Source organism: Mycobacterium sp. SMC-19 (genome assembly GCF_045310815.1).
Classification (GTDB): Bacteria; Actinomycetota; Actinomycetes; order Mycobacteriales; family Mycobacteriaceae; genus Mycobacterium.
Genome location: NZ_JBJIAM010000002.1, coordinates 1 through 55,440 on the forward strand (window position 1 = coordinate 1; position 55,440 = coordinate 55,440).

The 55,440-nt window shown below is 68.0% G+C and carries 58 protein-coding genes (1 of these 58 only partly in view); 36 read left to right on the forward strand and 22 right to left on the reverse strand.

What is annotated here, in order from left to right; translation table 11 throughout:
• Positions 1-201 precede the first annotated feature (201 nt).
• From ACJH5R_RS04045 to ACJH5R_RS04090, 10 genes are read left to right on the forward strand one after another with little or no spacing between them, the layout of a single operon-like run.
• Complete coding sequence (locus tag ACJH5R_RS04045) at positions 202-630, forward strand: VOC family protein (RefSeq protein WP_406759170.1); 429 nt, start codon at positions 202-204, stop codon at positions 628-630.
• Positions 631-676: 46 nt separating this feature from the next.
• On the forward strand, positions 677-1,126 hold the full coding sequence (locus tag ACJH5R_RS04050; protein ID WP_406781367.1) for a hypothetical protein: 450 nt from the start codon (positions 677-679) through the stop codon (positions 1,124-1,126).
• 10 nt (positions 1,127-1,136) lie between these two features.
• On the forward strand, positions 1,137-2,669 hold the full coding sequence (locus tag ACJH5R_RS04055; RefSeq protein WP_406781368.1) for a class I adenylate-forming enzyme family protein: 1,533 nt from the start codon (positions 1,137-1,139) through the stop codon (positions 2,667-2,669).
• Positions 2,670-2,706: 37 nt separating this feature from the next.
• On the forward strand, positions 2,707-3,954 hold the full coding sequence (locus tag ACJH5R_RS04060) for a DNA recombination protein RmuC (RefSeq protein ID WP_406759167.1): 1,248 nt from the start codon (positions 2,707-2,709) through the stop codon (positions 3,952-3,954).
• A 9-nt stretch (positions 3,955-3,963) separates the two neighbouring features.
• Positions 3,964-4,620, forward strand: a complete 657-nt coding sequence (locus tag ACJH5R_RS04065) for a TetR/AcrR family transcriptional regulator (RefSeq protein WP_406759166.1) — start codon at positions 3,964-3,966, stop codon at positions 4,618-4,620.
• A gap of 56 nt (positions 4,621-4,676) precedes the next feature.
• Positions 4,677-5,498, forward strand: a complete 822-nt coding sequence (locus ACJH5R_RS04070) for an SDR family oxidoreductase (protein ID WP_406759165.1) — start codon at positions 4,677-4,679, stop codon at positions 5,496-5,498.
• A gap of 13 nt (positions 5,499-5,511) precedes the next feature.
• Positions 5,512-6,732, forward strand: coding sequence for an acyl-CoA dehydrogenase family protein (locus ACJH5R_RS04075; protein WP_406759164.1), 1,221 nt, complete (start codon positions 5,512-5,514; stop codon positions 6,730-6,732).
• Positions 6,729-7,505 carry an SDR family oxidoreductase gene (locus ACJH5R_RS04080; RefSeq protein WP_406759163.1) on the forward strand — a complete coding sequence of 259 codons (777 nt, stop codon included), beginning with the start codon at positions 6,729-6,731 and terminating at the stop codon, positions 7,503-7,505. Before ACJH5R_RS04075 ends, ACJH5R_RS04080 begins: the two co-directional genes overlap by 4 nt.
• Complete coding sequence (locus ACJH5R_RS04085; protein WP_406759162.1) at positions 7,450-8,532, forward strand: phosphotransferase family protein; 1,083 nt, start codon at positions 7,450-7,452, stop codon at positions 8,530-8,532. Before ACJH5R_RS04080 ends, ACJH5R_RS04085 begins: the two co-directional genes overlap by 56 nt.
• The gene (locus ACJH5R_RS04090; protein ID WP_406781369.1) at positions 8,529-9,899 is read left to right on the forward strand and encodes an MFS transporter; all 1,371 of its coding nucleotides are present in this window, start codon (positions 8,529-8,531) and stop codon (positions 9,897-9,899) included. Before ACJH5R_RS04085 ends, ACJH5R_RS04090 begins: the two co-directional genes overlap by 4 nt.
• Positions 9,900-9,967: 68 nt before the next feature.
• Here ACJH5R_RS04090 and ACJH5R_RS04095 read toward each other — a convergent pair whose 3' ends face one another.
• Positions 9,968-10,708, reverse strand: coding sequence for a dienelactone hydrolase family protein (locus tag ACJH5R_RS04095; RefSeq protein WP_406759160.1), 741 nt, complete (start codon positions 10,706-10,708; stop codon positions 9,968-9,970).
• Between the two features lie 42 nt (positions 10,709-10,750).
• Here ACJH5R_RS04095 and ACJH5R_RS04100 point away from each other — a divergent pair, with 42 nt between their 5' ends.
• The 3 genes from ACJH5R_RS04100 to ACJH5R_RS04110 are packed head-to-tail and all read left to right on the forward strand — an operon-like array spanning position 10,751 to position 13,256.
• Positions 10,751-11,551 (forward strand): thymidylate synthase, encoded by an 801-nt coding sequence (locus tag ACJH5R_RS04100; RefSeq protein WP_406759159.1) that lies wholly within the window; start codon positions 10,751-10,753, stop codon positions 11,549-11,551.
• Complete coding sequence (locus ACJH5R_RS04105; RefSeq protein WP_406759158.1) at positions 11,548-12,042, forward strand: dihydrofolate reductase; 495 nt, start codon at positions 11,548-11,550, stop codon at positions 12,040-12,042. The genes ACJH5R_RS04100 and ACJH5R_RS04105 overlap by 4 nt, the downstream gene beginning before the upstream one ends.
• Entirely contained in the window at positions 12,030-13,256 is a 1,227-nt protein-coding gene (locus tag ACJH5R_RS04110) for a winged helix-turn-helix domain-containing protein (RefSeq protein ID WP_406759157.1), read from the forward strand. The genes ACJH5R_RS04105 and ACJH5R_RS04110 overlap by 13 nt, the downstream gene beginning before the upstream one ends.
• Positions 13,257-13,260: 4 nt before the next feature.
• Here the strand turns inward: ACJH5R_RS04110 and ACJH5R_RS04115 are convergent, their stop codons facing one another.
• On the reverse strand, positions 13,261-13,986 hold the full coding sequence (locus tag ACJH5R_RS04115; RefSeq protein WP_406759156.1) for a DoxX family protein: 726 nt from the start codon (positions 13,984-13,986) through the stop codon (positions 13,261-13,263).
• Positions 13,987-14,215: 229 nt separating this feature from the next.
• Here ACJH5R_RS04115 and ACJH5R_RS04120 point away from each other — a divergent pair, with 229 nt between their 5' ends.
• Positions 14,216-14,914, forward strand: a complete 699-nt coding sequence (locus ACJH5R_RS04120; protein ID WP_406759155.1) for a sensor domain-containing protein — start codon at positions 14,216-14,218, stop codon at positions 14,912-14,914.
• A 2-nt stretch (positions 14,915-14,916) separates the two neighbouring features.
• Here ACJH5R_RS04120 and ACJH5R_RS04125 read toward each other — a convergent pair whose 3' ends face one another.
• From ACJH5R_RS04125 to ACJH5R_RS04140, 4 genes are read right to left on the reverse strand one after another with little or no spacing between them, the layout of a single operon-like run.
• Positions 14,917-16,995 (reverse strand): FAD-dependent oxidoreductase, encoded by a 2,079-nt coding sequence (locus tag ACJH5R_RS04125; protein WP_406759154.1) that lies wholly within the window; start codon positions 16,993-16,995, stop codon positions 14,917-14,919.
• Complete coding sequence (locus ACJH5R_RS04130; RefSeq protein ID WP_406759153.1) at positions 16,992-20,168, reverse strand: ATP-binding protein; 3,177 nt, start codon at positions 20,166-20,168, stop codon at positions 16,992-16,994. The genes ACJH5R_RS04125 and ACJH5R_RS04130 overlap by 4 nt, the downstream gene beginning before the upstream one ends.
• Positions 20,169-20,170: 2 nt before the next feature.
• The gene (locus tag ACJH5R_RS04135) at positions 20,171-20,680 is read right to left on the reverse strand and encodes a hypothetical protein (protein WP_406759152.1); all 510 of its coding nucleotides are present in this window, start codon (positions 20,678-20,680) and stop codon (positions 20,171-20,173) included.
• Entirely contained in the window at positions 20,677-22,056 is a 1,380-nt protein-coding gene (locus ACJH5R_RS04140) for a hypothetical protein (RefSeq protein WP_406759151.1), read from the reverse strand. The genes ACJH5R_RS04135 and ACJH5R_RS04140 overlap by 4 nt, the downstream gene beginning before the upstream one ends.
• 129 nt (positions 22,057-22,185) lie before the next feature.
• On the opposite strand from ACJH5R_RS04140, the gene ACJH5R_RS04145 reads away from it, so the two are divergent.
• From ACJH5R_RS04145 to ACJH5R_RS04165, 5 genes are read left to right on the forward strand one after another with little or no spacing between them, the layout of a single operon-like run.
• Complete coding sequence (locus tag ACJH5R_RS04145; RefSeq protein ID WP_406759150.1) at positions 22,186-22,848, forward strand: hypothetical protein; 663 nt, start codon at positions 22,186-22,188, stop codon at positions 22,846-22,848.
• Positions 22,845-23,894 carry a polyprenyl synthetase family protein gene (locus tag ACJH5R_RS04150; RefSeq protein WP_406759149.1) on the forward strand — a complete coding sequence of 350 codons (1,050 nt, stop codon included), beginning with the start codon at positions 22,845-22,847 and terminating at the stop codon, positions 23,892-23,894. Before ACJH5R_RS04145 ends, ACJH5R_RS04150 begins: the two co-directional genes overlap by 4 nt.
• Before the next feature lie 31 nt (positions 23,895-23,925).
• Complete coding sequence (thyX, locus tag ACJH5R_RS04155) at positions 23,926-24,678, forward strand: FAD-dependent thymidylate synthase (RefSeq protein ID WP_406759148.1); 753 nt, start codon at positions 23,926-23,928, stop codon at positions 24,676-24,678.
• Between the two features lie 31 nt (positions 24,679-24,709).
• A complete protein-coding gene (gene dapA / locus ACJH5R_RS04160; protein ID WP_406759147.1) occupies positions 24,710-25,612 on the forward strand; it encodes a 4-hydroxy-tetrahydrodipicolinate synthase in 903 nt (300 codons plus the stop codon).
• A gap of 7 nt (positions 25,613-25,619) precedes the next feature.
• A complete protein-coding gene (locus tag ACJH5R_RS04165; RefSeq protein ID WP_406759146.1) occupies positions 25,620-27,296 on the forward strand; it encodes a ribonuclease J in 1,677 nt (558 codons plus the stop codon).
• Between the two features lie 13 nt (positions 27,297-27,309).
• Here the strand turns inward: ACJH5R_RS04165 and ACJH5R_RS04170 are convergent, their stop codons facing one another.
• From ACJH5R_RS04170 to ACJH5R_RS04180, 3 genes are read right to left on the reverse strand one after another with little or no spacing between them, the layout of a single operon-like run.
• Positions 27,310-28,176, reverse strand: a complete 867-nt coding sequence (locus ACJH5R_RS04170; RefSeq protein ID WP_406781370.1) for an SAM-dependent methyltransferase — start codon at positions 28,174-28,176, stop codon at positions 27,310-27,312.
• Positions 28,177-28,178: 2 nt separating this feature from the next.
• Entirely contained in the window at positions 28,179-29,012 is an 834-nt protein-coding gene (locus tag ACJH5R_RS04175) for a mycofactocin-coupled SDR family oxidoreductase (protein WP_406759144.1), read from the reverse strand.
• Positions 29,009-29,323, reverse strand: coding sequence for a putative quinol monooxygenase (locus ACJH5R_RS04180; protein ID WP_406759143.1), 315 nt, complete (start codon positions 29,321-29,323; stop codon positions 29,009-29,011). The genes ACJH5R_RS04175 and ACJH5R_RS04180 overlap by 4 nt, the downstream gene beginning before the upstream one ends.
• A 133-nt stretch (positions 29,324-29,456) precedes the next feature.
• On the opposite strand from ACJH5R_RS04180, the gene ACJH5R_RS04185 reads away from it, so the two are divergent.
• Positions 29,457-32,033, forward strand: a complete 2,577-nt coding sequence (locus ACJH5R_RS04185) for a DNA translocase FtsK (RefSeq protein WP_406781371.1) — start codon at positions 29,457-29,459, stop codon at positions 32,031-32,033.
• Positions 32,034-32,159: 126 nt separating this feature from the next.
• On the opposite strand, the gene ACJH5R_RS04190 is transcribed toward ACJH5R_RS04185, so the two are convergent.
• Entirely contained in the window at positions 32,160-33,524 is a 1,365-nt protein-coding gene (locus ACJH5R_RS04190) for a wax ester/triacylglycerol synthase family O-acyltransferase (protein WP_406781372.1), read from the reverse strand.
• A 182-nt stretch (positions 33,525-33,706) separates the two neighbouring features.
• On the opposite strand from ACJH5R_RS04190, the gene ACJH5R_RS04195 reads away from it, so the two are divergent.
• Entirely contained in the window at positions 33,707-34,216 is a 510-nt protein-coding gene (locus ACJH5R_RS04195; RefSeq protein WP_406759140.1) for a DUF421 domain-containing protein, read from the forward strand.
• Between the two features lie 5 nt (positions 34,217-34,221).
• Here ACJH5R_RS04195 and ACJH5R_RS04200 read toward each other — a convergent pair whose 3' ends face one another.
• Positions 34,222-34,770: an amino-acid N-acetyltransferase gene (locus ACJH5R_RS04200; protein WP_406759139.1), complete on the reverse strand. Its 549-nt coding sequence runs from the start codon at positions 34,768-34,770 to the stop codon at positions 34,222-34,224.
• A 30-nt stretch (positions 34,771-34,800) separates the two neighbouring features.
• Between ACJH5R_RS04200 and pgsA the strand changes: the two genes are divergently transcribed.
• From pgsA to pspM, 4 genes are all read left to right on the forward strand, one after another.
• Positions 34,801-35,397 (forward strand): CDP-diacylglycerol--glycerol-3-phosphate 3-phosphatidyltransferase, encoded by a 597-nt coding sequence (gene pgsA / locus ACJH5R_RS04205; protein ID WP_406759138.1) that lies wholly within the window; start codon positions 34,801-34,803, stop codon positions 35,395-35,397.
• 215 nt (positions 35,398-35,612) lie between these two features.
• Positions 35,613-35,963 (forward strand): transcriptional regulator ClgR, encoded by a 351-nt coding sequence (gene clgR / locus ACJH5R_RS04210; RefSeq protein WP_406759137.1) that lies wholly within the window; start codon positions 35,613-35,615, stop codon positions 35,961-35,963.
• Positions 35,964-36,068: 105 nt separating this feature from the next.
• A complete protein-coding gene (gene pspA, locus ACJH5R_RS04215) occupies positions 36,069-36,893 on the forward strand; it encodes a phage shock protein PspA (RefSeq protein ID WP_406759136.1) in 825 nt (274 codons plus the stop codon).
• 4 nt (positions 36,894-36,897) lie between these two features.
• Positions 36,898-37,734 (forward strand): phage shock envelope stress response protein PspM, encoded by an 837-nt coding sequence (pspM, locus tag ACJH5R_RS04220; RefSeq protein WP_406759135.1) that lies wholly within the window; start codon positions 36,898-36,900, stop codon positions 37,732-37,734.
• Here the strand turns inward: pspM and ACJH5R_RS04225 are convergent.
• Together ACJH5R_RS04225 and ACJH5R_RS04230 are read right to left on the reverse strand one after the other, a co-directional pair.
• Entirely contained in the window at positions 37,731-38,153 is a 423-nt protein-coding gene (locus ACJH5R_RS04225) for a DUF5313 domain-containing protein (RefSeq protein WP_406759134.1), read from the reverse strand. The genes pspM and ACJH5R_RS04225 overlap by 4 nt on opposite strands.
• A gap of 10 nt (positions 38,154-38,163) precedes the next feature.
• Positions 38,164-38,610, reverse strand: coding sequence for a limonene-1,2-epoxide hydrolase family protein (locus tag ACJH5R_RS04230; protein WP_406759133.1), 447 nt, complete (start codon positions 38,608-38,610; stop codon positions 38,164-38,166).
• 42 nt (positions 38,611-38,652) lie between these two features.
• Here ACJH5R_RS04230 and ACJH5R_RS04235 point away from each other — a divergent pair, with 42 nt between their 5' ends.
• Complete coding sequence (locus ACJH5R_RS04235) at positions 38,653-39,825, forward strand: glycosyltransferase (RefSeq protein WP_406781373.1); 1,173 nt, start codon at positions 38,653-38,655, stop codon at positions 39,823-39,825.
• 9 nt (positions 39,826-39,834) lie between these two features.
• Positions 39,835-40,029 carry a DUF3046 domain-containing protein gene (locus ACJH5R_RS04240; protein ID WP_406759131.1) on the forward strand — a complete coding sequence of 65 codons (195 nt, stop codon included), beginning with the start codon at positions 39,835-39,837 and terminating at the stop codon, positions 40,027-40,029.
• On the opposite strand, the gene ACJH5R_RS04245 is transcribed toward ACJH5R_RS04240, so the two are convergent.
• Positions 40,020-40,670: a TetR/AcrR family transcriptional regulator gene (locus ACJH5R_RS04245; protein WP_406759130.1), complete on the reverse strand. Its 651-nt coding sequence runs from the start codon at positions 40,668-40,670 to the stop codon at positions 40,020-40,022. The two genes, ACJH5R_RS04240 and ACJH5R_RS04245, sit on opposite strands and share 10 nt — an antisense overlap.
• 71 nt (positions 40,671-40,741) lie before the next feature.
• Between ACJH5R_RS04245 and ACJH5R_RS04250 the strand changes: the two genes are divergently transcribed.
• From ACJH5R_RS04250 to recX, 3 genes are all read left to right on the forward strand, one after another.
• Entirely contained in the window at positions 40,742-41,968 is a 1,227-nt protein-coding gene (locus tag ACJH5R_RS04250; RefSeq protein ID WP_406781374.1) for an oxygenase MpaB family protein, read from the forward strand.
• Positions 41,969-42,146: 178 nt separating this feature from the next.
• Positions 42,147-43,196 carry a recombinase RecA gene (gene recA / locus ACJH5R_RS04255; RefSeq protein ID WP_406759128.1) on the forward strand — a complete coding sequence of 350 codons (1,050 nt, stop codon included), beginning with the start codon at positions 42,147-42,149 and terminating at the stop codon, positions 43,194-43,196.
• Positions 43,165-43,701 carry a recombination regulator RecX gene (gene recX, locus ACJH5R_RS04260; protein WP_406781602.1) on the forward strand — a complete coding sequence of 179 codons (537 nt, stop codon included), beginning with the start codon at positions 43,165-43,167 and terminating at the stop codon, positions 43,699-43,701. Before recA ends, recX begins: the two co-directional genes overlap by 32 nt.
• 9 nt (positions 43,702-43,710) lie before the next feature.
• Here recX and ACJH5R_RS04265 read toward each other — a convergent pair whose 3' ends face one another.
• The 5 genes from ACJH5R_RS04265 to ACJH5R_RS04285 all read right to left on the reverse strand — a co-directional run bounded on the left by ACJH5R_RS04265 (position 43,711) and on the right by ACJH5R_RS04285 (position 47,133).
• The gene (locus tag ACJH5R_RS04265; RefSeq protein WP_406759127.1) at positions 43,711-43,935 is read right to left on the reverse strand and encodes a hypothetical protein; all 225 of its coding nucleotides are present in this window, start codon (positions 43,933-43,935) and stop codon (positions 43,711-43,713) included.
• Positions 43,936-43,998: 63 nt separating this feature from the next.
• The gene (locus ACJH5R_RS04270; RefSeq protein ID WP_406781375.1) at positions 43,999-44,883 is read right to left on the reverse strand and encodes an amino acid ABC transporter permease; all 885 of its coding nucleotides are present in this window, start codon (positions 44,881-44,883) and stop codon (positions 43,999-44,001) included.
• Positions 44,880-45,557 (reverse strand): amino acid ABC transporter permease, encoded by a 678-nt coding sequence (locus ACJH5R_RS04275; protein WP_406781376.1) that lies wholly within the window; start codon positions 45,555-45,557, stop codon positions 44,880-44,882. Before ACJH5R_RS04275 ends, ACJH5R_RS04270 begins: the two co-directional genes overlap by 4 nt.
• Entirely contained in the window at positions 45,554-46,375 is an 822-nt protein-coding gene (locus ACJH5R_RS04280) for a glutamate ABC transporter substrate-binding protein (RefSeq protein WP_406759124.1), read from the reverse strand. Before ACJH5R_RS04280 ends, ACJH5R_RS04275 begins: the two co-directional genes overlap by 4 nt.
• The gene (locus ACJH5R_RS04285) at positions 46,375-47,133 is read right to left on the reverse strand and encodes an amino acid ABC transporter ATP-binding protein (RefSeq protein ID WP_406781377.1); all 759 of its coding nucleotides are present in this window, start codon (positions 47,131-47,133) and stop codon (positions 46,375-46,377) included. The genes ACJH5R_RS04280 and ACJH5R_RS04285 overlap by 1 nt, the downstream gene beginning before the upstream one ends.
• A 116-nt stretch (positions 47,134-47,249) precedes the next feature.
• Between ACJH5R_RS04285 and miaB the strand changes: the two genes are divergently transcribed.
• Both miaB and ACJH5R_RS04295 read left to right on the forward strand, forming a co-directional pair.
• Positions 47,250-48,692 carry a tRNA (N6-isopentenyl adenosine(37)-C2)-methylthiotransferase MiaB gene (gene miaB, locus ACJH5R_RS04290; RefSeq protein WP_406759224.1) on the forward strand — a complete coding sequence of 481 codons (1,443 nt, stop codon included), beginning with the start codon at positions 47,250-47,252 and terminating at the stop codon, positions 48,690-48,692.
• Positions 48,689-49,279: a hypothetical protein gene (locus ACJH5R_RS04295; protein WP_406781378.1), complete on the forward strand. Its 591-nt coding sequence runs from the start codon at positions 48,689-48,691 to the stop codon at positions 49,277-49,279. The genes miaB and ACJH5R_RS04295 overlap by 4 nt, the downstream gene beginning before the upstream one ends.
• Here ACJH5R_RS04295 and ACJH5R_RS04300 read toward each other — a convergent pair.
• From ACJH5R_RS04300 to ACJH5R_RS04310, 3 genes are all read right to left on the reverse strand, one after another.
• Positions 49,245-49,958 carry a phosphodiesterase gene (locus ACJH5R_RS04300; protein ID WP_406781379.1) on the reverse strand — a complete coding sequence of 238 codons (714 nt, stop codon included), beginning with the start codon at positions 49,956-49,958 and terminating at the stop codon, positions 49,245-49,247. The two genes, ACJH5R_RS04295 and ACJH5R_RS04300, sit on opposite strands and share 35 nt — an antisense overlap.
• Positions 49,955-50,410, reverse strand: a complete 456-nt coding sequence (locus ACJH5R_RS04305; protein WP_406759120.1) for an SRPBCC family protein — start codon at positions 50,408-50,410, stop codon at positions 49,955-49,957. The genes ACJH5R_RS04300 and ACJH5R_RS04305 overlap by 4 nt, the downstream gene beginning before the upstream one ends.
• 81 nt (positions 50,411-50,491) lie before the next feature.
• Positions 50,492-51,823 (reverse strand): DUF349 domain-containing protein, encoded by a 1,332-nt coding sequence (locus tag ACJH5R_RS04310; RefSeq protein ID WP_406781380.1) that lies wholly within the window; start codon positions 51,821-51,823, stop codon positions 50,492-50,494.
• Between the two features lie 416 nt (positions 51,824-52,239).
• On the opposite strand from ACJH5R_RS04310, the gene ACJH5R_RS04315 reads away from it, so the two are divergent.
• The 4 genes in view from ACJH5R_RS04315 to miaA are tightly spaced (at most 57 nt apart) and all read left to right on the forward strand, a layout consistent with a single transcriptional unit that may run on beyond the window.
• Positions 52,240-53,118 carry a DMT family transporter gene (locus tag ACJH5R_RS04315; RefSeq protein WP_406759118.1) on the forward strand — a complete coding sequence of 293 codons (879 nt, stop codon included), beginning with the start codon at positions 52,240-52,242 and terminating at the stop codon, positions 53,116-53,118.
• 57 nt (positions 53,119-53,175) lie between these two features.
• The gene (locus ACJH5R_RS04320) at positions 53,176-54,093 is read left to right on the forward strand and encodes a DMT family transporter (RefSeq protein WP_406759117.1); all 918 of its coding nucleotides are present in this window, start codon (positions 53,176-53,178) and stop codon (positions 54,091-54,093) included.
• Positions 54,094-54,103: 10 nt separating this feature from the next.
• Positions 54,104-54,772 carry a hypothetical protein gene (locus ACJH5R_RS04325; protein ID WP_406759116.1) on the forward strand — a complete coding sequence of 223 codons (669 nt, stop codon included), beginning with the start codon at positions 54,104-54,106 and terminating at the stop codon, positions 54,770-54,772.
• A protein-coding gene (gene miaA / locus ACJH5R_RS04330; protein WP_406759115.1) for a tRNA (adenosine(37)-N6)-dimethylallyltransferase MiaA crosses the window boundary here: on the forward strand, positions 54,769-55,440 show its 5' portion. The gene runs 234 nt beyond the window's last position; the window shows 672 of its 906 coding nt (coding positions 1-672); its start codon is at positions 54,769-54,771; the stop codon falls past the right edge of the window. Before ACJH5R_RS04325 ends, miaA begins: the two co-directional genes overlap by 4 nt.

Here is a 55,440-nt window from a genome sequence, read left to right on the forward strand (position 1 = left end):
CGAGCGACCAGTTCGCCGATGGCAGCCAGGCGGCGCGCAGCGGAGGCGGCCTCCAGTCGGGCCCACCCCGAGATCGCCGCTACCAGGGCCTTGTCGTCGACGTCGGCCAACGACTCCGGCTCCAGCCCGTCCGTCTCGAACATACGTGCGATTTTATCGAGGGGGTCTGACACGATGCTCCGCCGTTCTAGGCTCGGCCGCATGGAGCAACAGGTGCACTTCGTCACCGTCGCGGCAACCGATCTGGACGCGACCAGGAACTTTTACGGTGCGCTGGGCTGGCAGCCCCTACTGGACGTCGAGGGCGAGATCGTCTTCTACCGGGCGGCGCCGGGTCAGGTGCTGGGTTTTTTCGACGCCGACAAGTTCAACCAGGACCTGGCGCTGCCCGGCGATCATTCCCGGGTCTCCGGAGTCACCGTGGCGCACAACGTCGGCAGTCCCGCCGCCGTCATCGCGCTGGCCGACGCCATGGCCGTCGCGGGCGGCACGGTGCTCAAACCGCCGCAACCGGGCCAATTCGGCGGCGTATTCCACGCCCACATCCAAGACCCCAACGGGCTGATCTGGGAGATCGCCCACAACCCGGGCTGGCGGATCGCGCCCGATGGCACGGTAATTCTGGGCTGACGTCGTAGGGTGGCCGGGACGTAACGGGAAAGGAACACCCACCACGATGCCCTCTATGTTGAGCATGGCTTTGGGTGCGGCACCGGTCTTCGGTGGAGCCCTGTTCGCCGCGGCCGCCGGGCAGCTCAAAGGCCCGGACGTCCGCGCCCTGATCAAACAGGACCTCGATCTGCTCGACCGGCTTCCCTCCGAGCAGTCGCAACGGCGCGCGGATTTGCAGCGCACCATCGACGAGCGCATCGACGACTTGGTCGCCGCCTCCGACCGAACCAGGGCGCTGCGGGCCGCGGCGCTCTCCTATCAGGGCAACTGGCGCGACGTGGTCTTCTTCGTGTCCTCGGTGCTGTTCACCTACGTCTGGTGGCATATCAACCACGACCGCGGCAATTGGCTGCCGATGTTCATCGTGCTGATCCTGGCGTGCATGGTGTCCGCGGCCTATGCACTGCGCGGGACGTTGCGGGTGGTGACGCACAACTGGCGACGCCGGCGATGACAGGCTGCTCATGACACACGTCGTCGAAATCGCCCGGCACCACAACCCTTTTCCGGCGACCGGGGTGATCCGCGACCGTGGCGGTGTCGCGCACTACGAGCAGTTGCCGGCGACGCTGCTCGATGTGCTGGCCGAGCAGGCCGAGCAGCGCCCCGACGGTGAGGCCGTGGTCGAACTCGGGGGCGACCGGCTGACCTACCGGCAGTTGTGGCAGCGGGCTTCGCGGGTGGCCGGCGGGCTGCGGGCCGACGGTCTGGCGCGCGGTGATCGGGTCGCGTTGCGCTACCCGGCGGGACTGGACTGGGTGCTGGCGTTCTGGGGAACGTTGATGGCCGGTGGAATACCGGTGGCCGTCAATACCCGTTCGGCCGCACCGGAAGTCGACTTCGTGCTCACCGATGCCGGGGTTCGGGTGGACCTGGCGCCCGGGGTCGCACTGCCCGACGGCCAACCGTATGTGGTGGACGGCCTCGAAGCCGGCGACACCGCGGCACTGTTCTACACCTCCGGCACCACCGGCAGCCCCAAGGGAGTGCCCACCACCCACGAGGCGTTTGTGACCAACGCCGAGAACATGATGCGAACCTTGGGCCGGACCCGGGCCTTGGGCGAGGAGTACCGCACGCTGATCTCGGTCCCGCTGTTCCATGTGACGGGCTGTAACTCCCAACTGCTGGTCGCCGCCTACACCGGCGGCACGGCGGTCATCATGGGATCCCTGATTCTTCCCGAGTTGATCGCAACACTTCCAGCGCAACGGATCTCATCGATGGTGACGGTGCCGGCGATCTACGCGCTGCTGCTGCGGCATCCCGACTTCGCCAAGGTCGACGTGAGCGGGGTGCGGTGGGTCGGCTACGGCGGGGCGCCGACGGCGCCCGCGCTGGTGCGCTCGCTGCGCGAAGCATTCGGCGGGGCAACGGTGTTCAACGGCTATGGCATGACCGAGACCGCCTCGCTCATGACCGTGCTGCCGGACTCCGACGCGGTGGCGCACGCGGACTCGGTCGGCTACGCCGTGCCGTCAGGAGACATCGGCGTCGTCCCGCTCGGCGACGATCCGGGCACCGGTGAACTGGTGGTGCGCGGGGCGAATGTGATGCGGGGCTACTGGAACCGGCCCGAGGCGACCGCCGCGACGATCATCGACGGCTGGCTGCACACCGGCGATGTGGTGCGCGTCGATGATGCCGGACGGGTGCACATCATCGACCGGCTCAAAGACATCATCAACCGTGGCGGCGAGAACGTCTCCAGCGTCGAGGTGGAAGCCGCCCTGCTGTCGGCTCCCGGCGTCGCCGATGCGTGTGTGCTCGCGGTGCCCGACGAGGTGATGGGGGAGAAGGTCGGCGCGGTGCTGATCGGCGACCAGGGCGAGATCGATGTGGCGGCAGTACTGGAGTATTGCCGCGGCCAGTTGGCGGACTTCAAGGTGCCGCAGTACATCACCGTGGTGAGCGGGGCGCTGCCCCGCACGGCCAGCGGCAAGCTGCTCAAGGCGCAGCTGCGGGATCAGGTGCGTTGGGGCTCGCCGCTGCGGTAACTCCGGAGTTGTCGGTGGTGCGCGCTACCTTGCCGACATGGACACAGCACTGCTGATCCTCCTCACCTCACTGGCGTTGCTGGCGGTGATCCTCCAGGTGGTGGTGCTCATGCGCCCCGCCGGTGGGCCGCTCTCGCCTGAGCAGCTTGCCGCGTTGCGCGGCGACAGTGAGCGCGTGGAGCGGACCCTGCGCGAAGAGCAGCATGCCGGGCGGGCCGAACTCGCCCAGGCCTTTCACCAGTGGCAGCTGACCCTGCACCGCTTCGGATCGACCCTGCAGGGAACGCAGGACAAGCTGGGCGCCACGCTGGATCGGCAGCTGCGGAGCCTGCAGACCGAGAACACCTCGCAACTGGAGAAGATGCGCGCCACGGTGGACGAGAAGCTGCAGGCCACGCTGGAAACCCGGCTGGCGCAATCGTTCACGCAGATCTCCGAGCGATTGGAAGCGGTGCAGCGGGGGCTGGGGGAGATGCAGACGCTGGCCACCGGGGTGGGTGATCTGAAGCGGGTGCTGACCAACGTCAAGACTCGCGGCATCTTCGGCGAGACGCAGTTGGCGGCGCTGCTTGCCGAGACGCTGACACCCGAGCAATACGCCAGCAACGTCATCACCGTGCCGGGCTCGAACGCTCGGGTGGAATTCGCGATCCGCCTGCCGGGCCCCACCGGCGCCCGCGAGGTGTTGTTGCCGATCGACGCCAAATTTCCGCGTGAGGACTTCGAGCGCCTGCTCGATGCGCAGGAACACGCCGACGCCGCAGGGGAGGCCGCCGCGCGCCAGGCGCTGATTCGGCGGATTGAAGCCGAGGCCGGCGACATCTGTGACAAGTACCTCGATCCACCGCACACGACGGACTTCGGGATCCTGTTCCTGGCCACCGAGAGCCTGTATGCCGAGGTGCTGCGCCAGCCGGGTCTGTTCGAGCAGATTCAGGCCAAGTACAACGTCACCCTGGCCGGCCCGACCACGCTGGCCGCGCTGTTGAACAGCCTGCGCATGGGTTTTCGCACCCTGGCGATCGAGCAGCGCAGCAGTGAGGTCTGGCAGGTGCTGGGCGCGGTCAAGACCGAGTTCGGAAAGTTCGCGGCGGTGCTGGAGAAGACCCGCAAGCAACTCGACACCGCCCGCAACACCATCGACACCGCGGGGGTCCGTACCCGCGCGATCGAACGCAGGCTGCGCGGGGTGGAGTCGCTGCCCGAATCGGAGGCCGAAGCCATGTTGGGTGAACTCGGCATCGGTGCCGAAGAAGTCAGTGAAGTTGACATCGAATTCAGTTAGTCTGCCCGGATGGATGCCGTCCCGGCCGCCCAGGTCCGCCAGTTGCCGGCGACGGTACGCGGGGCGCGCACTCGGGCGGGACTGGTCGCCGCGGCCCGCAAGGTCTTCGAGCGTGACGGTTACCTCGACGCCAAGCTGACCGACATCACCAAGGCCGCCGGGTGTGCCACCGGGTCGTTCTACACCTACTTCGCGAACAAAGAGGAGATCTTCGCCGCGGTCCTCGAGCAGGCCCAGCAGGACATGATGCATCCCGGCATGGGCCGGGTCAGCGATTCCGACGACCCGTATGCCGTGCTGGAAGCGAGCAATCGCGCCTACTTGGAGGCGTATCGGCGCAACGCCCAGCTGATGGGCCTGCTCGAACAGGTGGCCCAGATCGATCCGAAGTTTCGTGCTTTCCGTGCCCGACGAGCCGACGCATTCGTCCAACGCAACGCCGCCGGCATCGCCGATCTGCAGGCGCGGGGCATTGCCGGCGCTGACGTCGATCCGCTCCTGGCATCGCGGGCGCTGTCGGGAATGGTCAGCAGGCTCGCGTACGGCACCTTCGTGGGTGAGGAGGCCGCGCACGGCTCGGGCGCCGACTTCGAGACCCTGGTCGCCACGGTGACCCGGCTGTGGGCCAACGCCCTGCAGTTCCGCACCGCCAACAATCGAACATGAAATCGGGTTCAACTAATGTCACAGCTGTTGCGCACTGAAGAACGGGGACGTTGCACATGAAGGTTGCCGAGCGGGTCGCGATCGTCACCGGCGGCGGTGGCGGCATCGGTGGAGCACTGGCCGCGGCGCTGGCCGGCGCCGGCGCCAAAGTGGTGGTGGCCGACCTCGACGCGGAGGCCGCGGCGGCGGTGGCCGAGGCGATCAACGCCGCGCATCCCGGCGCCGCGGTCGGTCGCGGCGGCGACGTTTCTGACACCGAGACCGTCCGGGAATTGATCGCGTTGGCGCAGGAGCGCTACGGCCCGGTCGATTTCTACTTCGCCAACGCGGGGATCACCGGTGCCCCCGGCCTGCCCGGCGAGGCCGACTGGGACCTGGCCATCGACGTCAATCTGCGCTCGCACATCCGCGCTGCCCAGCTGCTGATTCCCGACTGGGTGAGCCGCGGGGAGGGATATTTCGTCTCGACCGCGTCTGCTGCCGGACTGCTCACCCAACTCGGCGCCGCCACCTACTCGGTCACCAAGCACGCGGCCGTCGGGTTCGCCGAATGGCTCAACATCACCTACGGCGATCAGGGCGTGCGGGTCAGCTGCCTGTGCCCGATGGGCGTCAACACCAAGTTGCTCTATGCCGGTGAAGAATCCGGCGATCCGCTGGGCGATCTGGCCACCCGCGCGGTCACCACCGCCGGCGAAGTGCTGGAGCCCGCCGACGTCGCCGCCCAGGTGCTCGCCGCCATCGACGACGAGCGCTTCCTGATCCTGCCGCACCCGGCGGTGCTGGAGATGTTCCGGCACAAGGCGGGCGACTACGACCGCTGGCTGCGCGGCATGCGCCGCTACCAGCGCGGCCTGCTCGACTCAGAAGTGTCCTAGGTGAGGAGCCTGTATGTCCCTGTTTGAAATGTCCGAGCGCGCAACCAAATACCAGACCGATCTGCTGGCGTTCATGGACGACTGCGTCTACCCGGCCGAGGCGGTCTACGAGACGCAGATGGTCGAATCCGGCAACCCGCACTTTCAGCCCCCGATCCTGGAGGAGCTCAAGGCAGAGGCGCGTAAACGCGGCCTGTGGAACCTGTTTCATCCCCATCCGGAATGGGGGCCCGGCCTGACCAACCTCGAATACGCGCCGCTGGCCGAGATCATGGGCCGCGTTCCGCACCTGGCTCCGGAAGCGACCAACTGCAACGCCCCCGACACCGGCAACATGGAAGTGTTCACGCTGTTCGGCAGCGACGAACACAAGGAGAAATACCTCAGACCGTTGCTGGAGGGCACCATCCGGTCGGCCTTCGCGATGACTGAGCCGCAGGTGGCCAGCTCGGACGCCACCAACGTGCAGCTGTCGATGGTGCGCGACGGTGACGGCTATGTGCTGAACGGCCGGAAATGGTTCGCCTCCAACGCTTTGCACCAGAACTGCAAGGTGATGATCGTGATGGGCAAGACCGACCCGAACACCGCCACCCACCGTCAGCAGTCGATGATGGTGGTCCCCATCGACGCCCCGGGCGTCACCATCATGCGCGGGCTGCCGGTCTTCGGCTACCAGGACCGCGAGGGCCACGCCGAGATCGACTTCAAAGACGTACGAGTGCCCGCCAAGGACGTGCTCAAGGGCGAGGGTGAGGGGTTCGCGATCGCCCAGGCCCGGCTCGGTCCCGGTCGCATCCATCACTGCATGCGGGCCATCGGCATGGCCGAGCGGGCCCTGGAGCTGCTGTGCAAGCGCGCACAGTCCCGGGTCGCCTTCGGTCGGCCGGTCTCGGACAACGCCAACATCCGCGACTGGATCGCCGAGGCACGCATCGACATCGAGATGATCCGGCTGCTGACACTCAAGACCGCCTACCTGATGGACACCGTCGGCAACAAGGCGGCGCAGGTCGAGATCGCGGCGATCAAGGTGGCAGCGCCCAACATCGCGCTCAAGATTGTTGACCGGGCCATCCAGGTGCACGGCGCCGGTGGGGTCACCGAGGATTTCCCACTGGCGGGCTTCTGGGCCCACCTGCGCACCCTGCGGCTCGCCGACGGCCCCGACGAGGTACACATGCGCGCCATCGCGCGCCAGGAACTGCGCAAGTACCGCGAGGACGCCCGATGACGACACACGATTTCGCGGGGCGCACCGCGATCATCACCGGCGGGTCGCGGGGGATCGGGCTGGCGATCGGGCAGCGGCTGGCCGAAGCGGGCGCCAACGTGGTCCTGACCTCACGCGACCAGGAAAGTGCCGACGCGGCGGCGGCCCAGGTCAACGGCAACGCGCTGGGCGTGGCCGCCCACGTCGCCGACGACGCGGCCGCCCAGCGCTGCGTGGACGCCACCCTGGAACGGTTCGGCAGCATCGACATCCTGGTCAACAACGCCGGCACCAATCCGGCGTTCGGACCGCTGATCGACCAGGACCACGCCCGGTTCGCCAAGATCTTCGATGTCAACCTGTGGGGGCCGCTGCTGTGGACGTCCTGCGTGGTCAAAGCATGGATGGGCGATCACGGCGGCGTGGTGGTGAACACGGCTTCCATCGGCGGGATGAGTTACGCGCCGCTGATGGGCATGTACAACGCCACCAAGGCGGCGCTGATCCATGTCACCAAACAGCTTGCGCTGGAACTGTCCCCGGGGATCCGGGTCAACGCGATCTGCCCGGGCGTGGTGCGCACCAAGCTGGCCGAGGTGCTGTGGAAGGAACACGAGCAGGGGTTGTCGACCGGCATACCGCTGGGCCGGATCGGCGAGCCGGTCGACGTGGCCGACGCGGTGCTGTTCCTGGCATCCGATGCGGCGAGCTGGATCACCGGGCAGACCCTGGTGATGGATGGCGGCCAGATCCTCGGTGACGCAACCGGATTCCGGGGCGGTTTCGGTGGCTGACGAGCCGCTGGGCATCGACCCGGCGGCCGCGACCGCGTGGATCACCGAACTGGGCCTGCCCGTTGCCGGACCGCTGAGCTTCGAGCGGATCGGAATCGGCCAGTCGAACCTGACCTACCGGGTGTCCGACGACGCCGGTCACAGCTGGGTGCTGCGGCGGCCGCCGCTGGGAACGTTGCTGGCCTCGGCCCACGATGTGGCCCGGGAAGCGCGGATCCTCGCAGCGCTCGGCGACACCGACGTCCCCACACCGAAGGTGTACGGGCTGGCCCGCGATCCCGAAGGCACGCCGCTGCTACTGATGGAGTTCGTCGACGGCGTGGTGGCAGACCGGATGTCGGTGGCACAGGCGCTTTCTCCCCAGCGGCGCCGACAGATCGGGCTGTCGATGCCCAAGACGCTGGCCAAGATTCATGCCGTCGACATCACCGCGGTGGGCCTGGATGATCTGGCCAGCCACAAGCCATACGCCCAGCGTCAGCTCAAGCGGTGGACCGGGCAGTGGGAGAAGTCCAAGACACGCGAGCTGCCCGCACTCGATGACCTGACCCGGCGTCTGACCGATGCCGTGCCGCCGCAGCAGGAGCTCACGCTGGTGCACGGCGACTTCCACCTGCGCAACGTGATCACCTCACCCGAGAGCGGTGAGGTGATCGCAGTGCTGGACTGGGAACTGTCCACCCTCGGCGACCCGCTGGCCGACATGGGCAGCCTGCTGGCGTATTGGCCGCAGGTCGGCGAAGAGCACATCGCCGGAGAGTTCGTCATCAGCACCCTGGAGGGCTTTCCGGACCGGGCGGAGCTGGCCCGGGTCTACCTGGAAGAGACCGGGCGCGACGCGGCGTCGCTGCAGTACTGGCATGCGCTGGGCCTGTGGAAGGTCGCGATCATCGCCGAGGGCATCGTGCGGCGGGTGCTCGACAACCCGGCGAACAAGGCCGCCGCCGGCACTCCGATCACCGCGTGGATCGACGCCTTGGTGGACAAGGCGCGTGAGGTCGCCGACGAGGCGGGTATCGCCAGGTGAGCACGTCGTATCGCGCCGGCGCCGCCGCCGGCGGGGCCGACCTCGTCGGCGGTGTTCCGCGCCGGCGGATAGCGATGGCGGCGATGGTCGGCACCACGATCGAGTTCTACGACTTCTACGTCTATGCGGCCGCCGCGGTCACCGTCTTCCCGCACCTGTTCTTCCCGAAGGGCAATCCCACTGCGGCGCTGTTGGCCTCGCTGGCGACGTTCGGCTTGGCGTTCGTGGCCCGACCGGTGGGGTCGATCCTGTTCGGTCACTTCGGTGATCGGCTGGGCCGCAAATCCACCCTGGTCGCCTCCTTGCTGCTCATGGGTGTCGCCACGTTCCTGATCGGTGTGCTGCCCACCTACCACCACATCGGTCTGCTCGCCCCGGTGCTACTGGCCGCCCTGCGGTTCTGCCAGGGCTTGGCGCTCGGCGGCGAATGGAGCGGTGCTGCGCTGCTGGCCACCGAAACCGCCAAACCGGGCCGCCGGGCGACCGCGGGAATCTGGCCGCAACTGGGTGCGCCGATGGGCTATCTGCTGGCCACCACGATCTTCCTGGTGCTGTTCACCTGGTTGGGATCGGCCACCGCCGGCGCGGACGAAACCGGGCCATTTCTCACCTGGGGCTGGCGGATTCCGTTCCTGCTGAGCGCCGTCATGGTGGCCGTCGGGCTGTATGTCCGGCTGCGGCTCACCGAAACCCCGGTCTTCGCGCAGGCCAAGGCCACCGGTGCGCCGGTGAACGCGCCGATCGCCGCGCTCCTGCGGGGCAGCTGGCGCCGGCTGGTCATCGGCACGCTGGTGATGGTGGTGCCCTACACGCTCTTCTACACCGTGACGACGTGGATCCTGAGCTACGGCACCGCCAAGCGTCCACCCGAGGGCATCGGGCTGGGCTACGGCTACGCCGAGTTCCTCGGGCTGCAACTGATCGCCGTGCTGTTCTTCGTGGCGGTGCTCCCGATCGTCGGCAGGCTGGCCGACCACTTCGGCCGGCGCCCGCTGCTGCTGTTCTTCACCGCCGGAATCATGGTGTACGGAACCACCTTCGGCGCGTTCCTCGCCCCGACCGCCTCCACCGGCGTGATGCTGGCGTTCCTGATCATCGGGATGACCTTGATGGGCTTGGCATTCGGTCCGATGAGTGCGGTCTTGCCCGAACTGTTCCCGACCAATGTCCGCTACACCGGTTCAGGTGTCGCCTACAACGCGGCGAGCATTCTGGGGGCGGCGGTGGCGCCGTTCATCACCACCTGGCTGGCCACCAGCCACGGTGTGGCCTGGGTGGGCGGCTACCTGTCGATCGCGGCCGCGTGCTCGTTCGTGGCCCTGCTGGCGATGCACGAGACCAAGGACGCCGAGCTCGTCGACGTCTAACCGTCGAGCCTCGCTAACCGCGGGCCTGGTTCGGCGGTCCAGCTTCGCCTCTCCTTCGTCGAGCCTCGCTAACCGCCGAGTGCGCCGCCGAACACGTCCCGCATCGCCGCCCAGTGCCGGGCCGCGGCGTCGGCGTCATAGGGCGCGTTGTCGGGCACCGCGAAGCCGTGCGCGGCCGGATAGAACTCGACGGTGTGCGTGACGCCCGCGGCGCTCAGCGCCTCGTCCAGGGCTGCGGCATGCGCCTTGGTGAACGAGGCGTCGTTCTCGGCACCTGCCACATAGACGGTGGCCGTCATCTGATCGGCCAACAGGTGGGGGCTGTCGGGAGCGTCGGTGACCAGACCGCCGCCGTGGAACGACGCCGCCGCTGCCACCCGGTCGGGCACGCGTCCGGCGACGATCACCGATGTGCGTCCGCCCATGCAGTAGCCGCACACCCCGAACTTCGCCCCGCGTACGTCGGGCCGGCCGGCCAGATAGTCGAAGAACGCCTGGGCGTCGGTGGTCATCCGGTCCGGGGTCACCTCGCCGATCATCGAAAACAGCCGACCGCGCTCCTTGGCGTCGGCGAACACCGTCGCCATGTCGAACGGCGCCCAACCGCGGTGCCGGTAGTACACATCGGGAAGCAGCACGGCGTAGCCATAGCTCGCCAACTCGGCGGCCATCTGGTCGAAGGTCGCCCGGACCCCGCCGGCGTCGGGGTACATGACCACGCCCGGCCAGGGCCCGGCGCCCTCCGGAGTGAACAGGCGAACGGCGCAGTCGCCGTCGGGCGTGGTGATGGTGTCGGTGATGGTGGGCATGGCCTCCGTTGTACTCCGCTGTCAACGTCGTAAGCTGGCGGCGTGCCGATCGCGACTCCGTACGAGGACCTGTTGCGGCTGGTTTTGGCCGAGGGAACCCCGAAGGCAGACCGCACCGGTACCGGAACCCGCAGCCTGTTCGGTCACCAGTTGCGCTATGACCTGGCCGCTGGATTCCCGCTGATCACCACCAAGAAGGTGCACCTCAAGTCGGTGATCTACGAGCTGCTGTGGTTTCTGCGCGGTGACTCCAACATCGCTTGGCTGAACGACCACGGCGTCACCATTTGGGATGAATGGGCTTCCGAGACAGGAGATCTCGGTCCGGTCTACGGTGTGCAGTGGCGCTCTTGGCCGACTCCGTCGGGTGAGCAGGTAGACCAGATCTCGGCTGCGCTGCACCTGCTGCGCACCGACCCGGATTCGCGCCGCATCATCGTTTCGGCATGGAACGTCGGCGAGATCGGCCAGATGGCGCTGGCCCCCTGTCACGCGCTGTTCCAGTTCTACGTTGCCGACGGCAAGCTGTCCTGCCAGCTCTATCAGCGCAGCGCGGACCTGTTCCTCGGTGTGCCGTTCAACATCGCCAGCTATGCGCTGCTGACCCACATGATGGCCGCGCAGGCCGGGCTCGGCGTCGGCGACTTCATCTGGACCGGCGGCGACTGCCACATCTACGACAATCATGTCGAGCAGGTCAGCGAACAACTGAGCCGCGATCCGCGTCCGTATCCGCAATTGGTTCTGGCGCCGCGTGACTCGATCTTCGACTACACCTACGCCGACATCGAGATCCGGGACTACGACCCGCACCCGGCGATCAAGGCGCCCGTGGCGGTATGACGATCAGTCTGATCTGGGCTCAATCGAAGTCCGGGGTGATCGGCCGTGCCGGCGGCATTCCCTGGCGGGTGCCCGAGGACCAGGCCCGCTACAAGCAGCTCACCGTGGGCCACACCGTGGTGATGGGGCGGCTGACCTGGGAGTCGCTGCCCGACAAAGTCCGGCCCTTGCCGGATCGGCACAATGTCGTGCTCACCCGAGACTCGGATTATGTCGCCGACGGCGCCACCGTCGTGCCGACCTTGGAGCAGGCCTTGGCGGGCGACGACATCTGGGTGGTCGGCGGCGCGGAGATCTACGCACTGGCGCTGCCGCTGGCCGGCCACTGTGAAGTCACCGAGATCGATATCGACCTGCCGGTGCAGGACGGTGACGCCGTGGCGCCGGTGCTTGACCAGTCCTGGCAGGCCAGCACGGGGGAGTGGCTGACCAGCCGAACCGGACTGCGCTACCGCTATCTGACCTACCACCGGACTTCGTGCCAGTCTTAGCTGCCGCGCAGGCGCGCCGGATCGCCGTTGCCGCACAGGGTTTCACGGAACCCAAACCCTCTGCCGCAGTCACCAGGGCCCACCTGAAGCGGCTGATCTCCCGCATTCAAGTACTGCAGCTCGACTCCGTCTCGGTGGCGGTACGCGCCCACTACGCGCCGGTGTTCAGCCGGCTCGGGCCCTACGACCGCACCGTGCTGGATCGAGCCGCGTGGAGCCACAGCGCCCGGTCGCCACGGCTGTTGGTCGAGTACTGGGCGCACGAGGCGGCGCTGATGGCCGTCGAGGACTGGCCGCTGCTGCGCTGGCGGATGCGGCAGTGGCCCCACGGCCGGTGGGGTTCGGCCATCGTGCGGGCCAATCCGCAGCTGGTCACCGGCGTCACCGCCGCGGTCGGCGAACTGGGTCCGGCGACCGCCGGCCAGATCGAAGAGCACCTGGCAGCCGCATCCGGGCGGGCAGGTAAGGGGCCGTGGTGGAATCGCAGTGACACCAAATGGGTGGCTGAGGCGCTGTTCGCCTCGGGCGTGCTGACCACCGCCACCCGGGCCGGGTTCGCCCGGCACTACGACCTGGTGGAGAACGTGCTGCCACCGCAGGTGCTGGCTGTCGAGGTCGATGACGAGGAGGCGATCCGCGAGCTGGTCCGCCGCGCCGCCGGCGCCCTGGGGGTGGCCACCGAGGCCGACCTGCGTGACTACTTCCGGCTCTCAGCGGCCCAGGTCAAACCGGCGATCGCGACGTTGGTGGCAGCCGGCGAGTTGGAACCGGTGGCCGTCGAAGGCTGGGACGCGGCGGCCTATCTGCGTGCCGGGCAGTCGATTCCGCGAACCGATCGGGGCACCGCGCTGCTCTGCCCGTTCGATCCACTGATCTTCTTTCGGCCGCGGGTGCAGCGTCTGTTCGACTTCTTTTACCGCATCGAGATCTATACCCCGGCGCCCAAACGCCAGTACGGCTACTACGTGTGGCCGTTCCTGCTGGACGGGGAGCTGGTCGGCCGGGTGGATCTCAAGGCCGATCGGCAACAGGGTGCGCTGCACGTAGTCGGGGCGTTCGCCGAAGCGGGGCAGTCACGCGCACGGGTGGCCAAGGCGCTCGTCGGTGAACTCACCTCGATGGCGTCCTGGCTCGGGCTCAGTCGGGTCAGTGTGGGGGAGCGCGGGGATCTGGCGGCCGAACTGCGCCGACGGGTGCTCGCCGGATCCGCGTAACGGTCTACCAGTGGTGTTGACGAATGCGGCGGCGGGCGTTGTCCGCAAGTGTGGTCGCGCCTTCGCGGGCCGCCTGCGCCAGCTCGGTTCCGCGGTCGGCGGCGATGTCCGCGAGTTGTGCTCCCCGTTCGCCGGCCGACTCCAGTAGCGGTCCGGCCCTTTCTCCCACCATCTCGACCAGTTCGCGGCCGTGTTCCACGCCGGCCTGCAGGCCCGCGCTCACCTTGTCGCCGACTGTCTCCAGCGCGGCATCACCGGATGTCGTGGGCAGGGCCGCGGCTGCACGGCGATAGGCGCGACGGGCCTGCCAGCCCAGCGAAGGCTTTCCCTCGGTGTCGGCGGCGGCGATCAACAATCCGCCGATCAGACTCACGTCGGTCAAGAACGCTTTGCGTTGTTCGGTCCTGCGTTGCGGGTCGGGCTCGGTCCAGAACATGTGCGCCCCGGCGCTACCGGGAATGACCGTGCACGCCAGCACCGCAGCCGCAACCCGGGGCAGTTTGCCACTTGCCAGCAAGACGCCACCGCCGATCTGCGCCAGCGCGTTGACTTTGGCGAACGACTCGACGTCGGACGGCACCTTCGCCGCTATCTCGTCGGGTAGCTGCTTGAGGCCGTCGAACGCCGGACGGGCCGCTTGCCCGGCCTGCTGCGGTCGGCGCAATGCATCCACGCCTTGACCGATAAACGTTGCCGCCAGCAGTGGACGGGCGATCTTCCGTAGCAACACTGGGTCCCCTATCGCCGGTGGGATTGCCGGCCGGCACGATCGCATGCCTGATCCGCAGCTCCCTTGGTGCGGGACTACCCATCGAGGCTTACAACGTAAACGTCGATTGCCGGGGTATCGATCGGCACCGGCGAAGCTGCCCGGACGGCGCTAGGGTGGCGAACGGGAGCTGATCGGCGACGCTGATGACTGGCGCGCCGATCCGGGTCGGGGATGTCGGGGTGATGGTATGCGGGTTTCTTCTGCATGGGTGCTTGTCGTCGCGGGGGCCGCGCTGGCCTCCGGATGCGGAACTCACGGCCTCAAGGTCCTGCCGAGCACCCCATCGGCGGTGCCCACCACCACCATCATGGCTGCGCCGGTCGCCGAGGAGGCCCTGCGCGCCCTGTTGCTCACCCCCGAGCAGGTCAACCCGATCATGGAGGCGACCGATATGGCCGTCACCCGTACCCATACCGCCCTGTCGGACGACAGCGCCACCATGCAACCTCAGGAGTGCCTGGCCATCGACGGTGCGGCCCAGGCGCCGGTATACGCCGACAGTGGCTACACCGGGGTGCGGGAGCAGGCGCTCAGTGAGGGTAACGATTTCGAGCACTTCGCCGAACAGGCCGTCATCGCGTTCCCGTCGGCCAAGCGGGCCGCCGCCTTTGTCGCCAATGCGGCCCGACAATGGCCGGCCTGCCACGAGTACAGCCATCTGCAGAGCGGCACGACGTGGACCGCGGGACCGATCGTCAACGCCGACGGCATGCTGAGCACCGTCGCGACCCAAGACAATGCGGGCAACGACGTGAGTTGGGCCTGCGGGCGGGCGTTGACCGTGGCCAACAACGTGGTGATCGACGTCAACACCTGCAGCGCGGACCCCAGGGACACCGCGGTGGTCATCGCCGGGCAGATCGCTGCGAAAGTGCCGAACAGCTGAGTTCAGGGCAGATACCAGCCGCGAATGCGGTGGAATCGGTGCCGCCCCGCCACGGCATTCGCGGCTTGCAGGCCCGACATGACCGCTGCCTCGATACACCCGGCGTTGATTCCGGAATCGGTCCAATCGCCGGCCAGAACCACGTTGTCGTAACCGCTTTCGTCGGCGCGCAGTCGGTAGCGGTCGGTGCCGGGGATGGACTGCACGTACCGGTCGGAGGGATCGACGTTGACGCTGACGTGCTGGGTGTTCAGCGCCGCGCTGCCGCGTTCGCCGTGGACACCACTGAGCAGGTGCCAGTTGAACCCCGCCTCGCTGACGGCGGCGGGAAGGAACCGGTACAGGTGATGATCGAGGTGGTCGACGACCTGCTCGTGGACCCGCCGCTGGTGTCGCTGCAGATAGCCGGAGCCGACTTCGTCGGTGGGCCACGCCGCGTCCAAGGTGCCACAGAAGTAGGCCACCGTACCGGGCCGATCGTGCTCGGGCCAGTCCTCGGCCCACAGCGTCTGCGGCATGGATGCCCAGGTCTCGAACGGGGGCAGATAAGCGCTGAGCGTCACCCCCGGATCGTTCCAGCCCAGCTCGGGTTCGTTGGGGCGCAACCAGATCTGAAAGGCCTGGGTCGCGACGGTGCGCACCTCCGCGGTCATCCGACGCCACTCCGGCCGGTCTTCGACCAGTTCGGCGGCGACCACCGGCAACATGCCCAGGGACACGGCCAATACGACGTGGTCGAAGTCGACTCCCCGGCGTAGCACCCGGGTCTCGGCGTCGGTGTGCTCTGACCAATGCGTTTCCAGCGCATGCCAACCACCGTGGGGGATCCGATCGGGTGCGGCGAGTTGGGCGGTCAACGGGCTGCTGGGAAATACCGGCAGGCCGCGCACCGTCGTCAGCGGCTCATAGTGGGTGCGGCCGTCGGAGAGGCGCACCTGCCGGGCAAGTGTGATCGCATCGACCGACTGCCGCCGGTCATCGAGGTGCAGCGCCTCGAGGCGGTGGAAGAACTCGAACTCGACGCCGCGTTGCCGCAACGCCTGGTACAGCGGTGCGATGACGACATCGCCCATTCCGGCGGTCATTTTCCAGAAGATCGCGCCTTGGTGGCTGAAGAGCGCCGAACCGGTCATCAAGATGGCCAGTCCGGCCCCGAACGACGGCCGGTCAGGGTCAGCGTCGGCATAGCCGAAGACAAGGTCGTACAGCCCTCGGACCAGCGCGAAATCGCCGACGTCGGGATGTGCCCCATGGCGTAACAGCCAGGCGATGAAGTCTTCGTCGTTGATCGACCGGAAGCCCCGTGGATCGGTGACCAGATTGTCGGCCAGGATGCCGCGGATCACCGCGGTCATCATCGACAGCAGCAGCCAGTACCGCTTGTGGTCGGGCCGGTGGTCGTAGTCGAGTGCCGTGCGCACCGCCGCCAGGGCGTCGTCGACCAGCCGCGGGACGGTGGCCTGCGCCGACCGAGGTTCGGCCAGTACGGCCAGTACGGCGAGTGCTGCGTCGACGACCGTCTCGCTCAATCGCGCGGTTCGCGGTGGATCGGGGGAGGTGGTCAGGGCAAATCCGAGCCACGCGGTACCGCGCTGCGATTCGGCGAAATCACAGACCAGTTGCACTGCACGGCGGGTGAATTCCACCACCGTCATCTCGCGCCCGGTACTGTCCGCCTCGCCGGGCAGGCCGTCGTTGCCGGTGAAGGTGGCCAGCCAGGTCAGCCAGTGGCCGCCGAACTCATCGGCGACCGCGACATTGTCCGCCGGAATCAACGCCTGGTCCCAGGTGGCCAGTGGTGCCGTCGGATCGGTTGTGGCCCGGTCGAGTTCGGCGTAGCACTCGCGAAGCAGCCGGAAGGCGTTCTGGTAGCAACCCAGCCAGACGTGTAGCCCATGTTCCTCCACACGTCCGTGCGGGCCTCGGCTGGATGCGGCCTTTCCGCCGAGTCGCCAGCCGCGCTGGTAGACCGTGATGGAGTCGAAGCGATCACGCCAACCCGGTTCGCTCAGCCGCCACGCGGCGCTCAGTCCGGCCATGCCGCCGCCCAGGATGGCGACGCGGCCTCCGGCTCTACTCACCTGAGCAGCGCCCGCGCCCGGCGCAGTTCCGGCCAGTCGCTGTCGGCCGGAAACCGGTTGATCGCGTCTCGCAGTGTGCTCGTTGCGGTTTCGCCGCGCAGTTCGACGTTGTCCACCGCGGCACGCAACTCGAAAATCAAGGCGCCCTGTTCGTGCGCGGTCGCGATTGCCGTGCGCAGGTCCGCTTCGCGCGCATCGGCGTCGTCGAGGGTCCGCGCGCGCAACCGAAACAGTTCCGCGCGGTAGAAGTTCACGCCGGTGTCGTCGGCCGCCTGCAGTGCCGCGGCCAGGCGTTCGCGGGCCGCGTCGGTCCGGCCGGCGGCGAGCAGCAGCCGGACGAGCACCGCGTGGTAAAAGCTCGCGAAGATGTTCCACTTGGTCTCGCCGAATTGGTCGACGATCCTTGCCATCTCGTCGATATGCGGCTGCAACGCGGCCGGATGTTCGTCGCCGGCCGATAGTGCCGACACGGCTCGGATGGTGGCCCGTTGAATGGAAACCAGCATTGCCGCGTACTCGAAGCCGTGCCGTTCCACCTGTACCGCGGATTCGTCGGCGACATCGGTGGCGAGGTCCAGTTTGCCGGTCTCGATGGACATCCAGATTTGGTAGAACCGTTGGTAGCCAAGGCTGAAGGGCCCCTGGGGGAAGCCGAGGCCGGCCACCCGACGGACGGTCGCGGCCAGCTGGTCTTCGGCACCGGCGAGATCACCTTGGACGAAGCGGGTCAGCGCCAAATGGGTGTGCACCGACGTGATCGGGTCGCAGGGAATGTAATACACCGATTCGTAGTCGATGTTGGTAGTGGCGAGCACCGCTGCGACCAGTTCGAGCGCCGTGCGTGCGTCGTTGAATTCTCCGCCGAACAACGCGGCCGTGCCGAACGCGGAGCGAAACCAGCTCTGGCCGGCCAACCGACTCGACTTGGCGAGTTGCAGGCATCGGTGCAGGTCCCCCCTCGTCAGGTAGTAGGCCCAGAGGGTGGCCAGGGTCGCCGAGCGGTCCTCTTCGCGCAGACTGGTGTTGGCCAGCTGCAGGCAACGTTCGAGGTCGGCGGAGACCTCCGGGTACAGGGGCCCGTTCACTGCGGTGGTGAGGAATGCTCGCTCAAGGCGAAGGTTGGTCTCGCATCCGTCACGGGCCGGGGCTGGTGTCGCCCGTTCGATCTGGATGATGGCGCGGGTCAGGTTGGCGCGGGCTTCGTTGATGGCGCCTCGAAGCCGGGCATCGGATGCTGCCCGTCGGTGGGCGTCGGCGGCTGCGTCGAAGCGTTGCGCGTGTTCGTAGTGCAGCGCCACCAGATGCCAGTCCGGATTGTCCGAGGCGGCGACGATCGCGTCGGCGGCACGGCCGTGCAGGGTGCGGCGCACGCTGGGCGGTGGCAGCTCGTAGGCGACCTCACGGAGCAATTCGTGACGAAACCGCCAGCGTTCCTTGGCCGTGGGGAGGAAGACGCGCGCGGCCGCCAGGGCCTGGAGGGCCTCGTCCAGGCCGGACTCGCTCATCTCGACGACACTGGACAAGATGGCGCGGTCGAACTCCCGGCCGATGGTGGCGGCGGCCTCGACCACTTCAATGGTGGTGTCGCTGGCCCGAAGCCGTGAGAAGAGCGGTTCGTAGAGCGCGTCGGGGGCGCGCGCCCAGCCTGCTGCGTCGGTGGGTTGCTCGTGGAACTTGGCGACGACCTCCTCGATGTAGAGCGGCACACCGTCGCAGCGGCGCTGCACTTCGGCCCGCTCGGCCCCGGACAATGCCGGGTCCAACGCGGCGACCAGCTGGTCGGTCTCCTGCGCGGTCAACGGTGCGAGGTCGAACACCTCGATCTGCGCCGCTATGGCGCGAAGGGGGCGCGTGTCGCGCGCGGTGAGCACCGCGAGCAGCGTGCCGGTGTTGCCCCCGAGGAGCGCCGCGATGACGTCGAGTGTCGAGGCATCGAACCACTGCAGGTCCTCGGCCAGGATCACGGCCGGACCGGATCCGACACAGGCACGCAGATATCCGACGATGGCCTCGATGATCTGCTGGTAGAGCTTGGTGCCCTCGGCCTGCACTGGTTGGTAACCATGCTCGGCCGCGATGCCCAACACCGGCGCCAATAGCGGGACGGCGGCGGAAGGCTCAAAACCCTGTGCTTGCAACTCTTCTTCCAGTAACCGCATCCGGGCGCCTTGGGCGGTCGTCCGCTCGATCCCGCACCGTTGCTCGAGCAGGGCGCGGATCGGGTAGAGGCCCGCGTCGGCCTGAAACGGTGATCCGATCAGCGCCAGGGCCGGCCTGCCGGACTGTTCGGCCAGGTCGACCGCCGTCGCGGCCAATCGACTCTTGCCCATACCCGCCTCGCCGCTGAAGCAGACCCCCGCAACGGCCAGTGCACCGCTTTGAGCCTGAATCCAGGCCTCCTGCAGGTGGGCCAGCTCGCGTCCTCGGCCGATCAGTGGCCGCGTCGGAACCCGCGTCCGGCCGAGGTGTTCTTCGACGACTCGGTAATGTTCGACCGGCTCCTCGATGCCTTTGACGCGTTGGGCTGCTCGGGCTTCGAGTTCGAAGTGGTGGCACACCAGTGGCGCGATCGCCCCGGAGACGACCACGCAGCCCGGCGGCGCCAGGCCGGAGACCCGGGCGGTCAGGTTGGCGCCCAGCCCGTATACGTCGTCTTGCGCGACGTCCAGATACACCAGCCCCCGGTGGACGCCCACCCGCACCGAGATGTCGAAGCCGAATCGCGTTCGCACCCGATCGCTGAGTTGCGCGATCTCCCGGGTGATGTCCAGTCCGGCCTGGACGGCTCGTCGCACGTCGTTCTCGTGGGCTATGGGATGGCCGAACACCGCGAGCAGTCCGTCGCCCTTGGTGGAGAAGATGTGGCCCTCGTAGCGCTCGACGACGTTGGTGACCTGCTGTCGGTAGCGCCCGATCACCGTGCGGTAGATCTCCGGGTCGATACGGGTCGACAATGCGGTCGAGTCCACGACATCTGCGAAAAGTATTGTCATCCGCCGAAGTACGTCGCCGCCGACGGCCGGTGCAGCGAGCAGATCTTCGGCGTCTTGATTGTCCCCGTCGATGGTGAGTACCTGCTCGGCCAGGGCGCTGGCGGTCATACGGTCGCCGGTGTTGATTGCTTGCACCGCGTGATCAAGCAATTCGTCGATCGTGCTCGGAGGATCGGACATGGTCACAGGTCTACGGTGACGGCCATCTCGTGCTGCCGCGAAATGCTGGCCTGCACACTGGTGAGCCGGACGCTGCCGCGATACGTGCCGCTGGAATAGTCCTGCCCTCTGACGCCCACCCGGAAACGGCTCGCGTGGACACGCAGGATGCCCGGCACGAACACCAGTGCATGCGCGCCGATCGCATCGGATTCGGCGCCGAGCCGACGGAAGGGCTGGGCGACCGACAGCACCCGCTCGCAGCCGCTGTCGGGTTCGGCTTCGATGAACTCGGACAGCTCCACGTCGTCGGTTGACGTCGGGCTCCAGAACGAGAACATGGCCTGAGTCCACTGGAGGCTGGCGGCCATCCCCAGATTGAGCAGCTCGCTCGCCGTCTTGGCGACGTGTTCGGAACCATACGTGCCGTTGCGGATCTGGTGGTCGACCCGCTGCATGAGCGCACCGGCTTCGTTGACTAGGCGCTGTGATGTAGTGGCGTACTGGGTGATCCAGCCGGCGGTATCGGTCATCTTGCGCCCCCTTGGCTGGCCCGCAGTCGATCCAGATAACGCCAGGGATCGGAGGCAAGCCGGGCGGCCAGATCGGCGGCGAGCGTTATCGACTCCTCGATGGGCATTGCCCCGGCCGCCCATTTGGCGGCCAGCGCCGCGCTCCTGCCGGACATGTCGTCGATGCACTGGTTGACCATCTCGACGGCCAGCGTCACGGCGCTCGGGGCGCTGTCACCGGCTCCCGGCGACGTGTGGGCCGCCGCGATACCGGCGATCTGCGCGGGCGCCGACGGCTCCCAATCCGTCCAGCCCTTACCCCCGGCCTCAGCGCGTTTGGCCACGCCACCCAGCAGCAATTCCACACCCTGATCGCCGTATCCCAGCACACAGCCGAAGACGGCCGCGGGAACCCAACCCAGGTCCCGGAAACCGGCGACCTTTCTGGTGCGCACCCGCACGCCGGGGCTGGCGGCATCGCCGTCGGTGGCGGTCATCCTGATGAAGCCCTCGTCGATCACCATCCGGCCGTCGCCGTGCTCACCCGTTGCCGGATCGTCGTCCAGTGCGAAATCGACGCATGCGGTCGGCGCCGATGGTTGGCCCTCGACGCCGGCGCTCTTCCAGTACTTCAGCGGTGTCACCAGCTGCGGTGTTCCGGCGATCGGACAGGTGGTGCTGCAATGTTCAAGTACCCGGCTCCAACCGTCCGGGCGGGTGGGCCAGCCCTGCATGTAGCAGAAGAACGGCAGGCAGTGATGCCAGTTGAGCGGGTCGACGACATTCTTCAACTCGTCGAGTGACACTGCGGGGCTGGTGAACTCGGTGTTGTACACCACGCACAGTCGTCCGCGCACGAACTTGGGTTTGGCTTGGCACAGCGGCACCGCAGCGATATCGGCGCGGATCAATCCCGCACTGACAGCGATGTGCATGACGTCCGGCCAGTCGGAGCGATCGTGGAAGGCGCGTCGTAGCAGGCTGAGCAGATCAGTACCGTGCGCGGCGCCAACGATGGTCAAGGTCGCGGCGAACTGGTCATCCCACCGGTCGGGTGGGTAATACTGCGGCAGGTGGCTCAGGGCCCCGATCGCGAAAACCAAGCGGGACAACTGCACCGCGGTCAGGGGCTGTGACTGCGTGTCGGTGACAGATCCGTTTCCCGTTTGCAGCGTCGCCAACGCCTGGCCCAGGTCCGGGGCCGCGGGCGCACCCACCTCACGGTGGTCCAGACCGGCCAGGAAGCCGAGCAATTCTTCGTACCACCCCGCATTCGCCCCTGCAGTGTCTGGAAGATAACGCTCGACGGTGGCTTCGATTTCCGGGTCGCCGGTGTCGGTGACCGCTTGATCGAGAGCGCCGTAAAGCGCCAACAGAGATTGAATCGCAGTTGCCATATCGGTCGCCACCATTGGGCCTCCGATCTCCCGATTAAGCAGGTAGTATACGGCGTTCAGGTCGTTTATCGGCAAGCCCCGCAGCATTAAATTCTCGGTAACACGGATAATTTCCACAAGGGGAAATTGGTGAATAAATCTTTCGATGACGGGTCTATCGACGATTTACCGTGGGCGTCAATTTTCGACCCCGCCGCCAATGCACGTGCGCTCAGTGCGATCCAGGCCGAAGGATTCCGTGCGGCCCGCAGAATCGTCGATCAATTCGCTAAAGCAGCCGAGATCGCGCCCGATTGCGCCTCCGCCAACCGCAGCAGCGGCGCAGGCCCCGCCGGCCTGTCGGAATGGGAACAGCTGACACGGGCCTGGTGGTCGACCGCCGGGCAGTTCCTGCTTCGGTCGCTGCCTGCGCGCCAACACGGCGACGGCGCGACGGTGACGCTGGACATCAATGATCCGTCGTCCAAGGGCGCCTTGACACTTCGGGTCACCGGTCCGGGTTCGGCCACCGGTGAGGTCTGGTTACACAACCGGGAGACCGACGACCGCGCGGAGGTCCGGCTGCGGTGCAGTGAGCTGCTCGGCCACGGCGGCCAGGTGATCGGGGCCGACGCGGTGCGGGTGGAACCGGCCACGGTGCCGATGCCGCGCAGGTCCAGCCGTGGCGTGCAGATCACCGCCGATGTCGGGCCCGAGGTCTGCCCGGGTACCTATCGCGGCACCCTGCTGGCCGTCGGCTATCCCGATCTGTGGCTGCCGGTGGTGCTCACCGTCGCAGCGCTGGAACCGTGACCGACATCGCCGACCGCGAAGCGGTGGCCGCGGTCGATGAGCGCCTCGGCGAGGTCGCCCGGATGGTCCGCCGTTCGATGCTCGACGCGCTACCCGACGGCGAACCCGCCAAGTGGCTGTACGCACCGCTGCGGGCGTATCCACAGCGGCCGGGAAAGGCACTGCGGCCGGCACTGTGCCTGTCGGCGGGCCGGGCCTTCGGTGCGGACACCGACGCACTACTCGGTATCGCCGTGGCGATCGAGTTGCTGCACAACGCTTTCCTGGTCCACGACGACATCGCCGATGGCAGCGAGATGCGCCGCGGTAGGCCGACGTTGGGCGCCCAGTACGGCATGGCGACGGCGATCAACACCGGCGACGCGTTGGCCCTGGTCGCCGGGCAGGTGCTGCGGCGAGCGACCCGCCAGCTCGACCGCGACCTGGCGGAACTGGTGTGGGCCGAGTTCGACACGATGGCGCTGCGGACCTTGGAGGGGCAGGCGATCGAAGTGGGCTGGCAGGCCGACCAGGTGGACGACCTGCGCCCCGAGGACTACCTGAATCTGATCCTGCACAAGACGTGCTGGTACACCACCATCCATCCGCTGCGGGTGGGGGCGATGGTGGGATCGGGTGGCACCGCGGAGCTGGGGACGCTGGTGCGGTTCGGATTTCATTTCGGCGCCGCGTTTCAGATCCGCGACGATCTGCTGAACCTGGTCGGCGACGAACGGATCTACGGCAAGGAGATCCTGGGCGACATCTACGAAGGGAAGCGGACCCTGCCACTGGTCCATCTGCTGTCCGTGGCGCGACCAGCAGACCGGGACCTGCTCGCGGACTACCTGCGCCGCAGTCGATCGCAGCGCTCAGCGGCGCTGGTGCGGCAGGTGCGCACTCTGATGGACGACTACGGCAGCATCGCGTTCACACGCCAGTACGCCGAGGGCATTCTGCTGGCGGCCCAGGAGTACTTCGAGGGCGCGTTCGCCAATGCCCGCCCCGGCCCGGATCTGGAGTTCCTGCGCGCGCTGGTGCCGTATGTGTGGGCGCGGTGGCGCTGACACCTGCCGGGCACGCCTTAAGGTGAGTGCCGTGGCCGAGACGGCGCCGCTGCGCGTGCAACTGATTGCCAAGACCGAGTTCACTCCGCCGCCGGACGTGCCGTGGAGCACTGACGCCGACGGCGGTCAGGCCCTGGTGGAATTCGCCGGCCGAGCCTGTTACCAGAGCTGGTCAAAACCCAACCCGCGAACCGCCACCAACGGGGCCTACCTCAGCCACATCATCGACGTCGGGCATTTCTCGGTGCTCGAGCATGCCTGCGTGACCTTCTACATCAGCGGCATTTCGCGGTCGGCCACCCACGAGCTGATCCGGCACCGGCATTTCTCGTTCTCCCAGCTCTCGCAGCGTTACGTCCCGGAACCGGACTCGCGGGTCGTGGTGCCGCCCGGCATGGAGGACGATCCGGAGCTGCAACAGATCCTGACCGACGCCGCGGACGCCAGTCGCGCCGCCTACGTCGAGCTGCTGGCCCGGCTGGAAGCCAAATTCGCTGATCAGCCCAATGCGGTCTTACGGCGCAAGCAGGCCCGGCAGGCCGCTCGTGCCGTGCTGCCCAACGCCACCGAGACCCGCATCGTGGTGACGGGCAATTACCGGGCGTGGCGGCATTTCATCGCGATGCGCGCCAGCGAGCACGCCGATGTCGAGATCCGCCGGCTGGCAGTCGAGTGCTTGCGGCAGCTCACCGAGGTGGCTCCGGCGGCATTCGGGGACTTCCAGATCAGCGCGCTGGCCGACGGCACCGAAGTCGCGACCAGTCCGCTCGCCACCGAGGTCTGAGCAACTCCAGGGGCCAGGTAATCTTGGGGCCGTGAGCAGCAGCGGATTCGACGCCAAGGCGCAGTTCGGCACCGTGCTGACCGCCATGGTCACCCCCTTCGGCGCGGACGGCTCGGTGGACACCGACGCCGCCGTGCGCTTGGCCAATCGCCTCGTCGACGCCGGTTGCGACGGTTTGGTGATCTCGGGCACCACTGGTGAGTCGCCGACTACCGCGGACTACGAGAAGCTCACTCTGCTGCGTGCGGTAGTCGAGGCGGTCGGTGACCGGGCCCGCATCATCGCGGGCGCCGGCAGCAACGACACCGAGCACAGCGTGCGCCTGGCCGAGGCGTGCGCCGGGGTCGGCGCACACGGCCTGCTGGTGGTGACGCCGTACTACTCGCGTCCGTCGCAGGCCGGTCTGTTGGCGCACTTCACCGCCGTCGCCGACGCCAGCGCGCTGCCGGTCATGCTCTACGACATCCCGGCCCGCTCGGTGGTGCCGATCGCGCCGGACACCATCTTCGAATTGGCTGAACACCCCAACATCGTCGCGATCAAGGACGCCAAGGGGGATCTGCACGCCGGAGCACAGATCATGGCCGAGACCGGATTGGCCTACTACTCCGGCGATGACGCCCTCAATCTGCCGTGGCTGGCCATGGGAGCCACCGGATTCGTCAGCGTGATCTCGCACTTCGCAGCCGGTCAGCTGCGTGACATGCTGGCCGCATTCGAGGCCGGCGACGTGGAGACCGCCCGCAAGATCAACGTCTCGATCGCCTCGCTGTCCAACGCGATGGGGCGCGTGGGCGGGGTGACTTTCGTCAAGGCCGGTCTGCGGTTGCAGGGTTTCGAGGCGGGTGACCCACGGTTGCCGATGGTGCCGGCGTCCGCCGCCGAGGTCGACGAACTGGCCATCGACATGCGCGCCGCGTCCGTGCTCGGGTGAGGTGCGGGTGACTGACGAACTTGCCCCGCCGGGGCCACTGACTGAAGGCGGACTGCGCGTCACCGCGCTCGGCGGTGTCAGCGAAATCGGCCGCAACATGACCGTTTTCGAGCACCTCGGCCGACTGCTGATCATCGACTGCGGCGTGCTGTTTCCGGGCCACGACGAGCCCGGTGTCGACCTGATCCTGCCGGACATCCGGCACATCCAGGACCGACTCGACGACGTCGAGGCGCTGGTGCTGACCCACGCCCATGAGGACCACATCGGCGCCATTCCGTTCCTGCTCAAATTGCGGGCCGACATCCCGGTGGTGGGTTCGAAGTTCACCCTGGCCCTGGTTGCCGCCAAGTGCCGGGAGCACCGCATCAAGCCGGTGTTCGTGCAGGTGGCCGAGGGTCAGCGCAGTACTCACGGGGTGTTCGAATGCGAGTACTTCGCGGTGAACCACTCCATCCCGGATGCACTGGCGATCGCGGTGCACACCGGCGCGGGCACCGTGCTGCACACCGGGGACATCAAGCTCGACCAGCTGCCTCCGGACGGGCGTCCGACGGATCTGCCCGGGATGTCGCGCCTGGGCGACAAGGGCGTGGACCTGTTCCTGTGCGACTCGACCAACGCCGAGATTCCCGGTGTCGGTCCGAGCGAGAGCGAAGTCGGCCCCACCCTGCACCGGCTGATCCGCGGCGCCGAGGGCCGGGTGATCGTGGCGTGCTTCGCCTCGAACGTGGACCGGGTGCAGCAGATCGTCGACGCCGCGGTGTCGCAGGGCCGGCGGGTGGCCTTCGTCGGCAGGTCGATGGTCCGCAATATGGGGATCGCCAAGGATCTGGGCTTTCTGCGGGTCACAGACCGCGATGTGATCGACATCGGGGCCGCCGAGGAGATGCCGCCGGAGAAGGTGGTGCTGGTCACCACCGGAACCCAGGGCGAACCGCTCTCGGCGCTGTCACGGATGTCGCGCGGCGAGCACCGGTCGATCACGCTGACCGCCGGTGACCTGGTGGTGCTGTCGTCGTCGCTGATCCCCGGCAACGAAGAGGCCGTCTACGGCGTGATGGACGCGCTGGCCAAGATCGGCGCCCGGGTGGTCACCAACGCTGCGGCGCGGGTGCATGTCTCCGGGCACGCCTACTCCGGCGAGCTGCTGTTCCTCTACAACGGGATCCGGCCGCGCAATGTCATGCCGGTGCACGGCACCTGGCGGATGATGCGCGCCAACGCCGCGCTGGCCGCCCGCACCGGGGTGCCCGAGGAGAACATCGTGCTGGCCGAGAACGGGGTCAGCGTCGATCTGGTCGCCGGGCAAGCCCGCATCGCCGGTGGGGTGCCGGTCGGCAAGATGTTCGTCGACGGGCTCGTCGACGGCGATGTCGGCGATGCGACGCTGGGGGAGCGGTTGATCCTGTCCAGCGGATTCGTCGCGATCACGGTGGTGGTGCGCCGCGGGACCGGCAAGCCGGTGGCTCCGCCGCACCTGCATTCGCGGGGTTTCTCCGAAGACCCCAAGGCCCTGGAGCCGGCGGCCCGCAAGGTCGAGGCGGAGCTGGAATCCCTTGCTGCAGAGCAGGTCACCGATCCGGTACGGATCGCTCAGGCGGTGCGCCGCACGGTGGGCAAATGGGTGGGCGAGGTCTACCGGCGTCAGCCGATGATCGTGCCGACGGTGATCGAGGTCTGAACCGGCTCGCACCTCAGAGCTTTTCGGCGTACACCGACCATTCCAGGTCACTCGCGCCCAGGTTGCGGCCGGTGGGCTCGACGTAGCGCTGAAGGAATTGTTCTGGTCCGGCCTGCTCGATAAGTCGCCAGCCGTATCCGGCAAGAAAATCCGCCACCTCGGCAGGCTGCAGCCCGAAATGCCACAACTTGTTGACCATCCTGCGATACAACGCCGGCGAGCCATACAGGTTCGTACCGTCGATGAAGTCACGCTGGACGTAGGTGAACACCAGTCGGCTGCCCGATGCCGCCGGGCGCAGCCCCTCGAGGGTGCTCCGGACGGCGCTCTCGCTCAGGTATTGGGTCACGCCTTCCCATACGAAGAACGTGCGGAACGCCGTTCGGTAACCGTGCTCGACGAGGGCGGTCAGCACGTCGTCGCGGGCGAAGTCCAGTGCCACCAGCCGAACCGACAGTGGCAGGTCACCGAGCACCCGGCGCACGGTGGCGGACTTGCGGGCGATGTTGACGGCCTGATCGACCTCGAAGACCGGGATGGGGTTATGCCGGGCGAGTCGGTAGGCGAGCGTGTCCAGGCCCGCGCCGAGGACCACGACGGCTTGGACACCCTCACCGGCCTCATCGACCCGGTCGGAGATGAAACGCTTACGGCAGGTCAGGTTGACCCACAGGCCCGGCCCGGATCGGTCCATCGCGGCGATGAACCATCTCCGCAGCGGCGCGGGCCGCAACGCCGCCACCAACCAGCGCAGGGCGGCCGGCAGGAACGGCGCCGCCAAGTCGTCGTCGATCAGGCGTCGCCCCGGCGGCTCGTGGTGTTCGATAGCCGCGAGCACCATCGGGCCGTAGGCCGTCTGCGCTGCCGTGTTGCGTGCCACGGCTACCTCTTGTTGATGAACCCGGCGTCGACGGGCAACGTGATGCCGGTGATGTAGCGGGCCGCATCGGATACCAGCCACGCCACCGCGTTGGCGATGTCTTCCGGTTCCAGCACCGCCACCGGCAGCGCATTGCCCATGTCCGGTGGCTTCCCCGTCGCGGCGGTGAGCTCGGCCAGCCAGCCGCGGACGTAGTCGTTGTTGATCATCGGGGTGTCGACACCGGCCGGGTGCACCGAGTTCACCCGAATGCTGTGCTGCGCCAGCAGGTTCGCGTAGACCCGCATCAGTCCGACCAGCCCGTGCTTGGCTGCGGCGTAACCGATGGCCCCGGCATCGTGGCTGCCGATACCGGCCAGGCCCGCGGCCGAACTGATCAGCACGATCGACCCCCCGTCGCCTTGGTCGACCATCGTCGGAATCGCCGCCTCGATGGTGTGGTACACCCCGGTCAGGTTGACGTCGATCACGTCGTTCCAGCCATCGGCCGCGGCCATGGGGGCGATGCCGGCGTTGGCCACCACGATGTCCACCCGGCCCAGCTCGTCGACGCCGGCCCGCAGGGCGGCGCCCAACGCCACCTGGTCACGCACATCGGCCTGCCGGGCCACGATGCGCGCACCGGTGTCTTCGACCAGCTTGACCGTGGCCGCCAAGTCCTCGGCGTCCGCCAGCGGATAGGGCACGCTGTCGATCTGCTGGCACAGGTCGACGGCGATGATGTCGGCTCCATCGGCGGCCAGTCGCAGGGCATGGGCGCGGCCCTGGCCGCGGGCGGCGCCGGTGATCAGCGCGACCTTCCCTTGCAGGTTTCCGCTCGACGGCCGCGCTGTCACGGACGCAACTGCCCTTTGCCCGGGTCGCCGGCCGGGACCGCCTGCAGCATTTTGATGTCGGGTGCGCCGGCCAGGTGCTCGGTGAGGCTGCCGAACAGCTCACCGACGGCGGGCGCCGTCGAGTGCGCCTTCAACGCATCGGCATCGGCCCATTGCTCGATGAACACGAAGGCTCCGTCGGCTTCGTGCAGGGAGTAGAGCTGGCAGCCCGGTTCTTCGTGCACCTGTCCCACCGCCTTGGTGCAGATTTCGCGGACGGCCTCGACCGATTCCGGCTTGACGGTGAAGGTGGCGACGACGACCACGGGCATATGCGGCTCCTTGGCTGATGGGGGATTCACGGGCCACCCTACCCAGCCCTGGGCCGGATGCGCGGTGAACCGACCGGCCGGGGCCAGTGTGGCTTATGGTGCAGATGGGGTAATTGCGACTAGGCTTGCCGATATGGCTAGTAAGACCGCTGCTAGTAGGGCTCCCGCGCGTTCCGGTACCCGAACGACCAGGGCAAAAGCCGGTTCCAAGGCCGCCGCCAAGGGTGGTTCACGGCCCGCCCGGTCACGCCCGGCAGCCAAGCCGCGCCGCGCCGCCCGGCAGCATTCGGGTCCCGTGGCGCTCGGGATGGCGTGTGGACGCCTGGCCCGCGCCACCTGGCTGATGGTCGCCAAGGGCGCTGGTAGCGCCGCACGCTCGGTGGGCCGCGCCCACGACATCGACCCCGGCCATCGCCGCGACGGCATCGCACTGGCTTTGCTGGGATTTGCCGTGGTGACAGCCGCCAGCTGCTGGCTCGATGCCGCCCGGCCGGTCGGGGCGTGGATCGACACCGGTCTGCGCACCGTGATCGGCGGAGCAGTGGTGCTGCTTCCGGTACTGGCTGCGGCCGGCGCCGTGCTGCTGATGCGCACCGAACCCGACCCGGAGAACCGGCCCCGGCTGATCCTCGGGTCAACCATGATCGGGCTGCCGATCCTGGGCCTGTGGCACCTGTGGTCGGGCTCTCCGCAGAGTCCCGATGGCCGTCTGCACGGCGCCGGTTTCGTGGGGTTCGCGATCGGTGGCCCGCTCGCCGACGGACTCACGGCGTGGATCGCCGCGCCGCTGCTGTGCATCGGCGTGCTGTTCGGCGTGTTGTTGCTGACCGGTACCACCCTGCGCGAAGCACCCGAGACCTTGCGCACGATGTTCCGCGGCGACTACGACGAAGACGACTACTACGACGATTACGACGACTACGACGATCAGGACTACGACCAGGCCTACGACGATGCCGATGACGACGACACCGGCGTCGGGGCCCCGGCCGGCGGTGCCAGCCGGTTCGGCGGCCTCGAGCCCGACACCAAAGTCGACGACGCTCCGGACTGGCAGTCGCGCACCCCGCTGGACAACTACCCACTCGACGAAGAGCCCGCCGCTGCGCCGCCGCCGGTCAAGCCCGTGCGCCGCAAGGCGCCCAAGGAGACCAAGGCGGCCAAATCCGCTGCCACCACGGTCGTCCTCGACCGGGTGGTGGAGGGCCCCTACACGCTGCCGGCGCTGAGCCTGCTGGTCGCTGGGGACCCCCCGAAGACACGCACCGCCGCCAACGACCAGATGGCCGACTCGATCACCTCGGTGCTGGAGCAGTTCAAGGTCGACGCCGCGGTCACCGGTTGCACCCGCGGTCCCACCGTCACCCGCTACGAGGTGGAGTTGGGCCCCGGGGTGAAGGTGGAGAAGATCACCGCCCTGCAGCGCAACATCGCCTACGCGGTGGCCACCGAGAGCGTCCGGATGCTTGCGCCGATCCCGGGCAAGTCCGCCGTGGGCATCGAGGTGCCCAACACCGACCGCGAACTGGTGCGGCTGGCCGACGTGCTGACCGCGCCGTCCACCCGCGGCGACCACCACCCGCTGGTGATCGGGCTGGGCAAGGACATCGAGGGCGACTTCATCTGCGCCAACCTGGCCAAGATGCCGCACCTGTTGGTTGCCGGCTCCACCGGTTCGGGCAAGTCCAGCTTCGTCAACTCGATGCTGGTCTCCCTGCTGGCGCGGGCTACCCCCGAAGAGGTCAGGATGATCCTGATCGACCCCAAGATGGTGGAACTCACGCCGTACGAAGGTATTCCACACCTGATCACCCCGATCATCACCGAGCCGAAGAAGGCCGCCGCAGCGCTGGCCTGGCTGGTCGAGGAGATGGAGCAGCGCTACCAGGACATGAAGTCGTCCCGGGTGCGTCACATCAACGACTTCAACGACAAGGTCCGCTCCGGCGAGATCACCACGCCGTTGGGCAGCGAACGGGTCTACCGGCCCTACCCCTACATCCTCGCGGTCGTCGACGAGCTCGCCGACCTGATGATGACCGCTCCCCGCGATGTCGAAGACGCGATCGTGCGGATCACCCAGAAGGCCCGCGCCGCCGGCATCCACCTGGTGCTGGCCACCCAGCGGCCGTCGGTGGACGTGGTCACCGGCCTGATCAAGACCAACGTGCCGTCCCGACTGGCGTTCGCCACCTCGTCGCTCACCGATTCGCGGGTCATCCTCGATCAGCCGGGCGCCGAGAAGCTGATCGGCATGGGCGACGGGCTGTTCCTGCCGATGGGCGCCAACAAGCCGATCCGGCTGCAGGGGGCGTTCATCTCCGACGAGGAGATCCAGGCCGTCGTCAGCGCCTGCAAGGACCAGGCCGAACCGGAGTACACCGAGGGCGTCACCGCCGTGAAGACCAGTGGGGATCGCACCGACGTCGACCCCGACATCGGCGATGACATGGACGTCTTCCTGCAGGCCGTCGAACTGGTGGTGTCCAGCCAGTTCGGCTCGACTTCGATGCTGCAGCGCAAGCTGCGGGTGGGCTTCGCCAAGGCCGGCCGCCTGATGGACCTGATGGAGACACGCGACATCGTCGGCCCGTCCGAGGGCTCCAAGGCCCGCCAGGTGCTGGTCAAGCCGGATGAGTTGGCGGGGACGCTGATGCTGATCCGCGGCGGCAGTGCCCCCGACGACGACGGCGGCGACGACGAGTTCTAGCCACCGGCGCCGAACTCTGGGCGCCCTGTGCCGAGTGTGAATCTCCCGACGCGACACGCCGATAGGCCGTCGCAAGATTCACACTCGACGGGAGCCGGCCGGGAACCGGCGGCCATGAGCCGTCGGCTACGCGCTGTGCACCAGGGCCAGCCCGTGCCAGTCGCGCAGCGGCTTGCGTCGCTTGCTGCGCGCCACCAGCCGGGCCACCGCGGCCTCCAGCCCATGGGCCAGTTCGTCGACCGCCGCGAACTCGAAGTCGGCCAGGACCCCGATGAACAGTTCGCCGGCGTAGCTGAGGACCGCCACGCCGGTACGCAGCTGCAGCGCGATGGGCGGCACCGGCAGCACCGCAACCACGTCGCAACCCATGATCTGCAACGGCTCTGAAGGGCCGGGGACGTTGGTGGCCAACGCCACGACGCCACGCTGGTGGAGTTGTCCCAGTAGCCGTGCCGCCCAAGCCGACCACGCCACAGGTAGTAGGCCGGCGGCCGACAGGACCGCGGGTCCGGCGTGGCGCTGCCCGCCGGCTTTGGCCCGCGCCAGCCGGGACCGCACGTCCAGCAACCGCTTCACCGGATTGGACTCCTCGATCGGCAGACGCGGCAACAGCACGGAAACCCGGTTGGCGGGGCTTGCCGGCGCATGCGCGGACAGTGCCGACACCGGCACCAGAGTGCGCAGCGAATCAGACTGGGGCACTTGGCCGCGCCGGATCATGAAGTCGCGATAACTCTCGGTCAGAGCCGCCAGCACCACGTCATCGGCGGTCACGTCGAACACTCGACAAACCTGCTGGACGTCGTCGAGCGCAACCCGTGCCGCGCTGTAACGGCGGCGGCTGGTGAGCGGACCGTTCAGCGACGACGCGGCCGGTTGCAGCAAGCCGGCCGCCAGTTCCACGACACCGCGCAGGTTGTGCACCCAATGCACCGGGTTGAGGTCCAGCAGCGGCCGGCCGTGCGGCGGTCGCGCCGCATCCTGTGCCGGCGCGGCGGTGTGGGCCGCCAGATGGGCTAATCCGTTGTCGGACAAGCCGGTCAGCATGTGCGCTGCCATGGTGCCGTCGGCGATGCAGTGGTGGACCTTCATCAACAGGGCCCACCGGTCACCGCTGAGTCCGCTGATCACCCAGATCTCCCACAGTGGGCGATTGCGGTCCAGTCGCCAGGACATCACGTCGGCCACCACCGTGTGCAGTTCGGCGTCTCCGCCGGGCGAGGGCACCGCGACCCGACCGATGTGATGGGCAAGGTCGAAGTGAGGGTCGTCCACCCATTCGGGTGCGCTCAGATCCAAGGCGTGGCGCACGAGGCGCTGCCCGAACCGCGGGCACCCGCGCAGACGTTCGGCCAGCGTTGCCTGCAGCGCGGCGTGGTCGGGAATCGGGCCGTTCAGGACGGCCAGCGTCCCGGTGGCCATGCTGACGTTGTGATCGGAATCCTCGACGCCCAGAAAGCCGGCGTCCAGGGGGGTCAGGTGCTCGGCCACGGCTGCCTCCAGTTGTCTGCAACTGTCAGTACCACTATCTCCTGTTCGGGTGGCCCGCGGCAGGGCCGGAAGTCCCCAGGTTCGGCCGCCGCGACACCCACCAGACACGCACCGGACACGGACCGGATACGGACCGGACACCAGCGGTTTTCCCGCGACGCAAGAGCGCGTAATCTCGCCACGTGGATTGGGCACGACTTTTCGCTTTCGACACGCCGCCCTCGGAGATCTTTGTCCGTGGAACAGTCATCTACATCGCGATCTACGCGTTGCTGCGGGTGGTGTTGAAACGCGAGGCGGGCACCAACGGCATCACCGATCTCATCGTCGTGGTGTTGATCGCCGATGCGGCGCAGAACGGGATGGCCGGCGGCTACCGATCGATCAGCGACGGCATCCTGCTCGTCGGGGTGATCATCGGCTGGTCATACCTGCTGAACTGGATGGCGCATCGCTGGCCTTCGGTGGCGAGGCTGTTGCGGCCGGGGCCGCTGTTGGTGATCTACGACGGCGCATTCCTCTACGCCAATATGCGCAAAGAGATGATCACCGAGGAACAGGTTCGCGAGCAGGCCCGCAAACAGGGTATTGCGGACCTTTCGGTAGTCCGTGAGGGCCGGATGGAATCCGACGGGCAGTTCAGCTTTCTCATCGGCGCCACGCGCCGGGCCCGCGATCTGGTCGTCGACTAGGGGGACTAGAGGACCAGCAGCATCCGGGTATTGCCCAGGGTGTTCGGCTTGACGTAGCTCAGGTCCAGGAATTCGGCCACGCCGACGTCATAGGAGCGTTGCATCTCCTCGAACACCTCGGCGGTCACCGGTGTGCCGTCGATCTCGGTGAAGCCGTGCCGGGCGAAGAACTCGGTCTCGAAGGTCAGCACGAACAGCCGCTGCAACTCCAACTCGCGGGCGACCTGCAGCAGGCGGTCGACGATCGCGTGTCCGATACCGCGACCGGTCAGGGTCGGGTCCACCGCGATGGTGCGTACTTCGCCAAGGTCTGACCACAGCACATGCAGGGCGCCGCAGCCCACCACCTGCTCGTCGGCGTCGGTGGCAACCCAGAATTCCTGGACCGCTTCATAGAGCGTCACCAGGTTCTTTTCCAGCAGGATCTTGCCCGCATAAACGTCCACCAGCTGCTTGATCGCCGGGACGTCCGAGGTGCGTGCGCGCCGGACCACGGGCCGTCCGGCCGGTCGATCCGCCGCAAGATTCACAGCTGCACAGTATCGGTTTCTCATTTCGGGCTGGGCAACAGATATTCTGACCCCGTGTCGGGACAGCCAAAAACCGGTCCAGCGGTGACGCATGTCCCCGTGGTCAATCTTGCGAACGCGTTGACCGTCATGCGGATGGGGCTGGTCCCGGTCTTCCTGCTGGCGTTGTTCGCCGAGGATGGCCACGATCCGAAGACCCGTATCGCGGCGTTCGTCATCTTTGCCATTGCCATCATCACCGACCGGCTGGACGGCACCCTGGCGCGCAATTACGGCATGGTTACCGAGTTCGGCACGCTGGCCGACCCGATCGCCGACAAGGCGCTGATCGGCGCAGCGCTGATCGGTCTGTCGATGCTGGGCGACCTGTGGTGGTGGGTGACGGTGCTGATTCTGGCTCGCGAGATCGGGATCACCCTGCTCAGGTTCGCCGTGCTGCACCGTGGAGTGATCCCGGCCAGCCGCGGCGGCAAACTCAAGACCCTGGTGCAGGCGGTCGGCATCGGGCTGCTCATCTTGCCGCTGGCGGGCCCCTGGCTGGTGACGGCCTGGACGGTGATGACCGCGGCGGTGATCCTGACGGTGTTGACCGGCGTGGACTACGTCGTCTCGGCGGTTACCGACCTGCGCGGCGGGCCAGTTCGAAGCTGACCCGAATGAAGCCGGCGGTTCAGCGAGGCTCGACGGAGGAGAGGCGAAGCTGGGACCGCCGAATGAAGCCGGCGGTTCAGCGAGGCTCGACGGAGGAGAGGCGAAGCTGGGACCGCCGAATGAAACTGTCGAATCCGGGAACCCATTAGGGCGTCGCGCGCGTTGACCTTGGTGACTGTCGGTTTCCAAGGGTGACCCGTAAGGGGGAGTGCACGATGACGACATTGCTGCGGGAGTCGGTCGGCGAGGTGCTGCGCCAGGCCCGGACGGCTCAGGGGCGCACGCTGCGTGAGGTGTCGGACGCGGCGCGGGTCAGCCTCGGCTACCTCTCGGAGGTCGAACGGGGCCGCAAGGAAGCGTCCAGTGAGCTGCTCAACGCGATCTGTGCGGCATTGCGCATCCCGTTGTCGACTGTGCTCTTCGACGCCGGAACCCGGCTGGCTCAGGCCGAGCGGGCCGAACTGGCAGTGCGCAACGCCCACGGTGGCGCGGTGACCCGCATCGATGCCGGTACCAAGGTGGTGATCCCGCCGATTCGTACGCTGGCATCGGCGGCCTCGGCGTGACGCGCCCGGCCTGAACACCCACCCGAGCACCGTCGACCCGATAAATTGATCACCGGTACCGGCGGTAGCGCGACAACACTGGAAACAAGCAGACGGAGCTGACTGATGGCCAACCCGTTCGTCAAGGCGTGGAAGTACCTGATGGCGCTGTTCAACTCGAAGATCGACGAGCACGCCGATCCGAAGGTGCAGATCCAGCAGGCGATCGAAGAGGCGCAGCGTCAGCACCAGGCCCTGACCCAGCAGGCGGCACAGGTGATCGGCAACCAGCGGCAGTTGGAGATGCGGCTGAACCGGCAGCTGGCCGACATTGAGAAGCTTCAGGTCAACGTGCGCCAAGCCCTGACGCTGGCCGACCAGGCCACGGCTGCCGGAGATGCCGCGAAGGCCACCGAGTACAACAACGCCGCCGAGGCGTTCGCGGCCCAGCTGGTCACCGCCGAACAGAGCGTGGAAGACCTCAAGGCCCTACATGATCAGGCGTTGTCGGCGGCCGTGCAGGCCAAGAAGGCCGTGGAGCAGAACGCCATGGTGTTGCAGCAGAAGATCGCCGAGCGCACCAAACTGCTCAGCCAGCTCGAGCAGGCCAAGATGCAGGAGCAGGTCAGCGCGTCACTGCGCTCGATGAGCGAGATCGCCGCTCCCGGAACCACTCCCAGCCTGGACGAGGTGCGCGACAAGATCGAACGGCGCTACGCCAACGCGATCGGGGCCGCCGAGTTGGCGCAGGGTTCGGTGCAGGGTCGGATGATCGAGGTCGAGCAGGCCGGCGTGCAGATGGCCGGCCATTCCCGGCTGGAGCAGATCCGGGCGTCCATGCGGGGCGAGTCGCTGCCCGCGGGTGGTTCCGCCACTGCCCCCGGACAGGCCACCCCGGCATCCCCGCAGTCCGGTGCCAATCCCACCCCCGAGAACCCGCTGGGACGGTAGTCAGGTGGCCGCGACACTCGGAGGCAGCGCTCGGCACCCACTGCTGCAGCGTGCCGTGGACCGGGCCAGCGAGGCTGCCGACCTGCTCGCCGACAAGCTGGGTGCGATCGCGGACCCCAGGGCCCGGATGCTGCGCAAGCGCCGGTGGGCGCTGCGGCTGGGTCTGTTCTTCACTGCCACCTGCGGATTCTGGACGCTGGTGACGGCCGTGCTGGCGTCCTGGTCGACCCCGGTATGGGTGCTGCTGATCACCGGGCTGGTCGCAGCGGGTGCGGCCGCGCCGGCGACGCTGTTGTTGCTGCGCTACCGCTGGCTGCGTGCGGCGCCGCTGCCGGCAGTGCGCTCCACCGCGGTGCGGCGCCTGCCGCCGCCCGGCTCGGCGGCACGACCGTCGATGTACGCGCTGGGCGCCTCCGAGCGGGGGATGGTCTCGCTGCTGGGTGTGCTCGAGCGGGGCCGGCTGCTGCCGGACGACGAGATCACCGAACTGACGGCAGCGGTCAACCGCGCCGCGTCGACGATGGCGGCCACCGCCGCCGAGGTGGTGTCGATGGAGCGCGCCGTACAGCACAGCGCCCAATCACGTCAGTACCTGGTGCCGACGATCAACGCGTTCACCGCTCAGCTCAGTGCCGGCGTTCGCCAGTACAACGAGATGGTCACCGCCGCAGCGCAACTGGTGGCGTCGGCCAACGACGGCTCGACGACGTCGGCCGGCGATCCGGCGAATTCCCCGATGTCGCAGCGGCGCTACCGCGAAGAGCTGGTCGGTGCGACCGAGAAGATGCTGGGCTGGGCGCAGGCCTTCGACGAACTGGCCGAGTTGCCCCGGGTCGTCTAGATGTCGTCGCTGCGCTGATCGACCGAGTCCGGCCGCGGCCCGTAGCGTTCCTCGTAGGACCGGTGAATGTGGGCGTCGCGCTCGCGCTTGCGTGCGTTGGCGAGCTCCGGGTTCAGACCGTGCATCCGCAGCATGTGCGTGCGCCACACCTTGTTGAGCGCGTGCGCGAACAGGATCACCATGAACCAGATCGGGAACGTCATGCTGAAACGCGTCATGAAGTCTGTCGGAAAGAACCAGAACGGGATCAGGATGAGCGTCGTCGGCACGGCGGCGCGCAGGATCATCCGGACGGTGGCACCCGGGCCGGCCAGGTCGTTGCGGACCCAGTCCAGCAGTTCTGGCGGCAACGGGCGGCCGTAGCAGTAGCGGAGGTATTGGATCGGAGTTGGGCGCTGAGGCTTTGAAACTTGACGCACAGCGATGACCCTAGAACGTCGGCCGCAGCGCCGGGAACACGGTGGCCGCCACCGCGCGCAGCGTCGCCTTGAACATGTCCAGGAAGTCGAAGTAGTCACGCCACAACGTGATCCGTCCGTGGTGCACCTCGAAGACTCCGCACACCCAGAACTGCAGCCGCAGCGGTCCCAGCGTCAGCGCATCGGTGCGCTCGGTGAGCACTGACGAGCCGTCGGCGGCGATGCGATGGATCTTCACGTCGAAAGCCGCCCGGCCGGCCATCCGCCCAAACACTCCGATGGTGGCGCTGCGGCCGTAGATGGTCGGCAGCCCGACGTTCTGGTACACCACGTCCTCGGCGAGCGCCGCCGCCGCGGTGTCGAGGTCCTCGTCGCGCAGGGCGTCGAGGAAGGTCTCTACGGTGCGGATGTTGGCGGCGGCCTCAACAGCATCCTGCTGGCCAGTCAGTTCGGTCATGCCTGCCACCCTAGGCCTGAGGGGCTGTGGCACGGTAGGCCGATGCGAGTCGTAGTGGTAGCCGGCCCAGATCCCGGTCACGCGTTCCCGGCGATCGCGTTGTGCAGGCGCTTCGCGGCGGCCGGAGACACGGCGACGCTGCTGACCGGGGTGCAGTGGCTCGACACCGCGCGGGCCGCCGGGGTGGACGCCGCGGAGCTGCTGGGACTCGATCCCACCGCCGCCGACGACGACGCCGACGACGGGGCCAAGCTGCATCACCGTGCGGCGCGCATGGCGGTGGAAAACCGCGATCAGCTGCGAGCTCTGGCGCCGGATCTGGTGGTCTCCGACGTCATCACGGCTTGTGGGGGAATGGCCGCCGAGCTGCTCGGCATCGGGTGGGTGGAACTCAGTCCGCACCCGCTGTACCTGCCGTCGAAGGGACTGCCGCCGATCGGCAGCGGGCTGGCACCGGGCACCGGGGTGCGTGGCCGGCTGCGTGATGCGGTGATGCGCTCGTTGACGGCACGGTCGGTACGCGGTGGCCTGCGTCAGCGTGCCGAAGCGCGGGTGGGTATCGGTCTGCCGGGCGACGATCCCGGGCCGCTGCGGCGCCTGATCGCCACGCTGCCCGCGCTCGAGGTGCCCCGGCCCGACTGGCCCGCCGAGGCCGTCGTGGTCGGACCGTTGCACTTCGAGCCGACCGAGCAGGTGCTGACCGTACCGCCGGGCTCCGGTCCGCTGGTGGTGGTGGCGCCATCCACCGCCTCCACCGGCGCCGCCGGGCTGGCCGAGCTCGCCCTGGAGCATCTGGTGCCCGGTGCCGGACTGCCCGACGGCGCCCGGCTGGCGGTGTCGCGTCTGGGCGGCCCGCCCCTGGAGCTGCCGTCATGGGCCGTCGCCGGGTTGGGGCGCCAGGACGAACTGTTAACGCACGCCGACGTGGTTGTCTGCGGCGGCGGGCACGGCATGGTGGCCAAGACGCTGCTGGGCGGGGTACCGCTGGTGGTGGTGCCCGGTGGCGGCGATCAGTGGGAGATCGCCAATCGCGTGGTGCGCCAAGGCAGTGGGCGGCTGATCCGCCCGTTGACCGGGCCGGCATTGGCCGAGGCGGTGGGCGCGGTGTTGGCGTCGCCGAGCTACCGCGATGCGGCGCGGCGCGCCGCAGGCACGGCCACTGACGTCGCCGATCCGGTACGGGTGTGCCACGAGGCACTGTCGGGCACTGGGTAGGTTGGGTAGGTGCGCCTGACCGAATTCCGCGAACTGGTCACGATGCGTTTCGGTGCCGCCTACGGCACCTCGGTGCTCTCCGACCACGTGCTGGCCGCGGTAGGCGGACGGACCGCGGCGCAGGCCATCGAGGACGGCGTGGAGCCGCGTGACGTGTGGTGGGCGCTGTGCTCGGACTTCGACGTGCCGCGCGATCAGTGGTGAAGCTGGTCGTTGCGCGCCACGATGCTGCGGACCAGGGCGACGGAGAGATCTGAGCAGATCGCGGCCAGTTCCGTCGTGGTCTCGACCGGATTGTCGAGCCAGGTTTCGATGATCTGGTTGACACCGCCGACGATGAACAGTGCACCCCGGCGCAGTTCTTCCGGCCCGAGATTCTGACCGTCCAGGACGCCCGGGGCATGTTCGACGATGGCGTCGGTGATCAAGTCGAGGATGCCCGCGCGGTGCTCGTTGAGCCCCGGAATCGCGGACAGGTCACTGGTGGCGATGCGGTGGATGCAGGGATCGGCGGCGATCAGGTCGAGAAAGGCCGTCAGCGCGGACCGGAGTTTGTCCGACAGCGTGCCGGGGTCACCGATCCCGGCGGTGACCATCGCCTCGAGCAGCTGGTCGCGGACGTCGTCGGAGACCGCGAAGAACAGCGCGTCGCGATTGGGAAACTGTTCGTAGAAATAGCGCGGGGTGAGCCCCGCGGCGGTGCAGACGCCGCGGACGGTGACCTCGCCGATGCCCGATTCGCCCCAGATCTGGCGGCCGGCGGCCAGCAACTTGCTACGGCGCTCGGCGCGGCGGTCCACCGCGCTGATTCCGCCGTAGTCACGCACCACCTCAGGGCGTTTCATTGACATCACCCTACTAGCGACCGTAAATTCGGAATACGGATGTTATCCAAAATAGCGCTGGAGGCCACCCGATGAACGCGCCTGTACTGACCGTCCCTGCCCGGCACCCGGCTGGACCGGGCGCCGTACCGGTCAGCATTCGGGTGCTGGCGACGGCGCTGGCGATCACCAAGCCCACGCCGCAGCGGTGGCGCCAGATCGGTGAAGACCTGACCGTCGGCGACGAGCCGATGCAGCGGCTGGTCGAGTGGATGTCGAGCGCGGGGGCCCAAGAGACCCGCCCGATCTTCGAACAGATCCTGGCCCGCGGTCTGGACAGCGTGCCGGATGCACCGGCGCCGCTGCGGGAGTTCTTCGGCGAGTTCGAGCCGATCCCGGACTGGGTCGACATGGCCCGAGTGCGCCGTGGTCAGCGGGCTCTGCGCCGCGGCGGTGCCGACGGCACCTACATCGCCCGGGACGTGTCGTTCCTCGGTGGCTATCAATTCTCCTCGTTCAACAAGACGCTGCTGCGCACCGGTGTGCTGGAGAAGGGCTCGAACAAGCGCTTCGCCGAGACCCTGCAATGGGCGCTGGACGTCAGCGGCGAAGGAGGGCTGGAGCCACTCGGGGCCGGCTATCAGGCCACCATCCGGGTTCGGCTGATCCACGAATACGTTCGCCGGCACGTCGCCGCGCTGCCGGATTGGCGCAGTGACGAATGGGGCCTGCCGGTCAACCAGACCGACATGGCCGCCACCCTGGTGGGAGCGCTGATCGCGCCACCGGCCGGCGGGCTGGCGCTGGGAATCGTGCTGTCCCCGGGCGAACTGGAGGACATTGCGCACCTGACTCGCTATGTCGGCTGGCTGATGGGGGTCCGAGACGACTGGCTGCCCACCAGCTTCCGGGACGGCATCCGCATCCTCTATCAGACCCTCGGTGCGCTTTCGGCGCCCGATGAGACCACCAAGCAGTTGGCGGCCCCGATGGCCGACGATCCGCTGGAATGGCAGTTCGGTGCCATGACCGGCGTGCGGCGCCGTATCGCACGCGCCCAGCATCTCTCGCTGACCAGCAGCTTTCTCGGGCCGCGCACGATGCGAAAACTGGGCCTGCCGGTCTTCGTGCTGCCGTGGTACCCACTGCTGCGGCTGCCGGTGAACCTGGCCCGCAGCGCCGCGGCCCTGGCCCTGCCCGGCGGCCGGGCTCGCGCGGCGCGGCGTGGGCGGCGCGAGCAAGAGGCGTTCATGCGGACCATGATGGGCGCCGAAGACACCACGATCGGGGCTTCCGCGCACGTCATGGCGGTGGTCTGACCGGGCGTCAAAGTCCGACACGCCGACACGCCGCGTGTCGGACTTGATTCGAACATTCGTTCGCCTACTGTGGAGGCAGTTCGTTCGGCCTGACGGGTTTGTCAGACCCCGTCGCTAGCGTCACGGCCAACCGACCGAGAACCGGTCAACCGAACTACCGAACCACAGGAGAGGCATCATGGCGCAAGCGCCCGATCGCGAAAAAGCACTCGAACTGGCGATGGCCCAGATCGACAAGAACTTCGGCAAAGGCTCGGTGATGCGCCTCGGAGACGAGGTGCGCCAGCCGATCTCGGTCATCCCGACCGGCTCGATCGCCCTGGACGTGGCGCTGGGCATCGGCGGCCTGCCCCGGGGCCGGGTCGTCGAGATCTACGGCCCGGAGTCCTCTGGTAAGACCACCGTGGCGCTGCACGCAGTGGCCAACGCCCAGGCCGCCGGCGGGATCGCGGCGTTCATCGACGCCGAGCACGCGCTGGACCCCGAATACGCCAAGAAGCTCGGCGTGGACACCGATTCGTTGCTGGTGTCCCAGCCCGACACCGGGGAGCAGGCGCTGGAGATCGCCGACACGCTTATCCGCTCCGGCGCGCTGGACATCCTGGTCATCGACTCGGTGGCCGCCCTGGTGCCGCGCGCGGAGATCGAGGGTGAGATGGGGGACAGTCACGTCGGTCTGCAGGCCCGGTTGATGAGCCAGGCGCTGCGGAAGATGACCGGTGCGCTGAATAATTCGGGCACCACCGCCATCTTCATCAACCAGCTGCGGGAGAAGATCGGGGTGATGTTCGGCAGTCCCGAAACCACCACGGGTGGAAAGGCTTTGAAGTTCTACGCCTCGGTTCGCCTCGATGTTCGGCGGATTGAGACCCTCAAAGACGGCACCGACGCGGTCGGCAACCGCACCCGGGTCAAGGTGGTCAAGAACAAGGTGTCGCCGCCGTTCAAGCAGGCAGAGTTCGACATCCTGTACGGCCGGGGCATCAGCCGTGAGGGGTCGCTGATCGACATGGGCGTGGACCAGGGCTTCATCCGCAAGTCCGGTTCCTGGTTCACCTACGACGGCGAACAGCTGGGGCAGGGCAAGGAGAACGCCCGCAACTACCTGCTGACCAACCGTGACGTGGCCAACGAGATCGAGAAGAAGATCAAGGAGAAGCTCGGTATCGGCGCCGTGCTGACCGATGAGCTGGCCGATGATGTTCTGCCCGCCCCCGTCGACTTCTGAGTCGGTCGAGGCAGCAGAGCCCAAGCGCGAGGAACAGGCGAAGACACTGTGCCTTCGCCTGCTCACCGTCCGGGCCCGCACCCGCGCCGAGCTCGCCGGCCAGCTGACCAAGCGCGGCTACCCCGACGAGGTCAGTGACCGGGTGTTGGACCGGCTGACCACAGCCGGATTGATCGACGACACCGACTTCGCCGAACAGTGGGTGCGATCCCGGCGCGAGCACGCGGGCAAGGGCCGCAAGGCGTTGGCCGCGGAGTTGCGCACCAAAGGTGTCGACGAGGACGTGATTGCCGAGGCGCTGGAGGGCATCGACGCCGCCGCCGAGCGCGACCGAGCCGAGCAACTGGTGCATGCCAAGCTTCGCCGGGAGACCCTTGGCGCCGACGACGTGAAGGTCACCCGTCGGTTGGTGGCGATGCTGGCGCGGCGCGGCTACAACCCGTCGATGGCTTATGACGTGGTCAGTACCGAACTGGCTGCTGAACGAGAACGTCGCCGGGTGTGAAGGGGTGGACTAGGCGTCTTCCTCGACCTCGTCCGTGCTGGTGAAGACTTCCTTGGTCCGTTCGACGGCGTGAGTGGCGATCTCCATAGAGTCCTGGACGATCGCGCTGACGCCGCCGGAGATGTCCCCGCGAATGATGTCGCCGGCGTCCTCGACGATGTCCGAGGCCTTCTCGACGGCGTGCGCGGCGATGTCGCGCGCAGCGTTGAATGCGTCCTTGGGGGTGATGGCCATCCGAGTCTCCTGTCGTTAGCTGTCGAGTCCGACTCTAGACGGCGGACACCGTGCGCGCAGTCCCTAAACGACCCGGGCACCCGGGGTGCCCTCCGGCTCAATTGTGGCTGCGCCCAAGGGGGACTGGCGGGCCCGGCGCAGCCGCCGCTCCAGCCCGATGGCACCGGCCGAGAGCACCATATTTCCGGTGATCATCAGCGCCGCGATCACCAGCAGTGCGGGCAGGTAGTTGCTGTACTGGGAGCCCACGACGGTGCCTTGGCGCACCATCTCCACGAACGTGATCTGGTAGCCGATCGCGGTGTCCTTGAGCACCACCACCAGTTGTGACACCAGCACCGGCAGCATCGCAGTGACGGCCTGCGGCAGCAGGACCAGCCGCATCGAGGCGCCCCAGCCCAGGCCCAACGCGGCGGCCGCCTCCGACTGTCCGCCGGGCAGGGCCTTCACCCCCGCCCGCACGATCTCGGCGATGACGGCGCCGTTGTAGAGGGTCAGCCCGGTCACCACCCCGGCCAGCGCGATCTGTTGCGGTGGAAACGCGTTGAGCAGCCCATAGACGAAGTAGGCGAAGATCATCATGATCAGCACCGGAATCGCCCGGAAGAACTCCACGGCCACCGCGCAACTGAAGCGAATCGGCCGGATCTGCGACAGCCGGCCGACCCCGAGCCCGACCCCCAGGATCAGCGCGAGCCCAATGGACCAGGCCGCCGCGGTCAGCGTCCCGGCTACCCCGGGCAGCACGTAGGTCCGCCACAGATCCGCAGTCAGAAACGGCGCCCACTTCTCCGCGGTCAGCTGCCCTTTGGCCGACAACCGCGAGTACACCAGCCAGCCGAGCAGCCCCGCAGCCAGCACCGTCACCAGCGACAATGCCCGGTAGCGGACGCGGGCCCGGGGTCCCGGGGTGTCGAACAGCACCGTCGCGCGGGGCGCCGGCCTCATCGCGACACCGCCCAGCGCCGGTCCAGATAGCCGAACAACAGGCCCAGCGGCAGGGTGAGCACGACGAAGCCTGCGGCGAACACCGCGCCCACCCCGAGCAGCGCCGCGGTGTTCTCGGTCATCGACTTCATCAGCAGCGCCGCTTCGGCGACCCCGATAGCAGAGGCCAGGGTGGTGTTCTTCGTCAGCGCGATCAGCACCGAGCCCAGCGGGATGATCACGGCCCGAAAAGCCTGGGGGAGCAAGATGATCCGAAGATTCTGGGTGAAGCTCAATCCCAGCGAACGAGCGGCCTCGGCCTGCCCGATCCCCACCGTGTTGACCCCGGAGCGCACCGCCTCACACACGAACGATGCCGTGTACACACCTAAGCCCAGCACCGCCAGGCGAAAGTTGCTGTCGTCGATCGACGTCGGCGACTGCGGATCGGTCAGCGAGACCCCCAGCGTCTGGGCCAGGCCGAACGAGCACAGCAGCAACAGCAGAGTCAGCGGGGTATTGCGCACCAGATGGACGTAGCCGCCGCCGAGCCACCGCAGCACCGGTACCGGAGCCAGCCGCATCGCAGCCAATCCGGTGCCCAGGATCAGCGCCAGCGTGCCGGACAACACCGCCAACTCGACGGTGACGGTGAAGGATTGGAGGATCTGGCCCCGATACTGGGCGAACATCATCGTTCGATCGGCGGCGGCTCGGGCACTGCGAACCCGGCGGGGCCGAAGTTGTCCACGAACGCCGCCCGCCAGGAACCGTCGCGTTCCATCTCGGCGAGGGCGTCGTTGATCCGCTGCCGCAACCCTTCGTTGCCCTTTTGCACGCCTATCCCGTAGAGCTCTTCTGAAAATCGTTCGCCGACCAGCTTGAAGGCCCCGGGGCTCTGGGCGGAATAGCCGGCCAGGATCACGTCATCGGTGGTCACCGCGTCGATCGCACCGTTGCGCAGGGCCTCCACGCACGCCGAGTAGGTGTCGTAGCGCTGCAGCTGTACGCCCGGATAGCGGTCCTTGATCCGTTGCGCGGGCGTCGAGCCCGACACCGAACACAGCTTCTTGTGTCGCTGCAGCGATGCGGTACCGGTGATGTCGGTGTTGTCGGCGCGCACCAACAGTGACTGCCCGGTGAGCAGGTAGGGGCCGGCGAAGTCGACCTTCTGGCGCCGCGAATCGGTAATCGAATAGGTGGCCACCAGGTAGTCGACCTGGCCGTTGCGCAGCAACATCTCGCGCTGCCCGGATGGGGCCTCGATCCAGGCGATGCGGTCCGGCGGGTACCCCAGCCGGGCCGCGACGTAGCGGGCCACGTCGACATCGAATCCGCCGAGCGTGCCGTCGGGTTTCTTGACGCTCAACCCGGGCTGGTCGAACTTGACGCCGACGGTGATCTTGCCGCTGTCATGAGCGGTGCACCCCCCGCAGGGCGCAGTCAGTGCGGCCACCATCGTCAGGACGGCACAGGCTCGCGCCAGCGCTGCCAGGGCTCGCACCGTCAGCATCAGTGGTCGAGGACCTTGGCGAGAAAGTCTTGGGCCCGTGCGGATTTCGGGGCAGCAAAGAACTCTGCGGGAGCGGCCTCCTCGACGATGGCGCCGTCGGCCATGAACACCACCCGGTCGGCTGCGCGGCGGGCGAAGCCCATCTCGTGGGTGACCACCACCATGGTCATCCCGTCGTCGGCCAGCGTGGACATCACATCGAGCACTTCACTGATCATCTCCGGGTCCAGGGCACTGGTCGGCTCGTCGAACAGCATCACTTTCGGGTTCATCGCCAGCGAACGCGCGATCGCCACTCGCTGCTGCTGTCCGCCGGAGAGCTGTGCGGGATGTTTGTGGGCCTGATCGGCCACCCCGACCCGCTCCAGCAGTGCCACCGCCTGGCGCTGCGCCTGCGCCCGGGGCATCTTGTGCACCTTCATCGGTGCCAGTGTGACGTTGTCCAGGATGGTCTTGTGCGGAAACAGGTTGAACGACTGGAACACCATGCCGACCTGGGCCCGGAGCCGGGCCAGCGCCGCACCTTCGGCCGGCAGCGGCTGTCCGTCGAGGGATATGGTGCCGGAGTCGATCACTTCGAGCCGGTTGATGGTGCGGCACAGCGTGGACTTGCCCGAGCCCGACGGGCCCAGGATCGCCACCACCTCGCCGCGAGCGACCTCGAGGTTGATGTCTTTGAGCACATGCAGGCCGCCGAAGAACTTGTTGACGTCGTGGATCGCGATCATCGGCACCAGATCCGGCCCGCCGCTGGTCATGGGATCTGACCCTACCCAGGAAGCCACCGTGCGGGCGCCGCTATCGGCCTGGTCACTCCGATCGACACAGCCGCCGTACCATAGTCCGGGTGAGTTTGCCGGTGATTTCCGAACAGATGCGCACCTACGAGGTGCGTACCTACGGCTGTCAGATGAATGTTCACGACTCCGAACGCATTGCCGGCATGCTCGAGCAGGCCGGTTACCGCCGAGCCCCCGACGACGCCGACGCCGACCTGGTGGTGTTCAACACGTGCGCGGTGCGGGAGAACGCCGACAACAAGCTCTACGGCAATCTGAGCCACCTGGCACCCAACAAGCGCAGCAACCCCGACATGCAGATCGCCGTCGGCGGCTGCCTGGCGCAAAAAGACAAGGACAGCGTGCTGACTCGCGCGCCGTGGGTGGACGTCGTCTTCGGCACCCACAACCTGGGGTCCTTGCCGGCGTTGTTGGAGCGCGCCCGGCACAACCGGAGCGCCCAGGTGGAGATCGTCGAATCGCTGCGCGAGTTCCCGTCGTCGCTGCCAGCCGCGCGGGACTCGGCCTACTCGGCCTGGGTCTCCATCTCGGTCGGCTGTAACAACAGCTGCACCTTCTGCATCGTGCCGTCGTTGCGTGGCCGTGAAGTGGACCGCAGCCCCGACGACATCCTCGCCGAGGTGCGGGCGCTGGCCGCCGAAGGCGTTCTCGAGGTGACCCTGTTGGGTCAGAACGTCAACGCCTACGGCGTCTCGTTCGCCGACCCGGAACTGCCGCGCGACCGCGGGGCGTTCGCCTCGCTGTTGCGGGCCTGCGGGGACATCGAGGGACTCGAGCGGGTCCGCTTCACCTCTCCGCATCCTGCGGAGTTCACCGACGACGTGATCGAAGCGATGGCGCAGACCCCGAACGTCTGTCCCACGTTGCACATGCCGCTGCAGTCCGGCTCGGACAGGGTTCTGCGGGCGATGCGCCGCTCCTACCGGGCCGAGCGCTATCTGGGCATCCTCGACCGGGTCCGGGCCGCCATCCCGGACGCGGCCATCACCACCGACCTGATCGTCGGGTTCCCCGGTGAGACCGAGCAGGACTTCGACGAGACCCTGGAGGTGGTGGCCGCCGCGCGGTTCTCGGCCGCGTTCACCTTCCAGTACTCCAAGCGGCCCGGAACGCCGGCCGCTGAGCTTCCCGACCAGTTGCCCAAAGAGGTTGTCCAGCAACGCTACGACCGGCTGATCGAGCTGCAGGAACAGATCTCGTGGGACGAGAACAAGGCCCAGATCGGGCGCACCGTCGAACTGCTGGTGGCAGTCGGTGAGGGGCGCAAGGACGCCCAGACGGCGCGGATGAGCGGACGAGCGCGCGACGGCCGGCTGGTGCACTTCGCGCCGGGGACCGCGCAGGTCCGTCCCGGCGATGTGGTGACCACGACGGTGACCGGCGCGGCACCGCACCACTTGTTGGCCGACGGGGCTTTGTTGAGCCACCGGCGTACCCGGGCCGGTGACAGCCATGCCGAACCGGCGCCCGGTGTCGGACTGGGCATGCCCAAGATGCCGGGGGTGGTGGCGCGATGAGCGGCAGTGGGGACAACAACTTCGAGGCCTACCGCGCCGATATCGAAGCCGCCGAGCGGCGCGTCGCCGGCGAGATCGACCCCGGCGGCAGGGGTCTGGTCGTCGCGATCTGCGTATTCGTATTGCTGGGGTCGTTCCTGTTGCCGCACACCGGCTCCGTTCGCGGCTGGGACGTCCTGTTCCCCGGCGAGGGCACCGACGAAGCTCTGGTGACGTTGCCGTCACAGCTGTTCATGTGGTTGGCGCTGGTGTTCGGGGTGGGATTCTCGCTGCTGGCCTTGCTGACCCGGCGCTGGACGGTGGCCTGGGTGGCACTGGCGGGCTCGGCGGTGGCCAGCGCCGTCGGACTGCTGGCCGTGTGGTCGCGGCAGACGGCGGTACAAGGTCACCCCGGCCCGGGCGTCGGACTGGTCCTGGCCTGGATCACGCTGATCGTGCTGACGTTTCACTGGGCCCGCGTGGTGTGGTCACGCACCGCGCTGCAACTCGCCGCTGAGGCAGAGCGCCGGCAGAGCACCGCGCAACTGCAGTCGCGGAACCTGTTGGACGATCTCAATCGTCCCGAGGATCCGCCGCCGGACGAGTAGCCCCGGGCGCCGCCCTGCCTTCGCGGCTTCCACGGTAGGCGCGGGCGCGCAGGTCGGCGAGCCAGCGCGGACGCAGTTCAACTCCCGCTGCGCTGTTCACGGTCGGGTCGAACGAGACGTCGTGGCCCGTTCCGTCGGCCTCATCGAGGTCGTTGAGTACCAGGTGGGCCAGCGGGCGGAATTCTCCTGTGCCACGGGCCTGATCGAGTTCGAAGCCGATCTGGTTGGTGGCGAGCTGCTTGCGAATGCTGCTCAGCGCCACTCCGAAACCCTCGACCGGCGTCGTCAGTCGAGCTCGCAGCCACCACGCCTGCTCTCGGTAGTGCAGCGGCATGAGCGTGGTCAACGTCAGGCCTGACCAGGACGCCACCGGGTGCACGCCCAGTGTCCGGCCGAACACGCCCGAACCCGCCGAGACCAGCAAGATGTCCCAGCAAGGGTGATCGTGCTGTGGCGCCGGTATCCGAAGCGCCAGTCCGACGGCGTCGGGCAGGGGGCCAGGTGTGCCGGTCGCCTTGGAGATGCGAGCGTTGACGGTGGCTGACGGCACCGGCAGACCGTCGCCTGCCGGTGCGTCTCGCTGCAGAAACCCGGTCGTCAGCACACCGTCGGGGTGGAAGAACCGGCGATGCCGCAGCGCGGCTCCCCAGCGAAACACCCAGCCGGCGGGGTCGATCATCGTCGCGGTACGTCTCCGCGCCAGGCGCCGGTTTCGCCGGGCTGGTTCTCGATGAAGTCCTTGAATCGCTTGAGATCCGCATGGACACGGTGATCGAGGATGTTCAGCTTGTCGGCCACGTTTTCCAGAACACCGTCGGGGTCGATATCCATCTGCGTGGTCACCCGGGTGGTGTCGTCGTCGATCTTGTGGAACGTGACCACGCCGCCGTGGCTCGGGCCGGCGTCGGAACGCCACGCGACCCGCTCTTCGGGGTGTTGCTCGGTGATGGTCGCGTCGAACTCCCGCGACGCCGGGCCCACCTTGATCTTCCAATGCAGGTGGGTGGCATCGCGTTGCTGTACCTGTTCGACACCTTCCATGAACTTCGGGAACGACTCGAACTGGGTCCATTGGTTGTAGACCGTCCGGATCGGGCGCTTGACGTCGAGTGCTGCGGTGATATTGCTCATGTGTCACCTCCAGTGAGTTGGTTGTTGCCCTCACTAGAGGTGGTAGCCCGACGGTGCCGATGCTCAAACATCGGCCGGTCGTCAGCGCCGGTTGAGCGCCTGTTCTGCGGCTTGGGCCCATTGCCGCCACTGGTCGGCGTTGGCGCTGGCCTCGGCGGCCTCCTTGTCGCGGCCCGCGGCTTGGGCTTTGAGCGCTTGGCGTTCGAATTGCTCTGCGCGGGTGCGGAACTGGGCGGCCCGGGCTTCGGCTTCGGGGTCCACCACCGCTGCCTCGGCGGCAGCCCCGGCATCACGCACCTTCTTCTCCACCGCCCGCAGGCGCCGCTCCAACTCGGCGGAACGCTCTCTGGGCGCCTTGCCGAGGGCATCCCACTTGGTGACGATCGAGCGGAGCGCGGCGCGCGCGGCGTTCTGGTTGGTCGGATCGATCCGCTCCGCTTCGACCAGCAGGGCCTCCTTGGCCGTGGCATTGGCCTCCAGCTCGGCGTCACGTTCGGCGTTGGCGGCATTGCGGGCGGAGAAGAACGTGTCCTGGGCGGCCTTGAACCGCTGCCACAGCGCCTCGTCGACGTCCTTGGAGGCCCGCCCGGTCGTCTTCCAGGTGGCGAGCAACTGCCGGAATGTGGCGCTGGTGCCCGCCCAGTCGGTGGAACCGGACAGTTCCTCAGCTCGCTTGCACAGCCGTTCCTTCTCCTCCCGCGCCCCCGCCCGGCCCCGGTCGAGGTCGGCGAAGTGCGAACCGCGCCGCCGGTTGAAGCCGTCGCGTGCCGCGGCGTAGCGCTTCCACAGCGCGTCATCGACTTTGCGGTCCAGACCGGTGATCGTGCGCCATTCGTCGAGAATGGCGCGCAGCCGATCGCCGGTGCTCTTCCACTGCGTCGAGTTCGCGGCCAACTCCTCGGCTTCGGCGGCCAGCGCCTCCTTGCGTGCGGTTGCCGCCGCTCGCTGCTCATCGCGTTGCGCACGGCCGGCTGCGGCGACGGTGGCGGCGTGCTCGCTGACCGCCGCGATCCGGGCTGCCAACGCCTCCACGTCACCCAGGACGCTGGCCGTCGGCAACTGCTCGGCCAGTGCCGCCGCGGATGCCTTGATCTTGCGGGCGTCGCCGCTGCCGGATGACAACCGCTCCTCGAGCAGGGTCACTTCGGTGCTCAGGTCGTCGTACCGCCGGCCGAAGTGGGCGAACGCGGCCTCCCGGTCGCCGGCCTGCCAGGAGCCGATCTGTCGCTCACCGGCCGAGGTGACCAGCCACACGGTGCCGTCGTCGTCGACCCGCCCGAACCGGTGCGGGTCAACGGTGGGCGGCCCGATAACGGCCGGGGCGGGCCGGGCACCCGGCTTGGGTCCCGGGCGAGGCCCCGGACGGGGACCCGGCCGGGGGGTGGGGGCGGACGAACCGCTGTCAGTGGTCATCGCTGTCGTCACCTAACCCTTCGCGGGATAGCCCGCGCGTCTGCCGCGCACCGCGGCGCCTTCGATCTGCCTAGCAGCATTCCAGAGTATTCAAGCAGTTACCGGCCGCACCGCGCCGCCAACTCGGCGGTTCAGCGAGGCTCGACGCAGGAGAGGCGAAGCTGGGACCGCCGTATGACGGGGCGGTTCAGCGAGGCTCGACGCAGGAGAGGCGAAGCTGGGGCCGCCGTATGACGGGGCGGTTCAGCGAGGCTCGACGCAGGAGAGGGGAAGCTGGGGCCGCCGTATGACGGGGCGGTTCAGCGAGGCTCGACGCAGGAGAGGCGAGGCTGGGGCCGCCGGATGAACCGGGCGGTAGCCTGTCCGATCGCCGCCGGTGTTACCCGCGGCACCCGCAGATTGGTAGGAGGCCGGCAATGGCGAAAGAGACCATCGCCGTGCTGTTTGCACTCGGTGCGGCGCTGTTCAGCGCGATCAGCGACGTGATTCAGCAGCGCAGTGCCCACCGGGTCGCAGACCCGGGGATCGGGCCCGCCGCGCTGTTCGCTCGGCTGCTGACCGACCGGAAGTGGTGGGTGGGCAGTCTGTCGGGTCTGGCGGGTTTGAGCCTGCAGGCGGTGGCCCTGGGCCTTGGGTCGGTGCTGCTGGTGGAGTCAGTGCTGGTCACGTCACTGTTGTTCGCGCTGCCACTGAGTGCCCGCCAATCCGGTCATCGGCTGGGGCGTTCGGTCTGGCTATGGTCTGCGCTGCTGGTCGCGGCCGAGTCCATCATCATCACCGTCGGTCATCCCACCGCCGGGCAGGCGCGGGCCTCGCTGGAGGCCTGGGTCTGGGTGGTCGCCGTGCTGGCGCCGACGGTGTTGCTGTGTCTGATCGGGGCGCGGGCATACGCCGGGCGGGCGGCGGCCGTGCTGCTCGCTGCGGTGTCGGCCATTTCGTGGGGAATCTTCGCGGTGCTGACCAAGGGAGTGGTCGACCTGATCGGCCACGGACCGCGAGCCTTGTTCGCCGCACCGGAGCTCTACGCATGGTGTGCCGTCGCGCTGGCCGGCGCGGTGTACCAGCAGTCGTCGTTTCGGGCCGGCGCCCTGACGGCCTCGCTGCCGACGATCACGGTGCTGGAACCGATGGTGGCCGCGACGCTGGGCATGGTCTTGCTCGGCGAGGTGCTCAAGCCCGACCGCGATGCCGTGTTCACCCTGGTCCTGGCAGTGGCCACGCTGGTCGCCGCGGTCGCGGCGCTCTCGCGTGATCAGGCGGCCACCGCCGGCGAGCCGGCCGTCGCGGTGGCGTAGCGCTTATCCAGCGGGAAGGTGAACAGCGGGTATCGTTTCCCGTCTGAGGAGGGGGTCATGTCGACAGGGAATTTCCTAGCGGCGTTGCTCGCGTTGTGCGCCGCCTTGGCGTCCGCGATCGGCGACGTGATCCGGCAGCGGTCGGCGCAGGAGATCACCGACCAGCAGGTGGGCCATCTGGAGCTGTTCTGGCTGTCACTGCGCGACCCGCGGTGGTGGGGCGGCGGTGCAGCGGCGGTGGCCAACTACGCCCTGCAGGCGGTGGCGCTGGCGGTCGGCTCGGTGATGCTGGTGACCGGTTTGCAGGTGACCGCGCTGCTGTTCGCGTTGCCGATGTATGCCTGGCTGACCCATCGCCGGGTGACCAACTGGGAGTGGATGTGGGCCATCCTGCTGGCCGCGGCGCTGGCAGTGGTCGTGATCGTGGGGGATCCGACCGAGGGCAAGCAACACGCGCCAGCGGCTACCTGGATCATCGTGTCGGTGGTGCTGGCGGCGGGGCTGGTGGGTTGTGTCCTGGCCGCCCGGATCTACAAGGGCAAGCCGGCGGCGGCAGTGCTGCTGGCTGTGGTGGCCGGTACCTCGCTGGCGGTGTTCGCCTTGCTGACGAAGGTTCTCGTGGAGGTGCTCAAAGCCGACGGCTTCGCCGCGGTGCTGCGGGCGCCCGCATTGCTGCCCTGGCTGGTGGCGACGCTGGCCGGGATGATCTTCCAGCAGTCGGCGTTTCGTGCCGGTGCGCTGACGGCGTCCATGCCGACGATGACCGTGGCCAAACCGCTGGTGGCCAGTGCGCTGGGCGTACTGCTGCTCAATGAGACCATTCAGGCCGGTGGGACAGAGGACGTCGCGGTGATCATCGGGGTGGTGCTGATCGTGATCGCCACGGCGGCGCTGGCCCGGGGTGAGGCCGCCACCATCGTCGCTGATGCCGGCGCCGACCTGGCCGAGCCGGTGGCAGCGCCGACCACCGGCTAGCTTGGGTGCCGTGCTGGGACCGATCGCGATCATGCCGTCGGCGCCGGTGCTGGTGCCCGAGCTGGCCGGCACCGCCGCCGAAGCCGCCGAGTTGCGGGCCGCAGCGCTGGCCGCTGCCCAGGCGCTGCCGGCGCGCTGGGTGGCTCTGGGTGCCGGACCCGATGCGGTGTACGGGCCCGAGGGCGCCGGCAGTTTCGCCGGATTCGGCGCCGACGTCGCGGTGAGACTGTCACCGGGCGCCCAGCAATCCGTTGATCTGCCGTTGTGCGCGTTGATCGCCGGGTGGGTACGCGGGCAGGTGTCACCGGACGCCGAGGTGGTGGTGCATTCCTGCGCCGATCCGGGCGCGGCGCTGAAGGCCGGCCGCCGGATACGCGCCGAGATCGATGACGCCGGTGAGCGCACCGGCGTGCTGGTGCTTGCCGACGGAGCCAACACCGTGACACCGGCGGCGCCGGGGGGATACCAGCCGGCAGACGTCGAGTGCCAGCGCGCCCTGGACGATGCGCTGGCGCGCGGCGACGTCGCAGCACTGACCGGGCTGGGCCCGCAGGTCGTCGGCCGGGCGGGTTTCGCGGCCCTGGCGGGGCTGGTCGGGACCGCACCGCACGGCGTCACACAGCTCTACCGCGACGCCCCGTATGGGGTCGGCTATTTCGTGGGGGTCTGGCAGCCGTGAGGCCGATCGCGGTCGTCGGGCCTACCGGCACGGGCAAATCGCAACTGGCGCTGGACCTGGCCGCGCGGTTGGGCGGCGAGATCGTGAACGCCGATGCCATGCAGCTCTACCGCGGCATGGACATCGGCACCGCAAAACTGCCGCCGGGGGAGCGTGGTGGCATTCCGCATCATCAACTTGACGTGCTCGACGTCGTGCAGACCGCGACGGTGGCCCGCTATCAACAGGCCGCGGCGGCCGACGTCGAGGCGATCATGGATCGTGGCGCGGTACCGATCATCGTCGGCGGGTCGATGCTCTACCTGCAGGCCCTGCTCGACGACTGGTCGTTTCCGGCCACCGATCCGGTGGTGCGGGCCCGCTACGAGCAGCGGTTGGCCGAGGTCGGGGTTGCCGCCATGCATGCCGAGCTGGCCGACGCCGACCCTGCTGCCGCCGCGGCGATCCTGCCCACCGACGGCAGGCGGATCGTGCGGGCGCTGGAGGTGGTGGAACTGACCGGAGCGCCGTTCGCCGCCTCCGCGCCGACCATCGGAGCGGCGCGCTGGGATACCGTGATCCTCGGATTGGACTGCGACACAGTCATTCTCGATGAGCGACTGGCTGCCCGCACCGACACGATGTTCGCCCAGGGGCTGGTCACCGAAGTCCAGCGGCTGCTGGAGTCC

Bases quoted from the DNA above. Each gene is read 5' to 3' on its own strand.
- recX (WP_406781602.1), top strand. From the start codon at position 43,165: ATGATGTTCTGCCCGCCCCCGTCGACTTCTGAGTCGGTCGAGGCAGCA.
- ACJH5R_RS04050 (WP_406781367.1), top strand. From the start codon at position 677: ATGCCCTCTATGTTGAGCATGGCTTTGGGTGCGGCACCGGTCTTCGGT.
- ACJH5R_RS04095 (WP_406759160.1), bottom strand. From the start codon at position 10,708: ATGCCCACCATCACCGACACCATCACCACGCCCGACGGCGACTGCGCC.
- ACJH5R_RS04285 (WP_406781377.1), bottom strand. From the start codon at position 47,133: ATGACCAGCGGCGGGCCGGATCTGGTGCCGATGATCGCGATCCACGAC.
- recA (WP_406759128.1), top strand. From the start codon at position 42,147: ATGGCGCAAGCGCCCGATCGCGAAAAAGCACTCGAACTGGCGATGGCC.
- ACJH5R_RS04230 (WP_406759133.1), bottom strand. From the start codon at position 38,610: ATGACCGAACTGACTGGCCAGCAGGATGCTGTTGAGGCCGCCGCCAAC.
- miaB (WP_406759224.1), top strand. From the start codon at position 47,250: ATGCGCACCTACGAGGTGCGTACCTACGGCTGTCAGATGAATGTTCAC.
- ACJH5R_RS04055 (WP_406781368.1), top strand. From the start codon at position 1,137: ATGACACACGTCGTCGAAATCGCCCGGCACCACAACCCTTTTCCGGCG.
- ACJH5R_RS04075 (WP_406759164.1), top strand. From the start codon at position 5,512: ATGTCCCTGTTTGAAATGTCCGAGCGCGCAACCAAATACCAGACCGAT.
- ACJH5R_RS04295 (WP_406781378.1), top strand. From the start codon at position 48,689: ATGAGCGGCAGTGGGGACAACAACTTCGAGGCCTACCGCGCCGATATC.
- ACJH5R_RS04130 (WP_406759153.1), bottom strand. From the start codon at position 20,168: ATGTCCGATCCTCCGAGCACGATCGACGAATTGCTTGATCACGCGGTG.
- ACJH5R_RS04265 (WP_406759127.1), bottom strand. From the start codon at position 43,935: ATGGCCATCACCCCCAAGGACGCATTCAACGCTGCGCGCGACATCGCC.
- ACJH5R_RS04105 (WP_406759158.1), top strand. From the start codon at position 11,548: ATGACGATCAGTCTGATCTGGGCTCAATCGAAGTCCGGGGTGATCGGC.
- ACJH5R_RS04235 (WP_406781373.1), top strand. From the start codon at position 38,653: ATGCGAGTCGTAGTGGTAGCCGGCCCAGATCCCGGTCACGCGTTCCCG.
- ACJH5R_RS04140 (WP_406759151.1), bottom strand. From the start codon at position 22,056: ATGGCAACTGCGATTCAATCTCTGTTGGCGCTTTACGGCGCTCTCGAT.
- ACJH5R_RS04070 (WP_406759165.1), top strand. From the start codon at position 4,677: ATGAAGGTTGCCGAGCGGGTCGCGATCGTCACCGGCGGCGGTGGCGGC.
- ACJH5R_RS04305 (WP_406759120.1), bottom strand. From the start codon at position 50,410: ATGAGCAATATCACCGCAGCACTCGACGTCAAGCGCCCGATCCGGACG.
- ACJH5R_RS04185 (WP_406781371.1), top strand. From the start codon at position 29,457: ATGGCTAGTAAGACCGCTGCTAGTAGGGCTCCCGCGCGTTCCGGTACC.
- ACJH5R_RS04245 (WP_406759130.1), bottom strand. From the start codon at position 40,670: ATGAAACGCCCTGAGGTGGTGCGTGACTACGGCGGAATCAGCGCGGTG.
- ACJH5R_RS04135 (WP_406759152.1), bottom strand. From the start codon at position 20,680: ATGACCGATACCGCCGGCTGGATCACCCAGTACGCCACTACATCACAG.
- ACJH5R_RS04250 (WP_406781374.1), top strand. From the start codon at position 40,742: ATGAACGCGCCTGTACTGACCGTCCCTGCCCGGCACCCGGCTGGACCG.
- ACJH5R_RS04180 (WP_406759143.1), bottom strand. From the start codon at position 29,323: ATGCCCGTGGTCGTCGTCGCCACCTTCACCGTCAAGCCGGAATCGGTC.
- ACJH5R_RS04045 (WP_406759170.1), top strand. From the start codon at position 202: ATGGAGCAACAGGTGCACTTCGTCACCGTCGCGGCAACCGATCTGGAC.
- ACJH5R_RS04275 (WP_406781376.1), bottom strand. From the start codon at position 45,557: ATGATGTTCGCCCAGTATCGGGGCCAGATCCTCCAATCCTTCACCGTC.
- pspA (WP_406759136.1), top strand. From the start codon at position 36,069: ATGGCCAACCCGTTCGTCAAGGCGTGGAAGTACCTGATGGCGCTGTTC.
- ACJH5R_RS04080 (WP_406759163.1), top strand. From the start codon at position 6,729: ATGACGACACACGATTTCGCGGGGCGCACCGCGATCATCACCGGCGGG.
- ACJH5R_RS04200 (WP_406759139.1), bottom strand. From the start codon at position 34,770: ATGAGAAACCGATACTGTGCAGCTGTGAATCTTGCGGCGGATCGACCG.
- ACJH5R_RS04280 (WP_406759124.1), bottom strand. From the start codon at position 46,375: ATGCTGACGGTGCGAGCCCTGGCAGCGCTGGCGCGAGCCTGTGCCGTC.
- ACJH5R_RS04120 (WP_406759155.1), top strand. From the start codon at position 14,216: ATGCGGGTTTCTTCTGCATGGGTGCTTGTCGTCGCGGGGGCCGCGCTG.
- ACJH5R_RS04310 (WP_406781380.1), bottom strand. From the start codon at position 51,823: ATGACCACTGACAGCGGTTCGTCCGCCCCCACCCCCCGGCCGGGTCCC.
- ACJH5R_RS04060 (WP_406759167.1), top strand. From the start codon at position 2,707: ATGGACACAGCACTGCTGATCCTCCTCACCTCACTGGCGTTGCTGGCG.
- ACJH5R_RS04065 (WP_406759166.1), top strand. From the start codon at position 3,964: ATGGATGCCGTCCCGGCCGCCCAGGTCCGCCAGTTGCCGGCGACGGTA.
- ACJH5R_RS04270 (WP_406781375.1), bottom strand. From the start codon at position 44,883: ATGAGGCCGGCGCCCCGCGCGACGGTGCTGTTCGACACCCCGGGACCC.
- ACJH5R_RS04315 (WP_406759118.1), top strand. From the start codon at position 52,240: ATGGCGAAAGAGACCATCGCCGTGCTGTTTGCACTCGGTGCGGCGCTG.
- ACJH5R_RS04085 (WP_406759162.1), top strand. From the start codon at position 7,450: ATGGCGGCCAGATCCTCGGTGACGCAACCGGATTCCGGGGCGGTTTCG.
- ACJH5R_RS04300 (WP_406781379.1), bottom strand. From the start codon at position 49,958: ATGATCGACCCCGCCGGCTGGGTGTTTCGCTGGGGAGCCGCGCTGCGG.
- ACJH5R_RS04320 (WP_406759117.1), top strand. From the start codon at position 53,176: ATGTCGACAGGGAATTTCCTAGCGGCGTTGCTCGCGTTGTGCGCCGCC.
- clgR (WP_406759137.1), top strand. From the start codon at position 35,613: ATGACGACATTGCTGCGGGAGTCGGTCGGCGAGGTGCTGCGCCAGGCC.